Origin of the sequence: Enterobacter cloacae complex sp. P29RS (assembly GCF_014893445.1) — a bacterium.
GTDB lineage: Bacteria > Pseudomonadota > Gammaproteobacteria > Enterobacterales > Enterobacteriaceae > Enterobacter > Enterobacter intestinihominis.
Genome location: NZ_JADBPZ010000029.1, coordinates 1 through 57,671, shown reverse-complemented (window position 1 = coordinate 57,671; position 57,671 = coordinate 1). Strand labels below are relative to the sequence as shown.

General features: G+C 55.9%; 46 protein-coding genes (1 of these 46 running past the window's edge). 21 read left to right on the top strand and 25 right to left on the bottom strand.

Annotated elements, in window-relative coordinates; translation table 11 throughout:
• On the bottom strand, positions 1–1,320 hold the 5' portion of the coding sequence (lldP, locus tag IM282_RS19555; RefSeq protein WP_022649769.1) for an L-lactate permease. Its footprint begins 336 nt before the window's first position; only the first 1,320 of its 1,656 coding nucleotides appear in the window; it begins with the start codon at positions 1,318–1,320; its stop codon lies beyond the left edge, outside the window.
• Positions 1,321–2,419: 1,099 nt separating this feature from the next.
• On the opposite strand from lldP, the gene IM282_RS19550 reads away from it, so the two are divergent.
• The 4 genes from IM282_RS19550 to IM282_RS19535 are packed head-to-tail and all read left to right on the top strand — an operon-like array spanning position 2,420 to position 7,295.
• On the top strand, positions 2,420–3,001 hold the full coding sequence (locus IM282_RS19550; RefSeq protein WP_032621994.1) for a fimbrial protein: 582 nt from the start codon (positions 2,420–2,422) through the stop codon (positions 2,999–3,001).
• Positions 3,002–3,031: 30 nt separating this feature from the next.
• On the top strand, positions 3,032–3,706 hold the full coding sequence (locus IM282_RS19545) for a molecular chaperone (protein WP_022649767.1): 675 nt from the start codon (positions 3,032–3,034) through the stop codon (positions 3,704–3,706).
• A gap of 4 nt (positions 3,707–3,710) precedes the next feature.
• Positions 3,711–6,191: a fimbria/pilus outer membrane usher protein gene (locus IM282_RS19540; RefSeq protein ID WP_022649766.1), complete on the top strand. Its 2,481-nt coding sequence runs from the start codon at positions 3,711–3,713 to the stop codon at positions 6,189–6,191.
• Between the two features lie 9 nt (positions 6,192–6,200).
• Entirely contained in the window at positions 6,201–7,295 is a 1,095-nt protein-coding gene (locus IM282_RS19535) for a fimbrial protein (protein WP_022649765.1), read from the top strand.
• 31 nt (positions 7,296–7,326) lie between these two features.
• Here IM282_RS19535 and IM282_RS19530 read toward each other — a convergent pair whose 3' ends face one another.
• From IM282_RS19530 to IM282_RS19515, 4 genes are all read right to left on the bottom strand, one after another.
• Positions 7,327–7,689 (bottom strand): YibL family ribosome-associated protein, encoded by a 363-nt coding sequence (locus IM282_RS19530; protein WP_022649764.1) that lies wholly within the window; start codon positions 7,687–7,689, stop codon positions 7,327–7,329.
• 58 nt (positions 7,690–7,747) lie between these two features.
• Positions 7,748–8,338: a mannitol operon repressor MtlR gene (gene mtlR / locus IM282_RS19525; protein ID WP_022649763.1), complete on the bottom strand. Its 591-nt coding sequence runs from the start codon at positions 8,336–8,338 to the stop codon at positions 7,748–7,750.
• The gene (gene mtlD, locus IM282_RS19520) at positions 8,335–9,498 is read right to left on the bottom strand and encodes a mannitol-1-phosphate 5-dehydrogenase (RefSeq protein WP_192970745.1); all 1,164 of its coding nucleotides are present in this window, start codon (positions 9,496–9,498) and stop codon (positions 8,335–8,337) included. The genes mtlR and mtlD overlap by 4 nt, the downstream gene beginning before the upstream one ends.
• Positions 9,499–9,585: 87 nt before the next feature.
• Positions 9,586–11,493 carry a PTS mannitol transporter subunit IICBA gene (locus IM282_RS19515; protein WP_022649761.1) on the bottom strand — a complete coding sequence of 636 codons (1,908 nt, stop codon included), beginning with the start codon at positions 11,491–11,493 and terminating at the stop codon, positions 9,586–9,588.
• 436 nt (positions 11,494–11,929) lie between these two features.
• Between IM282_RS19515 and IM282_RS19510 the strand changes: the two genes are divergently transcribed.
• The 3 genes from IM282_RS19510 to selB all read left to right on the top strand — a co-directional run bounded on the left by IM282_RS19510 (position 11,930) and on the right by selB (position 15,862).
• Positions 11,930–12,538, top strand: coding sequence for a glutathione S-transferase (locus IM282_RS19510; RefSeq protein WP_063148427.1), 609 nt, complete (start codon positions 11,930–11,932; stop codon positions 12,536–12,538).
• Between the two features lie 103 nt (positions 12,539–12,641).
• The gene (selA, locus tag IM282_RS19505) at positions 12,642–14,027 is read left to right on the top strand and encodes an L-seryl-tRNA(Sec) selenium transferase (RefSeq protein WP_063152806.1); all 1,386 of its coding nucleotides are present in this window, start codon (positions 12,642–12,644) and stop codon (positions 14,025–14,027) included.
• On the top strand, positions 14,024–15,862 hold the full coding sequence (selB, locus tag IM282_RS19500; protein WP_063149495.1) for a selenocysteine-specific translation elongation factor: 1,839 nt from the start codon (positions 14,024–14,026) through the stop codon (positions 15,860–15,862). Before selA ends, selB begins: the two co-directional genes overlap by 4 nt.
• A 3-nt stretch (positions 15,863–15,865) precedes the next feature.
• Here the strand turns inward: selB and IM282_RS19495 are convergent, their stop codons facing one another.
• Positions 15,866–16,750, bottom strand: coding sequence for an ROK family protein (locus IM282_RS19495; RefSeq protein WP_023298868.1), 885 nt, complete (start codon positions 16,748–16,750; stop codon positions 15,866–15,868).
• A 166-nt stretch (positions 16,751–16,916) separates the two neighbouring features.
• On the opposite strand from IM282_RS19495, the gene aldB reads away from it, so the two are divergent.
• Complete coding sequence (aldB, locus tag IM282_RS19490; RefSeq protein WP_023307168.1) at positions 16,917–18,455, top strand: aldehyde dehydrogenase AldB; 1,539 nt, start codon at positions 16,917–16,919, stop codon at positions 18,453–18,455.
• A gap of 132 nt (positions 18,456–18,587) precedes the next feature.
• Here the strand turns inward: aldB and IM282_RS19485 are convergent, their stop codons facing one another.
• On the bottom strand, positions 18,588–20,537 hold the full coding sequence (locus IM282_RS19485) for a glycoside hydrolase family 127 protein (RefSeq protein ID WP_032626985.1): 1,950 nt from the start codon (positions 20,535–20,537) through the stop codon (positions 18,588–18,590).
• A gap of 10 nt (positions 20,538–20,547) precedes the next feature.
• Entirely contained in the window at positions 20,548–21,948 is a 1,401-nt protein-coding gene (locus tag IM282_RS19480; protein ID WP_022649754.1) for an MFS transporter, read from the bottom strand.
• 225 nt (positions 21,949–22,173) lie between these two features.
• On the opposite strand from IM282_RS19480, the gene IM282_RS19475 reads away from it, so the two are divergent.
• Positions 22,174–22,992, top strand: a complete 819-nt coding sequence (locus IM282_RS19475) for a helix-turn-helix domain-containing protein (protein ID WP_192970744.1) — start codon at positions 22,174–22,176, stop codon at positions 22,990–22,992.
• Here IM282_RS19475 and araD read toward each other — a convergent pair whose 3' ends face one another.
• The 8 genes from araD to yiaK form a co-directional block, all read right to left on the bottom strand.
• Positions 22,993–23,688: an L-ribulose-5-phosphate 4-epimerase gene (gene araD / locus IM282_RS19470; RefSeq protein ID WP_038416909.1), complete on the bottom strand. Its 696-nt coding sequence runs from the start codon at positions 23,686–23,688 to the stop codon at positions 22,993–22,995.
• Positions 23,682–24,542 carry an L-ribulose-5-phosphate 3-epimerase gene (locus tag IM282_RS19465; protein ID WP_023298863.1) on the bottom strand — a complete coding sequence of 287 codons (861 nt, stop codon included), beginning with the start codon at positions 24,540–24,542 and terminating at the stop codon, positions 23,682–23,684. The genes araD and IM282_RS19465 overlap by 7 nt, the downstream gene beginning before the upstream one ends.
• A 2-nt stretch (positions 24,543–24,544) precedes the next feature.
• Positions 24,545–25,198, bottom strand: a complete 654-nt coding sequence (ulaD, locus tag IM282_RS19460) for a 3-keto-L-gulonate-6-phosphate decarboxylase UlaD (protein ID WP_023298862.1) — start codon at positions 25,196–25,198, stop codon at positions 24,545–24,547.
• A complete protein-coding gene (locus IM282_RS19455) occupies positions 25,195–26,700 on the bottom strand; it encodes an FGGY-family carbohydrate kinase (RefSeq protein ID WP_069597046.1) in 1,506 nt (501 codons plus the stop codon). The genes ulaD and IM282_RS19455 overlap by 4 nt, the downstream gene beginning before the upstream one ends.
• A 73-nt stretch (positions 26,701–26,773) precedes the next feature.
• Positions 26,774–28,093, bottom strand: coding sequence for an MFS transporter (locus IM282_RS19450; RefSeq protein WP_063201713.1), 1,320 nt, complete (start codon positions 28,091–28,093; stop codon positions 26,774–26,776).
• Between the two features lie 45 nt (positions 28,094–28,138).
• A complete protein-coding gene (locus IM282_RS19445) occupies positions 28,139–29,065 on the bottom strand; it encodes a DUF4862 family protein (protein WP_023298859.1) in 927 nt (308 codons plus the stop codon).
• Positions 29,066–29,091: 26 nt separating this feature from the next.
• Positions 29,092–29,559, bottom strand: a complete 468-nt coding sequence (locus IM282_RS19440) for a YhcH/YjgK/YiaL family protein (protein ID WP_163347348.1) — start codon at positions 29,557–29,559, stop codon at positions 29,092–29,094.
• A 10-nt stretch (positions 29,560–29,569) separates the two neighbouring features.
• Positions 29,570–30,568, bottom strand: coding sequence for a 3-dehydro-L-gulonate 2-dehydrogenase (yiaK, locus tag IM282_RS19435; protein WP_192970743.1), 999 nt, complete (start codon positions 30,566–30,568; stop codon positions 29,570–29,572).
• Between the two features lie 224 nt (positions 30,569–30,792).
• On the opposite strand from yiaK, the gene yiaJ reads away from it, so the two are divergent.
• Complete coding sequence (gene yiaJ / locus IM282_RS19430) at positions 30,793–31,611, top strand: IclR family transcriptional regulator YiaJ (RefSeq protein ID WP_015572751.1); 819 nt, start codon at positions 30,793–30,795, stop codon at positions 31,609–31,611.
• Between the two features lie 3 nt (positions 31,612–31,614).
• Positions 31,615–32,070: a 4Fe-4S dicluster domain-containing protein gene (locus IM282_RS19425; RefSeq protein WP_192970742.1), complete on the top strand. Its 456-nt coding sequence runs from the start codon at positions 31,615–31,617 to the stop codon at positions 32,068–32,070.
• A gap of 7 nt (positions 32,071–32,077) precedes the next feature.
• Here IM282_RS19425 and avtA read toward each other — a convergent pair whose 3' ends face one another.
• Complete coding sequence (gene avtA, locus IM282_RS19420; protein WP_192970741.1) at positions 32,078–33,331, bottom strand: valine--pyruvate transaminase; 1,254 nt, start codon at positions 33,329–33,331, stop codon at positions 32,078–32,080.
• Between the two features lie 240 nt (positions 33,332–33,571).
• Positions 33,572–35,602: an alpha-amylase gene (locus IM282_RS19415; RefSeq protein ID WP_063152811.1), complete on the bottom strand. Its 2,031-nt coding sequence runs from the start codon at positions 35,600–35,602 to the stop codon at positions 33,572–33,574.
• 313 nt (positions 35,603–35,915) lie between these two features.
• On the opposite strand from IM282_RS19415, the gene IM282_RS19410 reads away from it, so the two are divergent.
• The gene (locus IM282_RS19410) at positions 35,916–36,740 is read left to right on the top strand and encodes a protein bax (RefSeq protein WP_022649749.1); all 825 of its coding nucleotides are present in this window, start codon (positions 35,916–35,918) and stop codon (positions 36,738–36,740) included.
• A gap of 35 nt (positions 36,741–36,775) precedes the next feature.
• Here IM282_RS19410 and xylR read toward each other — a convergent pair whose 3' ends face one another.
• From xylR to xylF, 4 genes are all read right to left on the bottom strand, one after another.
• Positions 36,776–37,954 carry a D-xylose utilization transcriptional activator XylR gene (xylR, locus tag IM282_RS19405; RefSeq protein ID WP_038416899.1) on the bottom strand — a complete coding sequence of 393 codons (1,179 nt, stop codon included), beginning with the start codon at positions 37,952–37,954 and terminating at the stop codon, positions 36,776–36,778.
• A 34-nt stretch (positions 37,955–37,988) separates the two neighbouring features.
• On the bottom strand, positions 37,989–39,170 hold the full coding sequence (gene xylH / locus IM282_RS19400) for a xylose ABC transporter permease XylH (protein ID WP_003860151.1): 1,182 nt from the start codon (positions 39,168–39,170) through the stop codon (positions 37,989–37,991).
• Positions 39,148–40,689: a xylose ABC transporter ATP-binding protein gene (locus tag IM282_RS19395; protein WP_063152813.1), complete on the bottom strand. Its 1,542-nt coding sequence runs from the start codon at positions 40,687–40,689 to the stop codon at positions 39,148–39,150. Before IM282_RS19395 ends, xylH begins: the two co-directional genes overlap by 23 nt.
• A gap of 72 nt (positions 40,690–40,761) precedes the next feature.
• Positions 40,762–41,754 carry a D-xylose ABC transporter substrate-binding protein gene (xylF, locus tag IM282_RS19390; protein WP_022649746.1) on the bottom strand — a complete coding sequence of 331 codons (993 nt, stop codon included), beginning with the start codon at positions 41,752–41,754 and terminating at the stop codon, positions 40,762–40,764.
• Between the two features lie 371 nt (positions 41,755–42,125).
• Between xylF and xylA the strand changes: the two genes are divergently transcribed.
• Together xylA and xylB are read left to right on the top strand one after the other, a co-directional pair.
• On the top strand, positions 42,126–43,448 hold the full coding sequence (gene xylA / locus IM282_RS19385) for a xylose isomerase (RefSeq protein ID WP_026080557.1): 1,323 nt from the start codon (positions 42,126–42,128) through the stop codon (positions 43,446–43,448).
• Positions 43,449–43,507: 59 nt separating this feature from the next.
• The gene (xylB, locus tag IM282_RS19380) at positions 43,508–44,962 is read left to right on the top strand and encodes a xylulokinase (RefSeq protein WP_063152815.1); all 1,455 of its coding nucleotides are present in this window, start codon (positions 43,508–43,510) and stop codon (positions 44,960–44,962) included.
• A 52-nt stretch (positions 44,963–45,014) separates the two neighbouring features.
• Here the strand turns inward: xylB and IM282_RS19375 are convergent, their stop codons facing one another.
• Positions 45,015–46,010, bottom strand: coding sequence for an acyltransferase (locus tag IM282_RS19375; RefSeq protein ID WP_058677323.1), 996 nt, complete (start codon positions 46,008–46,010; stop codon positions 45,015–45,017).
• Between the two features lie 184 nt (positions 46,011–46,194).
• On the opposite strand from IM282_RS19375, the gene IM282_RS19370 reads away from it, so the two are divergent.
• The 3 genes from IM282_RS19370 (at position 46,195) to glyS (ending at position 49,651) form a co-directional block, all read left to right on the top strand.
• Positions 46,195–46,500, top strand: coding sequence for a YsaB family lipoprotein (locus tag IM282_RS19370; RefSeq protein ID WP_022649742.1), 306 nt, complete (start codon positions 46,195–46,197; stop codon positions 46,498–46,500).
• 160 nt (positions 46,501–46,660) lie between these two features.
• Positions 46,661–47,572, top strand: a complete 912-nt coding sequence (glyQ, locus tag IM282_RS19365) for a glycine--tRNA ligase subunit alpha (RefSeq protein ID WP_003860141.1) — start codon at positions 46,661–46,663, stop codon at positions 47,570–47,572.
• A 9-nt stretch (positions 47,573–47,581) separates the two neighbouring features.
• Complete coding sequence (gene glyS / locus IM282_RS19360) at positions 47,582–49,651, top strand: glycine--tRNA ligase subunit beta (RefSeq protein ID WP_022649741.1); 2,070 nt, start codon at positions 47,582–47,584, stop codon at positions 49,649–49,651.
• 189 nt (positions 49,652–49,840) lie between these two features.
• Here the strand turns inward: glyS and fadA are convergent, their stop codons facing one another.
• Positions 49,841–51,004 carry an acetyl-CoA C-acyltransferase FadA gene (fadA, locus tag IM282_RS19355; RefSeq protein WP_000416981.1) on the bottom strand — a complete coding sequence of 388 codons (1,164 nt, stop codon included), beginning with the start codon at positions 51,002–51,004 and terminating at the stop codon, positions 49,841–49,843.
• A 9-nt stretch (positions 51,005–51,013) separates the two neighbouring features.
• A complete protein-coding gene (gene fadB, locus IM282_RS19350; protein WP_023307160.1) occupies positions 51,014–53,203 on the bottom strand; it encodes a fatty acid oxidation complex subunit alpha FadB in 2,190 nt (729 codons plus the stop codon).
• 190 nt (positions 53,204–53,393) lie between these two features.
• Between fadB and pepQ the strand changes: the two genes are divergently transcribed.
• The 4 genes from pepQ to hemG are packed head-to-tail and all read left to right on the top strand — an operon-like array spanning position 53,394 to position 57,388.
• Complete coding sequence (gene pepQ, locus IM282_RS19345) at positions 53,394–54,725, top strand: Xaa-Pro dipeptidase (protein ID WP_022649738.1); 1,332 nt, start codon at positions 53,394–53,396, stop codon at positions 54,723–54,725.
• Positions 54,725–55,339 carry an IMPACT family protein gene (locus tag IM282_RS19340; protein ID WP_063152818.1) on the top strand — a complete coding sequence of 205 codons (615 nt, stop codon included), beginning with the start codon at positions 54,725–54,727 and terminating at the stop codon, positions 55,337–55,339. The genes pepQ and IM282_RS19340 overlap by 1 nt, the downstream gene beginning before the upstream one ends.
• 41 nt (positions 55,340–55,380) lie before the next feature.
• A complete protein-coding gene (gene trkH / locus IM282_RS19335) occupies positions 55,381–56,832 on the top strand; it encodes a Trk system potassium transporter TrkH (RefSeq protein ID WP_022649737.1) in 1,452 nt (483 codons plus the stop codon).
• A gap of 10 nt (positions 56,833–56,842) precedes the next feature.
• Positions 56,843–57,388: a menaquinone-dependent protoporphyrinogen IX dehydrogenase gene (gene hemG / locus IM282_RS19330; protein ID WP_022649736.1), complete on the top strand. Its 546-nt coding sequence runs from the start codon at positions 56,843–56,845 to the stop codon at positions 57,386–57,388.
• Positions 57,389–57,671 lie beyond the last annotated feature (283 nt).

Sequence of the window (57,671 nt, the reverse complement as noted above, 5' to 3'; positions counted from 1 at the left end):
GTGGCCGGTATGCGCCAGCGCTAACGCCAGCGTCGACGACAGGCCGGAGTAGTTCGAAATAAACGCGAACGCCAGCACCATGCCGATGGAGTAAATCGGCAGCATCAGCTCTTTAATCGTCGCCGCAAAGGTCTGCACCGCGGCGGCAGGCTTCATGCGCAGCCACACTACGGAAAGGATAGCGGCAAACAGGATCGCCGTGCCGGTGGCTGAGAACCAGTCGAACTTAAACACTGCCGCATACGGCGTGGCGTCGTGTACCACCGGCGGCATACGAGCGACCATCTTGTCGAGGAACGGCACGGAGATATTAATCACCATGTCGTACAGCGCGCCGCCCGGGGCGAACAGGGCCTTAAACGGCGGAATGCTCCACAGCGTCACGGTGGCGGTCAGGAACAGGAATGGTGACCATGCGCGTACAATCTGTCCGGCGGTATAGCCGGTGCGCGCCAGCGTCTGATCCACGTGCGATGCGCCCATGTCAGCAAAGCGGAAGATACGTACCGGCTGCCAGCGTTTCAGGAACAGCGTCAGACAGACCAGCGACACCAGGGAAGAGATGATGTCCGGCAGTTCCGGGCCGAGGAAGTTGGAGCTGAGATACTGGGCAATGGCGAACGAGCCGCCCGCTACCATCACCGCAGGCCAGGTCTCCTTCACGCCGCGCCAGCCGTCCATAATCGCCATGATCCAGAACAGCACGATAATGGTCAGGAACGGCAGCTGGCGGCCCACCATCTGGCCGATCTCGAAGCTGTCCAGCCCGGTCACCTGGCCCGCCACCAGAATAGGAATGCCCATCGCGCCAAACGCCACCGGGGCGGTATTCACAATCAGGCACAGGCCAGCGGCATACAGCGGGTTAAAGCCCAGACCGACCAGCAGGGCGGCGGTGATGGCCACCGGTGCGCCGAATCCTGCCGCCCCTTCCAGAAATGCTCCGAAGGAGAAGCCGACGATCAGCATCTGCAAACGCTGGTCCGGCGTGATGGAGAGAATCGACGAGCGAATAATGTCGAACTGCCCGGTTTTGACCGAGATTTTGTAGACAAAGACGGCGGCGATGATGATCCACGCAATCGGCCACAGGCCGTAGAAGAAGCCATAGACGACGGAGGCCAGCGCGCGATCGACCGGCATTTTGTAAAAGAACAACGCCACCATCAGGGCGATGGCAACGGTATACGTCGCGGCGAGGTAGCCCTTCAGCTTGAGCTTAATCAGCGCAAAGAAGAAAAACAGGATCGGTAGCGATGCGATCAGGCTCGACAGCCAGATATTTCCGGCCGGATCGTAGTTTTGTTGCCAGAGGCTCATGCAGGTCTCCTGAGGACCACACAGGTGTTCGTCGGGTGAGTCTCTGCTCATCTCTGCGTCACACTTAGTGTAAAAGTGGTCCTTCCAATATTGTGATGTAGGGTTAATGACAACAAATGGTTAACCAAGTGTTGCTATTCAGCAATTGTTTTGTGAAGTGGAGCATCGAAATTGTGAACGATGGATAGCTTTGTGCGTGATTGGTAGGACCAAACCCGCAAAATCAAATCACCGTGTGCGTTGGGAGCGGTGGTCAGGTGGAGAGCCTTACATTCGCCTTTTAAGCAGATACGGCGCGTAAAAGAGGTTATATAAAAAGGAGAGGTGATAATATTGCGTGAATTGAATGAGGTTTGTTTGTTTTATTTGTGTTTTTGAGAAGCTGTATATGTGTGAGCAGAGTGATATATTTCCTATAAATAAAAATTTTTTTTGGTTAAAAATGCGAAATCTAAGCTGTAGCAAAAAATTTTAATTAAGGTAAATTTCACATATAGATTTTAACAGTGTATTACAAACGATCAATTGATGATCGATAAGGAAATATCCTGTTCAATTGCGGTTTTTCAGGATAAAGGGTAAGAATTTTGCGCTGAACAGACATTTTTTGGCTAATAATATTCTGAAATAAATTGATCAAACAATGATCAGTTAACTCTCTTGTAATTTAGTTGCGGTATTAAAAGCAGATTAATAATTATTATGGCAATCGAAAGGGGTTAAATTTGTTAGTTGAGTGTTAATTTCTGAGTGTTTACAGACGCGGCATATTGCTTTTCAATGCGTAGACGTTAAAAGGCATTTGATTTACTATTTATTCAGAAGCAACGTAACAGAAGATTTTAAATTTATTACTAACCACAACGTATTCAGTGTTATTTTCGGCCAGAAGTCATTCCTCAGTTGAAGGATATCTGTGTATGGCCTTCTGAAAATATACGGATTATCACCATGGGATGGACCCTGCTTTATTCTATAAGGTCGCGTCACCCATTCTGCTAAAAACCTTTCGGTGGCGTTTTTAAATCCTTATAGCGGTTATTGTACCTGGTACAACAAATCTATATCTGTTTAATTTACAGAGGGGAAAGTGTTCCAAATGAAAATCAAAAATGTGGCGCTGGCGATTGCCGCGGCGGGGCTGCTGTTATCTTCTCAATCAGTACTGGCAAGCAGTGATTCTGGCGTTAATGCTTCTCTGGATACCGGTGCGGGTTCGCAAAGTACGGGCGGGGTGATCAATTTTACCGGGAAGATTACCCTTATTTCCTGTGATATTACTCCGGCCTCTAAAAACAAAACGGTAGACCTTGGGGCGTGGGCAAAAAGCTACTTTGACGATCACAACGAAACGACGCCGCGCGAGTTCAAAATCAACGTGGAAAACTGCCCGGAGACGGTTGAATCGGTTGCGGTACTGTTTGACGGAACCAAAGATACGGTGAATGACACACTGCTTCAGGTTACGCCGGGTGAAGGTATGGCGACGGGTGTCGGCGTGAAGCTTTATAACAGCGATCGCAGCACCGCGATTAAACCGGGTACGGTATCTGAAACAACCGCACCGGATGATCAAGGCAATGCTGAATTAACTTTCTATGCCGCACTTGACAAAGATGGCACGGAAATCAACGCCGGCGATGTTAACGCCGTATCCAACTTCCTGATGGTTTATAACTGATTTCACTGTCAGCCACCTCCAGAGATAATAATGATGAAACGTTTATCGTATATTATGCTCACTGCATTAATGGTTAGTTCTGCGTCAGTTTCCGCTGGCGTTGTAATGGGGGGAACACGGATCGTATACCCGCAAAACAGCAAGGAGGTGGCATTTTCTGTTTCTAATATGGAAAGTGCGGTTCCCTATCTTATTCAGTCGTGGGTTGAAGGCGATGGGCCGGATAAAAATAACGCTGCGCCATTTATTGTCACGCCACCTCTGTTCAGACTTGATCCGGAGCAGACCAACACGCTGCGTATTCAATATACCGGCGCTCCGCTGCCCACAGATCGTGAATCTGTATTCTGGCTCGATATTAAAGCGATAGCGCCAAAGCCAAAAGAGAGCAGCAACGAATTACAGGTAAACGTCAAATCGAAATTTAAAATCTTCTACCGCCCGGACAACCTGAAAGGGGACGCCGCCACGGCCTGGCAGAAAATAACGTTTTCGCGAACGGGAAAAGGGCTTAAGGCCGCTAACCCGACGCCATACTACGTCTCTTTTTATCGTCTGACCGTTGGCGGGCATAAAATTGAGCAGCCGGGCATGATCGGTCCAGGGGAAACCCGGGAATGGCCTGTGTCCGCCTCCGGGGGCGTAAGCTGGTCGGCTATTAATGATTTTGGTGCCATCACCGCCACCCACACCCAGCCTCTTTAAGACCATGCCTTTTCGCCTGTTTTGTTACGCGCCGCTTTCGGTGTTGCTGCTTAGCTTCAGCCGCACGGGGATGGCCGAGGATTACTTTGATCCCGCCGCGCTGGAGCTTTCCTCTACTGAACAGAAAACGGCGGATCTGCACTATTTCTCTGAAAAGGGCGGGCAGATGCCAGGCACCTGGCTCGTGACGCTGGAGATTAACGGACGCGAGGAGCGGCATCAGGAGATCACCTTCGTCAATGAGAAAGGCAGCCTGCAACCCGTTTTTAGCGTATCGCTGCTGGAAGCGCTTGGCGTAAATGTAGGGGCCATTCCTGCATTCTCCCGGTTGCAGGAGGGAGAAACGTTCACGCACCTCGAGGATTTTATTCCGGCAGCGCGAACCTCTTATGATTTCAACCAGCAGCGTCTCTTTCTCAGCCTGCCGCAGGCGGCAATGAAACACCGCAGCCGTGGCTACGTGCCGCAGTCGCAGTGGGACGATGGTATCCCGGCGGCATTTACTGATTACAGTCTGTCGGGCGGTCAGGCCCGTCATCAGAGCGGGGTCACAACATCCAGCTATCTGAGCCTGCGTAACGGCATCAATCTGGGGGCGTGGCGGCTGCGTAACACCTCGGCCTGGAGCCACAGCGACGCGGGCGGCGACCATTTTCAGTCGCAAAGTAGCTGGCTGACCCGGGATATTCGCCGTCTTAACAGCCAGCTACGGATCGGTGATGCCTGGACCGCAGGCGACGTCTTCGATAGCGTGGCGTTTCGCGGGGTACAGCTCTCATCAAGCGAAAGCATGTTGCCCGACAGCCAGCGCGGCTTCGCACCAACCATCCGCGGCGTCGCACACAGCTTCGCTAAAGTCTCCGTTTCGCAAAATGGCTATGTGATCTATGAAACCTGGGTGGCCGCCGGGCCATTTATCATTAACGATCTGTTTCCGGGCGCACAAAGTGGCGATCTACAGGTTACGGTCACGGAAAGTGACGGCTCTACGCGCGTCTTTACCCAGCCCTATTCTGCGGTGCCGTTTATGCGACGCCAGGGCAGCCTGAAATACAGTCTCAATGCAGGACGATTTCACTCCGGCTCCGGTGATGCGCGTTCGCCCGAATTTGTTGAAGGCGCTTTCTTCTACGGTCTGCTCTCCAGGATGACGGTGTATGGCGGCTTTCGTACGGCGAGCAACTATCAGGCCGGTGCAATTGGCGTAGGCAGAGGGTTTGGCGCATTTGGCTCGCTGGGTATTGACGATACGCTGGCAAAAAGCCGTTTACCCGACGGCAAAAGCGCGATGGGACAGGCGTGGCGCATTCAGTACCAGAAAGATTTCAGCGCTACCGGCACCGCCTTCAACCTGGCGAGCTATCGCTATGCCTCGCGCAATTACTACGAATTTAGTGAACTGAATCAGTCTGACAGCCAACAGCTGCAACTCAATAATCGCCGTAGCCGCTCGCAGGTCACTTTTTCACAGACGCTGGGTCAGTTCGGCAGCCTCAGCGTCTCGGCATGGATGCAGGATTACTGGCATACGTCCGGGCAGGATAAAACCATCCACATTGGCTGGTACACCAGCTGGCGGGGTATTTCCTGGGGCGCGGGGTATGACTACACCGACTCAGCGCTTGAGCAGCATCCCGATCGCACCGTATCGTTTAACGTCAATGTTCCGCTTGGCAACTGGCTGCCGGGCAGTTCGGTCAGTTACTACGCCAACCACAACAATCGTGGGATGACCACGCAGCAGGTGTCACTCAACGGCAGCGCGCTGGCGAACCGCAACCTGAATTACAGCGTTCAGCAGAGTAAGACCAGTGAGGGAGAGGCCGACAGCACCAGCCTGGCGCTGCAATACAACGGTGGCTACGGCAACGTCAGCCTCGGTTATGACCACAGCCGAAACGGTAGCAACGCGAGTCTTGGACTCGCCGGAGGCGTTGTCGCCACGCAGTATGGCGTCACGCTTAGCCAGCCGCTGGGCGATACCGTCGCCCTGCTGCGCGTGCCCGGCGCGGCGAACGTTGAGCCGGAGGGCTACAACGGGATCCATACCGACAGCCGCGGCTATGCGGTCATGCCAACGCTCTCGGCGTATCGCAAAAATACCGTCAGCCTTGATACGGCGACGCTGGGTGAGAACGTCGACATTGAGCAAAGCGGTCTGACGCTCATTCCCACCAGCGGCGCCGTGGTGCTGGCCAATTACACAACCCACATTGGTTATCGCGTTCTGTTTTCCCTGCGCTACCACGGCGAACCGTTGCCGTTTGGCGCGCAGGCTGAAGTGGTGGAGCAGAACCGCCATTCTGCAAACCGAAGCATGGTCGCTGACGGCGGTCAGGCCTACCTGAGCGGAGTACCCGAGCGCGGCACCCTGCGCGTCACCTGGTATGAAAACGGGGAGCAGCAGCAATGCCAGACACCTTTCAGACTGGGGAAAGCTCATATGGCCCCCGGCATCGCTACGCTGTCTCTTGAGTGCCACTAGAGGAATATCATGCGTCACTTTATTCACTGGTTTTTCTATCTGAGCCTTCTTTCGCTTTTTGGCATGCTGAGTTTTCATGCGCACGCTCAGGCCTCGCCCTGCCGCACCACGCGCGATCAGTGGGTTGTCCAGGTACCCTACGCCATTGGATATGCTCCCGGCACCGCGGATTGGACGCCGGTTTCCGCGCCGATACAGTCTACCGGGCAAGACTTCTACAACTGTGATGGCGGTAGTGACCCCTGGCGTAGTATCGGATTTGTCGAGCTGGATAACCCCGTCGGCACCGTGGTGGGGGAAGACGGTGCGTCGCGGCACGTCTACAAAACCCAGATTGACGGCATCGGCTACGCGCTCGGGTTCCGCGAGCAGCAGTACTGTGGTGCGGATGCCGTACAGTATATTGACGGCACCAGCCCGGTAGACGGCAACGAGTCCCGGCGTATCTGCGATGCCTCACAGAATCCTGCCTTTGCCAGCGCCCCAACGTATAAATTGCAGTTCTGGGTGGTGTTTTACAAAATCCCGACGACCAGCCCCATGCCTGACGATAACGCCAACTCCCAGGAGCAAAATGTCGGATCGCTGATATTGCAGGCGGGAGAAAATCAAGCCAGCGCCACCAACGTGGCGACACCAGTACAGATTCATCTCGCCAGCTTCACCGTCAGGCGTACCAGCTGCTCAGTGGGCTCTCGCAGCATTCTTGTTCCCATGGGGAGCGTGAGCCAGCGTGAATTTCACGGCATCGGCTCCCGTGCCGGAGGCGGACGCTTCAGCATTCCGGTGACCTGTGAAAATAACACGGCGGTTAAGATGGGTTTCTTTGGCGATACCACGCCGGGCAACGATCGGGCGCTGGCGTTGACGAAGCAGGAGGATAGCGCCAGCGGTGTCGGGATCGAACTGCTTTACGGTGACAATACCGGTTCGGTTCAGGGGCAGGTGGTATCGTGGAACACCCCGCAGGTGTCAGCGCTTGGCCAGGTGGGGGATAACCAGACGCAGACCTTCTGGTTTGATGCGCATTACATTCAGACGGAAGAGAACGTAACGGCGGGAAAAGCGGATGCGATGGCCACGTTTAACCTGATTTACAACTGAGTTTCCCCTGCGCAGCGGCAGGGGAGAGCGATCAGAACGCGGTCTTACTAAAACCCGTCATCTCTTTCAGGCCCATTTCGCGGCCAAGCTCAGTCATCGGGTGCACCACCACCAGGCCACGGACGCTTTTCTTCAGCTTGCCCATGTCGGCCTGCTCTTTTTTGGTGATCGCGCGGCGATGCGGCATGTTCATCAGCTTCTGCGCCTCTTTACTCAGCTTCTGGCCTTTCACATCGCGCAGGCGCTCAATTTCCGCCTCCAGCTTCACGGACTCTTTTTCCAGCTCGGCATATTTCTCGGCGGAATCAACAAGGGAGAGGCCAGCCATCTGATGGCGGATCAGATCCAGACGGTCGCTCAGGCGTTTAATTTCGTTCTTTTCGACTTCTTTCATGACAAATAACTCTGAAAACGGGGAATTTACAGGGAAGGATACACCAATGTGTGCGGGCTTACTTCTGAAACGCTTTTTTTAAGCTGATTTTAGAAATCAGCTCAGTCAGGGAAAGCACCATGGTGGAGCGGACAACTTGTTGATAACGCAGCTTTTGCATCATGTACAGCTCAGGGTCGCTGTCATCAAAATGAGGTGCGGGAGGGAGCGCGGCTACGCAGTGCAGTTCGCCGAAGGGCCCGAGTATCTCATCATCGGTGAAGGTGTACTCATTGCCGTCATGATTGAGCTCTTCGCGCAGCGCCATTAACAGCTCGGCGTCTTCATACTCCTGACGGTTGAGCACGCCAAGACCGTAAATCAGCTTCAGCCGTACCGATAAATCGCCCAGCGGTCCGTCTCCGTCCAGTAACGGTTCTACAGCATACTTTACCGCGTAGTCGTCTTTGCGAAACACCTGAAGCACCAGAATGTTCACCGCCTCGGTTAACAGCTCGACGGCGGCGATCAGGAAACTTCGTACGGTTTTGCCAGCATTCAGACGCTCAAGCACACGATTTTCAAAGGCCTGGGTTTGTTCCATTATTGCCTGCATATCTGACAATCTGTTATTCGGGCGCAGGCTAACCTGCGCCGGACTCTGCATCATTTGGTTGCGTTGTATGCGCTGACCGCCTCCGCAACCACGTCACTGTTGGCATCCAGACCGGAAATCTGCGCCAGCGCAGCCTGTGCGCCTTTGTTATCAATCAGCTGAGCCAGCTCAATCGCCTGCGGGTCCTGCTCGCTGCGGTAGTGCATTGCGGCAGCGATTCCCTTCACCAGGTTAGCGTGCGGCAGACCGTATTCCAGCGTGCCCAGCAGCGGTTTAATCAGGCGGTCACCCGCGCTTAGTTTACGCAGCGGTTGACGACCCACGCGCTCAACGTCATCTTTCAGATACGGGTTTTCAAAACGACCGAGGATTTTCTGGATGTATGCTGCGTGTTTATCAGCATCAAAACCGTAGCGTTTGATCAGCACCGCGCCGCTCTCTTCCATTGCCCCTTTGACCACCGCACGGATGTTCTCATCGAGGATCGCGTCACGAATCGTCTGATGACCGGCCAATTTCCCGAGGTACGCGGTTATAGCATGCCCGGTGTTCAGCGTGAAGAGTTTACGTTCGACAAATGCCATCAGATTATCGGTTAATTCCATTCCCGGAATGGTCGGTAGCGCGCCTTTAAACTGAGTTTTATCAACGATCCATTCGCTGAAGGTTTCCACCGTCACTTCCAGCGGGTCGTTGGTGGCGGATTCTGATGGCGGAACGATGCGGTCAACGGCGGAATCCACAAAACCAACGTGCGCTTCAACCCAGGCTTTATCTTCCTCAGCCACAGCGGCCAGAACGTGGCCTTTCAGCTGCGTGGTGCCGCGCACCATGTTTTCACAGGCGATGATGTTCAGCGGCGTTTCAACGCCTTGTGCTTTACGCTTCGCCAGGCCTTTCGCGATCGCCGGGGCGATACGCTCAAGCACCACCGGACCCACGGCTGTGGTGACCAGATCAACGCTCGCGATGAGGTCAATCACGTCGTCGCCAATGCTGCTTACCGCGTTGACGCCAGAGACCGTTTCAACCTGTTCGTTTTCACCCACTACGTGAACCTGATAGCTATGACGCGCATTCAGGGCATCCAGAACCACCTGATTCACATCGGCGAATGTCAGGGTAATGCCTGCGTCTGCCAGCAGTTTACCGATAAAGCCACGTCCGATATTACCTGCGCCAAAATGTAATGCTTTCATAGTGTTAACCTTCATCAATGTTTTTACCCGAGAGGGCTGGGGTGAGGAACGTTTTCCCCCTCACCCTAGCCCTCTCCCCGGGGGGAGAGGGAAGAGGCGCTGTTACTTGTTAAGCAGAGCCAGAACTTCTTCAACGCTGGTGGTGTTGGCCAGACGCTCAATAACCGTTTCGTCATCCAGCGCGTTGGTCAGGCTGGTAATCACCTGGATATGCTCGTTGTTGCGAGCGGCGATACCAATCACCAGACGGGCGATGTCGTCCTCTTCTTCACCGAAGCGCACGCCATCAGGATACTGACAGAACACCACGCCGGTTTTCAGCACGCGGTCTTTCGCTTCAACCGTACCGTGCGGAACCGCGATGGATTCACCCAGGTAGGTTGGGGTCAGCTTTTCACGCTCCAGCATCGCCTCAACGTATTCCGGCTGAACGTAGCCGCCTTTCACCAGCTGCTCACCGGCGAAGCGAATGGCCTCTTCTTTATTGGTCGCCGTGCGGCCAAGGAAGATGTTTTCTGCGCCCAGTTTGAACAGATGCGCGTTGCTCTCGTCGAAGCTGTCTTGCAGGCTGGTGCGCACCTTCACTTCGTTATCTTCATGGCGCTGGGCCGCAACCAGACGTTCGGTCAGGCTGGTGTACAGGCCGCTGTCGAGGAAGTTGGTCAGGGAAATGTGCTGCGCCTGCGGCACCTGACGCATGGCGCGCTCGGTCAGATCGCGGTGCGTGATCACCAGGTCAACGTCCGGCGGCAGGTTGTTAATCGCGCTGTTGGTCACGGAGATGTTGGTCAGACCCGCATCCTGCACTTTCTTACGCAGCACGCCCGCACCCATTGCGCTGGAACCCATACCGGCATCACAGGCCACGATAATTTTACGTACGTGGCTCAGGTCGTTAGAGACATCACCCGCCGCCAGCGGCGTTGCGCCTTTGGATTCGGCTTTCATGTCATGCATACGACGGGTTGCCGCTTCGATATCGTCGTCTTCTTTCACCTTGCTGGTTTTCAGCAGGATAGCGGAGACCACGAAGGAGACGGCCATGGCCGCACAGATCGCCGCGATGTTCGCGAAGTAGGCGCCTTTCGGGGTCATCGCCAGCACCGCCAGAATAGAGCCTGGAGAAGCAGGAGACACCAGACCACCGCCCAGTACGCTCAGGGTGAACACGCCGGTCATACCGCCAAGGATAACGGCCAGGATCAGACGTGGGTTCATCAGCACATACGGGAAGTAAATTTCGTGAATACCGCCCAGGAAGTGAATGATCGCCGCGCCGCCAGCAGACTGTTTCGCGCTGCCGCGACCAAAGAACATGTATGCCAGCAGAACGCCCATACCCGGACCCGGGTTCGCTTCAATCAGGAAGAAGATGGACTTGCCGAGATCGTGTGACTGCTGGATACCCAGCGGTGAGAAGATACCGTGGTTGATGGCGTTGTTCAGGAACAGGATTTTCGCCGGTTCAACGAAGATAGACGCCAGCGGCAGCATGTCGTGCGCCACCATGAAGTTAACGCCCGCCGCCAGCAGCTTGGAGAGCACTTCAACCGCAGGGCCAATGCCGAGGAACGCCAGAATCGCGAGGATCATCCCGATGATGCCCGCGGAGAAGTTGTTCACCAGCATTTCGAAGCCGGATTTGATCTTGCCATCAACCCAGACGTCAAATTTCTTGATCGCCCAGCCGCCCAGAGGACCGGCAATCATCGCACCGAGGAACATCGGCATATCCGCACCGACAATCACCCCCATGGTTGTGATGGCACCCACGACACCACCACGGTCACCGCCCACCAGACGACCACCGGTATAACCGATGAGCAGCGGCAGCAGGTACGTAATCATTGGGCCAACAAGTTTCGCCAGCGTTTCGTTAGGCAACCACCCTGTCGGAATAAATAATGCGGTGATAATACCCCACGCGATAAACGCGCCGATATTTGGCATCACCATGTTGCTGAGGAAACGACCAAAGCTTTGCACTTTGATCTTGAAATCGGATGACATAAAACACCCCTTCTTATGTTTACGCTTAGGCTTGTGGCCCGAGGTTTATCGTTAATGTGCGGCGGCAGAGGTAGCCGGGCCCTGTTCTGATGCTGTGAAATCTGGCACTGAATCGTTCAACTGTCCAGACAGCGGAATTTTGTGTGATCTGAATCACATGAATGTAGGGGGTGAGGATATTAATGAAGTGATCGCGATCACATAATGGGTGTGTAAAAAAAATACATTGCTCAGAATTACGCCAAAATGAGGGCTATTTTGTGATTAATATCACAATGTTAAGTTGGTTGTTTGTTTCCAGATTGTGATTTGATTCACAAAATATTTTTATGCAGATTTCTCCCGTATCCCCTCACGGCAGGAATGCGATACGTACACCTGCCTTTTTTCACGGCTTGATCCATACTGACCTCTTTATGGGCATTAAGGATAAGCAATGAAACTCATCGGCAGTTATACCAGTCCTTTCGTGCGTAAGATTTCGATTCTCCTGCTGGAGAAAGGGATTGAATTTGAATTCGTAAATGAACAACCGTACAACGCAGAGAACGGCGTTGCGCAGTACAACCCGCTGGGGAAAGTCCCGGCGCTGGTAACGGACGAGGGCGACTACTGGTTTGATTCCCCGATCATTGCGGAGTACATCGAGCTGCTTGGCGTTGCGCCAGCCATGCTGCCGGCGGATCCAAAAGCAGCGCTGGCGATGAAGCAAATTGAAGCCCTGGCGGATGGCATTATGGATGCGGCATTAACGTCCGTACGCGAGCAGGCAAGGCCCGCCGCCCAGCAGTCAGAAAATGAGCTGCTGCGCCAGCGCGAAAAAATCAGCCGCAGCCTGGATATGTGCGAACAGCTGATCCGCGAGGGGAAAATTCAGAGCGATAGCCTGAATCTGGCGACGATCGCCATCGCCTGCGCCATTGGCTACCTCAATTTCCGCCGCGTCTCGCCGGGCTGGTGCGTGGATCGTCCGCTGCTGGTCAAACTGGCGGAGACGCTCTTCCAGCGCGAAAGTTTCGCCCGGACTGAACCACCAAAGGCTTGATGCGGGTTATAACACTTCCTGGCGGGAGGCGGTACAATCCCCCCACATGTTAACTCCCTCTCCCGTCGGGAGGGGGGAAGATATTTACTCGCCAGGCGCATTCATGACTACTCATCATTCCCTCTACAGCCAGATCCCCGCTACCGATCGTCTGCTTCGTGATCCGCGCATCACTGCGGTGCTGGAGCAGTTTGGCCATACTGCAACGGTCGACATGCTACGCCAGCTTCAGGACGATGCGCGTCGCCATATCCAGGCTGAAAACGCGCTACCCGGCTGGTGCGAGGCATGGGCGCAGGAAGTTGAATGGAGGCTGAGCAAGCACGCGCAAAGCGCGTTGCGCCCGGTTATTAACCTGACGGGCACGGTTCTGCACACCAATCTGGGCCGGGCACAGCAGGCAGAAGAAGCGATAGAGGCCGTCACCCGGGCCATGCGCTCGCCGGTGACGCTGGAGTACGATCTGGACGGCGCCGGGCGCGGGCATCGCGATCGCGCGCTGGCGGATCTTCTCTGCCAGATCACCGGCGCGGAAGATGCCTGCATTGTGAATAACAACGCGGCGGCGGTGCTGTTAATGCTGGCGGCCACCGCGAGCGGAAAAGAGGTTGTCGTCTCTCGCGGCGAGCTGGTGGAGATCGGCGGGGCGTTTCGTATTCCGGATGTCATGCGCCAGGCGGGCTGCACGCTGCATGAAGTGGGCACAACCAACCGTACCCATGCAAAAGATTATCGCGCGGCGGTGAATGAAAACACTGCCCTGCTGATGAAAGTGCATACCAGTAATTACCACATTGAGGGGTTCACCAAAACGGTGGAAGAGGCCGAACTGACCGCCATAGGGCGCGAGCTAAACGTGCCGGTGATTGCCGATCTCGGCAGCGGGTCGCTGGTGGATATGCGCCAGTACGGTCTGCCGAAAGAGCCAATGGTGCAGGAAATGGTTGCTGCGGGCGTAAGCCTGGTCAGTTTCTCCGGCGATAAACTGCTGGGCGGGCCGCAGGCGGGGATTATCGTCGGCAAGCGCGAGCTGATTGCGCAGCTACAGCAGCACCCACTGAAGCGTGCCCTGCGTGCCGATAAAATGACGCTGGCCGCGCTGGAAGCCACGCTGCGGCTCTATCTCCACCCGGAGAAACTGGCTGACCGCCTGCCCACGTTGCGTTTGCTGAGCCGTGATGAAGCCTCTGTTCGCGCGCGGGCGGAAGCGCTACTGCCGCAGGTTGCTCCTCATTACCCTGAGTTTGAAGTTCGTATCGAGCCTTGCCTGTCGCAAATTGGCAGCGGCTCGCTGCCCGTGGACAGGTTACCGAGCGAAGCGCTGACGTTCACCCCGCGCGACGGACGCGGAAGCCAGCTTGAGGCGCTGTCGGCGCGCTGGCGTGCATTACCGACGCCAGTGATTGGCCGGATCGGTGATGGTCGTATGTGGCTGGATTTACGCTGCCTGGAAGATGAAGGGCGGTTTCTGGAGATGATGTTGAAATGATTATTGCCACCGCCGGTCACGTTGACCACGGCAAAACCACGTTATTGCAGGCCATTACGGGCGTGAATGCCGATCGCCTGCCGGAAGAGAAAAAGCGCGGCATGACCATTGACCTGGGTTACGCCTACTGGCCACAGCCCGACGGTCGCGTGCTGGGCTTTATCGATGTGCCCGGCCACGAGAAGTTTCTTTCCAATATGCTCGCGGGCGTGGGCGGGATCGATCACGCTCTGCTGGTTGTCGCGTGCGATGACGGGGTGATGGCGCAAACGCGCGAGCATCTGGCGATCCTGCAACTGACGGGAAACCCGCAGTTGACCGTCGCCCTTACCAAAGCGGACCGTGTGGATGAGCCGCGTATCAACGAGGTGCGTGAAGAGGTACTGGCGGCGCTGAGTGAATACGGTTTTAAGGATGCCGCTCTGTTTGTCACCGTGGCGACAGAAGGCCGCGGTATCGACGCTCTTCGCGACCATTTGCAGCAGATCCCGTCTCGTGAGCATGCCAGCCATCACCGCTTCCGTCTGGCGATCGACAGGGCGTTTACCGTGAAAGGGGCTGGGCTGGTGGTGACGGGTACCGCGCTGAGTGGCGAAGTTAACGTGGGCGATACCCTGTGGCTGACGGGCGTGAACAAACCCATGCGCGTGCGCGGGCTTCACGCGCAAAACCAGCCGGTGGAACAGGCCCACGCCGGGCAGCGTATCGCGCTGAATATTGCTGGTGATGCCGAAAAAGACCAGCTTAACCGCGGCGACTGGCTGCTGGCCGACGCGCCGCCGGAGCCTTCTGAACGGATTATCGTTTCTCTACAGACCCACACGCCGCTGACCCAGTGGCAGCCGCTGCATATCCATCACGCGGCCAGCCACATCACCGGACGCGTGTCGCTGCTGGAAAACGATCTCGCCGAACTGGTGTTCGACTCCCCGCTCTGGCTGGCGGATAACGACCGCCTGGTTCTGCGCGACATCTCCGCGCGCGAAACCCTGGCGGGCGCCCGCGTGGTGATGCTGAATCCGCCCCGTCGCGGCAAGCGTAAGCCCGAGTATTTAGCGTGGCTGGCCTCGCTGGCCCAGGCCCGTGACGACAAGTCTGCGTTAGATATCCACCTTGAGCGTGGTGCGGTGGATCTGGCTGCGTTCGCCTGGGCGCGCCAGCTCAGCGGTGAAGGATTGCGTCTTCTGACGCAGGAGCCGGGTTTTATTCAGGCTGGCAACAGCCTGCTGAACGCGCCGGTGGCGGCGCGCTGGCAGCGTAAAGTGTTGAGCACGCTGGCGACCTATCATGAACAGCATCAGGATGAGCCCGGTCCGGGCCGTGAACGTCTGCGGCGTATGGCGTTGCCCATGGAAGACGACGCGCTGGTGCTGTTGCTGATTGAAAACATGCGTGAAAGCGGCGTGATTGCAAGTCATCACGGCTGGCTGCACCTGCCGGAACACAAGGCCGGTTTTACCGCTGAGCAGGACGCGGTCTGGCAAAAAGTGGCGGCGCTGTTTGGCGATGAACCCTGGTGGGTGCGCGATCTGGCGCGTGAAACCAATACCGATGAGCAGCTGATGCGTCAGGTACTGCGGCATGCGGCGCAGCAGGGCATGATTGTGGCGATCGTGAAAGATCGTTATTACCGCAACGATCGGATCGTTGCGTTTGCGAACCTGATCCGGGAGCTGGATCAGGCGCGCGGATCAACCTGCGCCGCAGACTTCCGCGATCGGCTGAACGTAGGACGCAAACTGGCGATTCAGATCCTGGAGTATTTCAACCGCATCGGGTTTACGCGTCGTCGTGGCAATGACCATGTGCTACGCGACGCGCAGTTATTTCCGTAAGCGTTAAGCGCTGCGCGCCTGCTTCTGCTTAGCCAGCCAGACCGCGCCCAGCCTTCCCGCCTGGTTACCCAGCTCGCAGGGAAGGATGGGCACCCGGAGCGCTTCCCACTCCTCGAATCGCTGTAAATATTTATCCAGCAGGAGATAGATTTTCTCCTGCTCACTAATGCCGCCGCCAATCAGCACCGCCTGCGGATCAAACATAGAGATCACGCTGTAAATACCGCGCGACAGACAATGCGCCCACGCTTCAATGGCTTCGCGCAGATGCACGTCGCTGTCCATGCGTTTAAACAGCTCCTCACCATCAGGCATCTCATCTTCCGACACGGCCAGCGCGCGGCGGCAGGCTTTCATCAGGCCACTGGCGGACGCCACTTCATGCATCGGCTCGCCCTCATTGCCTACGGGCAGCACGCCAAACTCACCCGCCCGGTAGTGCGACCCGCGGTAGAGATCGCCCTCCATGACGATACCGCCGCCGATGCCGGTGCCGATGGTGATGCAGACGAAATGCTCATAGTCCTTGCCCGCGCCCTGCCAGCGCTCGCCCAGCGCCGCGCAATTGGCATCGTTTTCGATTGTCACGGGGAGATCGGTCAGCTGTGCGAACAGTTCGCACAGGTTTTCGCCGTCAAGATAGTCCAGCGCTCCGGCTTTGGCCGCTTCGCCGGTATGGTGATTGATATGTCCTGGAAAACTCACGCCAATACTGGCGATCTCGTGCTCCTGGCAGTACTTATCCACTACCGCTTTCCACTTCTCTTTGAAGGTGCTTTCATCGTCCGGCGTATCATATTCATCGGATGTCAGTTCTTCGCCGTTTTCATTAATTACGCCGTGTTTGATGTGGGTTCCACCCACGTCAAAGCCGATAAATAGCTGCATTGCATCATTCCTCATGAGCCCTTGAGCTATTAAGTATGGCTGCGGCGGCAGAAACGAAACGTAAAGTACGGTAATCCGTGATGCGGCTCGTAAACCCGCTACCCGCTGGCGAGAAAATCACCAGCCGGAACTACCCTTGTTGTACAACAACAGCAAGGAGACGGTCATGACAAACAATCCTCCCTCATCGCGTATCCAGCCTGGCGAGTATGGTTTTCCCCTTAAGCTGAAGCCCCGCTATGACAACTTTATCGGCGGCGACTGGGTGGCGCCCGTCGACGGTGAATACTATTCCAACCTGACGCCCGTTACCGGCCAGCCGCTGTGTGAAATTGCCAGTTCGGGCAAGCGGGATATCGATTTAGCGCTGGATGCGGCGCATAAGGCGAAAGATAAGTGGGGGCAAATGTCCGTTCAGGACAGAGCGGCCATTTTGTTCAAAATCGCCGATCGGATGGAGCAGAATCTGGAGCTGCTGGCGACCGCAGAAACGTGGGACAACGGCAAGCCGATCCGCGAAACCATGGCGGCGGACGTGCCGCTGGCGATCGACCATTTCCGCTATTTTGCGTCCTGCATCCGTGCCCAGGAGGGGGGAATAAGTGAAGTTGACAAAGATACCGTGGCGTATCACTTCCACGAGCCGCTCGGCGTGGTGGGGCAAATTATTCCGTGGAACTTCCCGCTGCTGATGGCGAGCTGGAAAATGGCGCCCGCGCTGGCGGCGGGTAACTGCGTTGTGCTGAAACCTGCACGCTTAACGCCGCTTTCGGTACTGCTGCTGATGGAGGTAATTGGCGACCTGTTGCCGCCGGGGGTCATTAACGTGGTCAACGGGGCCGGGGGAGAGATCGGCGAATATCTGGCTACTTCAAAGCGTATCGCCAAAGTGGCGTTTACCGGCTCAACGGAAGTGGGTCAGCAGATTATGCAGTACGCGACCCAGAACATCATTCCGGTCACCCTGGAGCTGGGCGGGAAATCGCCGAACATCTTCTTTGCCGACGTGATGGATGAAGAGGACGCCTTCTTCGACAAAGCGCTGGAAGGGTTTGCGCTGTTCGCGTTTAACCAGGGCGAAGTCTGCACCTGTCCGAGCCGCGCGCTGGTGCAGGAATCCATTTATGAGCGCTTTATGGAGCGGGCGATCCGGCGCGTGGAGTCGATTCGCAGCGGTAATCCGCTGGATAACGTTACCCAGATGGGGGCGCAGGTATCGCATGGCCAGCTGGAAACCATCCTCAACTATATTGATATCGGTAAAAAAGAGGGGGCCGATGTGTTGACCGGCGGTCGTCGTAAGGTGCTGGGAGGCGATTTGCAGGAGGGCTACTACCTTGAGCCGACTATCCTGTTCGGTAAGAACAACATGCGCGTTTTTCAGGAGGAAATTTTTGGACCGGTGCTGGCCGTCACCACGTTTAAAACCATGGACGAGGCGCTGGAGCTCGCGAACGACACGCAGTATGGCCTGGGGGCGGGCGTCTGGAGCCGTAACGGTAATCTGGCCTATAAAATGGGCCGCGGCATTCAGGCCGGACGCGTATGGACAAACTGCTATCACGCCTATCCGGCTCATGCGGCGTTTGGCGGCTACAAACAGTCGGGCATCGGGCGCGAAACCCATAAAATGATGCTGGAGCACTACCAGCAAACGAAATGTCTGTTAGTCAGCTACTCCGATAAACCGCTGGGGCTGTTTTAATCTCCCGGCTCAGGCCGTCCTGGGCGGCCTGAGCCGGGTTAAAGCCGGGTGGCGGCTTCGCCTTACCCGGCCTACTTTTTACTCCCTCTCCCGTGGGAGAGGGCTGGGGTGAGGGCAACAGGCCGCAGTTATTCAGCCTTCATCCACCCATATCCGCATTTCCCCTTCTCCCCGGTTTGCCCAGCTGAACCACGGAATAAAGGTCAGCGTCTGGGGCTGACGTTCTACCGGCGAGTGGTCGTACTGCCACAGGGCATCAGTGTCCTTCGCCTGACACCCAATCCCTTCCGCCTGTATCAGCATCTTGTGCGCGAAAATGCCTTTGCCTTCAAATACCCGAAACGCGCTGTCTTGCGGCAAAGAAAGGTTATGCAGATTTGCGCCGTTATCGGCTTCTTCCAGGCAGTAAACCAGCGGCCCACGCTGCAATGCGACTTTCCCCGCCTGCTGGCGCACCTGCGGGTTGCCGTACACGCGGCGGACCGGCATCGGTAACGTCAGCGTCAGCGTGTCGCCTTCCTGCCAGCTGCGGTTGAGGTATAAGTATCCACGGGAGACCTCGCCTGTAATGGCTTGACCATTGAGCGAAACAGCCGGTTCCGCACACCAGTCCGGCAGCCTCAGGGCCAGCGTGTGAGTCACCGGAACTGGTGAGGTTATCTCGATTTTCACCTGCTCATGCCACGGATAGTTTCCGCTAATACGCAGCTGGAGGGTGTTTTCCCCCACCGGAATGGCGACATCGTTTCCCACGTACAGGTTGATCAACAGCGCGTCCGGGCGAACGGTATAAATATAGTGCCCCAGCGAGGTCAGCACGCGCGCAATATTCGGCGGGCAACAGGCGCAGCCGAACCAGCGCTGGCGCACCGGTTTCACGTGGTCATAGATATGGTTAAAGGCCAGTGTTTTCGGGTGCACTTCCAGCGGATTCACATAAAAGAAATGCTTACCGTCCAGCGCCATGCCACCCAGCACCGTGTTGTATAGTGCGCGCTCCATCACGTCGGCGTAGTGGCCGTCCGCCTCCATCTCCAGCATCCGGCGGGCAAACATCATCAGGCCGATGGAGGCGCAGCTTTCGGCATAGACCGTATCGTTGGGCAGATCGTAATCGCTGCTGAATGCCTCGCCGCTGCTTTGTGAGCCAATCCCGCCGGTGATGTACAGCTGGCGCTGTGCCATGTTGTTCCACAGCCGCAGGCAATCCTGACGTTTCCCTTCGTCGTTGCTCAGGCGCGCCAGATGCGCCATGCCCGCCATCAGGTAGACGAAACGCACGGCATGGCCGATGGCCGTTTGTTGTTCGGCAAGGGGCTGATGCGCCTGACTGTAGGCTTTGTCCTTGACCATCCACGCCGGGCCATAGGTGTTCCAGTATGACGTTCTGCCGCGCTTCTCATATTCGATATCGTAGAAGTGAGGCTGTGTGCCGCGTTCCTCAATAAAGTATTTCACCAGATTGAGATAGCGTGGCTCCTGCGTGACGTCGTACAGCCGCATCAGCGCCAGCTCGATTTCCGGGTGGCCCGGATAGCCGTGCAGCTGGTTTTCGCCCGGGCCAAACACGCTGTCGATATGATCCGCCAGCCTGCACACCACGTCCAGCAGGCGGCGCTTTCCGGTTCCCTGGAAATACGCCACACCCGCTTCAATCATATGCCCGGCGCAGTACAGTTCGTGGCACTCGGCCAGATTGGTCCAGCGCTCGGCCGGTGCTTTCACCGTGAAATAGGTATTGAGATAGCCATCTTCACACTGCGCCGCTGCGACCAGCTCGATCACCTCGTCGGCGGTTTTTTCCAGTTCGGCATCCGGCTTCTGGCACAGCGACCACGCCACGGCTTCGAGCCATTTCGCCACGTCGCTGTCCTGAAAGACCATCCCGTAAAACGCCCCCTGTTCCAGACCGGCCGCGATGCGGAAGTTGGCGATGGCGTGGCTGGGTTCAGCCTCCGCCACGCGATCGTTAAGCGCATCCCACTGGTAGGGGATTACCACATCGCGGACCAGCCGTTGGTACTGACCAAGAAACGGGTCGTTGATTTTCAGCTGATGCAGGTCGGCTTCCATTATGGTCATATCGTTCTCCTCAGGACTGTACATGACGCTGGCGCAAATCGGTGGCAATGCGCGACATCACGGGATTGTTAAGCCTGCACCAGCGGATAGCGACCGCCAGCAGCAGGTGGAAAAGGGCAGGGAGCAGCGTCTCCATGGCGGTGATGCCCTGCAATGAGGCGGGTGTCTGGTTGCCCGCGCCTGGCTGATAGGCCACGGCAATAAACACCAGGCTGATGATCCCGGCGCTGGATGCCCACGCGAGCTTGATGAAAAATAGATTGAAGGCGAAATTCATCCCCGAGGAGCGCACGCCGGTTTTCCATTCGCCGTAGTCATCGGCAAAGGCCATTAGCGAGAAGTGAAGCGGCAGGGTGAAGCCCAGGATCACGCCGTTACTTAAAATCACGATAAGCCAGAGCGTCTGGTGCGCCGGGCCACCTGGCAGGAACCACATTCCCATAGCAAGCGCAGCGAGTACCAGGTTGGTGTAGTAGTAGAGTTTGACGGTATCAATCCGCCGCGACAGCGGGTTGACGATCACCGCGCCCAGAATGGCGGCAAAGGTCACCATGGTGAAAAACAACGAGGTGTACGCCGTGCTGCCCTGAAGCACGTAGGTGATGAAGTACATGTACCCGCCGCCGCGAATGTTGAAGACGTTGATCAGCAGAAACGACATCACCAGCATCAGCAGCAGCTGATCGTTTTTACGCAGGCCCGCCAGGTGCTCGCGCAGGGTGAATTTCCCCATCAGCGCAAGCGGGACGCGCTCGCGCACCCAGAAGAAGCAGCACAAGAACATCACCACAGCGATGGCGCACAGTACGCCGACGCCCAGCTGATAACCCCGGGCGGTATTGCCCTGTCCCAGCTCTGACACCAGCCACGGCAGGCCAACGGAGACCAGAAAGCCCGCCACGCCGCACAGTACGAAGCGCCAGGACTGGCAGGATATTACCTCGTTGTGGCGGGTGGTCATGGTGTTGATCAGCGCGCAATACGGCACGTTGATGGCGGTATAGCCTACGGACAACAGCAAATAGGTGCCGAACGCCCAGGCGATTTTCACGCCCATGCTGGCGTCCGGGACGGTGAAGGTCAGCACGCCGACGATCCCGATAGGAAGCGCGACCCACAGCTGCCACGGACGAAAACGCCCCCAGCGGCTCTGCGTGCGGTCGGCAATCACGCCCATCACCGGATCGGAAATCGCGTCAAATACCCGAAGAGCAATAAACAGCGTGCCCACCAGCGCGGGCGTCAGGCCAAATACATCGGTATAAAAAAAGGTCAGGAAGTTCATGATCAGGCAGGTAATTACCGTGCCGCCCGCGTCGCCCAGGCCGTAGCCAATTTTCTCGCGGACTGACAGTCGGTCATCGGCTGCCTGTTTTGCAACTTCTGCGTCTGTAATCGGTGTGGAAGTCATGAGGTAACTCCTCGATAAACGATTTATTATCGTATTTGTGCAAGGTACCCCATTTATTCTGCATTCAACGGGCAGACCAACAAGGGAAGGGAAAAGTATAAAAAGGTGACGATTCCGACCTGATGGTAAAACTGTGAGTTTGATCGAGCTGTTCTGCTGATATTTATTAATAATCAAACAATAAACGCAATATTAGCCACCATAAAAGCGGGAAATTGAATATCCATGCTTGAATTATCCATAGCACTTCCGATTAAGGTTCAAAATGGCGGGTTATTTATCTCCCGGGGCGTGGGTCGTCATCCCGCACGAAAATTATCTTCGTGGGAGATAATCTTTGTCGAAAAAGGGACATTAACGATCCAGGAGGAAAATAAGCTGTTTGAGGTAAACGCCGGCGAGAGTTTATTACTTTGGCCGAAGCGGCGGCATGTCGGCGTGGAAGATTTTCCGGGCGATCTCAAATTTTACTGGCTGCATTTTGAGGTGGATGAAGGCTTGCCTGCGTTGCCAGGTGCGACGCCACTGTCGATTGAGCAACACTGTAGCGTGCGGGATCCGCAATATGTTATTGCGTTATTCCGTCAGTTTTTAAGCGAGCAGGAAAAATTACAGCGTAGCCAGGCGCTGGAGATAATTTTGCTGTTAATTTTGCAGCAGATATCGCTCTCGCCGGGATATGAAGATAAAGCGGATGATGCGGGCGCAGCAATGGCGTGGAAGGCCAAACAGCTTATCCGCACTCACTTTCATTTGCCCATATCCACTTCACAGCTGGCGAAAGAGCTGCATTGCAATGCAGATTACCTGGGGCGAGTATTTCGCCGGACGTTTCATTTAACCCTGACGGAGGCAATACACCGCCAGCGCGTCAGGGCCGCTGAAAAATTGTTGCTGAACGATGCGGCCTCATTAACTGAAGTGGCCACCCGGTGCGGTTTTAATGACGTGGGTTATTTCCGGCAAATATTCTCGAAACATACCGGGTTAACGCCCGCCGTCTGGAAACGGCGGTACTGTAAAGAGCATATTAATTCCGGATGATTACTGGCCGTAATAGGCATTTGCGCCATGCTTGCGCAGGTAATGCTTATCCAGCAATTCCTGCTGCATAACCGGAAGCTGAGGTGCAAGCTGGCGCGAGAAAAGCCCCATATAGGCGCACTCTTCCAGCACCACGGCATTGTGTACCGCATCGGCAGCGTCTTTGCCCCAGGCAAACGGGCCGTGAGAATGAACCAGCACCGCCGGGACCTGCATCGGGCTTATGTCGCGCTCCTCGAAGGTTTTGATAATGACTTCCCCCGTCTGGTATTCATATTCACCCGCGATTTCAGCCGTCGTCATCAGCCGCGTGCAGGGGATCGCACCGTAGAAATAGTCCGCGTGCGTCGTTCCCCACGCGGGTAAATCCTGCCCCGCCTGCGACCAGATGGTGGCGTGGCGGGAATGGGTATGCACAATGCCGCCAATTTCCGGGTAACGACGATACAGCGCGAGATGGGTCGGGGTGTCGGAGGAGGGTTTTTTACTCCCCTCGACCACTTTACCCGTGGCGATATTTACCACCACCATATCTTCTGCGGTCATCACGTCGTACTCCACGCCGGATGGTTTGATCACCATCATGCCGCTGTCACGGTCAACCGCGCTGACGTTGCCCCAGGTGAACGTCACCAGCTGGTGGGCGGGCAGGGCGAGATTTGCCGCCAGCACCTCGGCTTTGAGTTGTTCTAACATGTCATGCCTCCTTCCTGCATTCGGGCTTCAATCCAGCGGCGCGCCTGGATGATCTCCAGTACCGGCTCTTTGGCTTTTTCGGTCCACATTTCAATCAGAAATGCGCCGCGATAGTTAAGTTGATTCAGCGTGTTAAACACGCCAACGAAATCGACGCAGCCCTCGCCAAACGGCACATCGCGGAACTGGCCGGGGCTTTTTTCGGTTACGGGCCGGGTGTCTTTCAGATGGATAGCGGCGATGCGGTCAATGCCCAACGTCAGCTCGGCGGTGACGTCGTTGCCCCACGCGCTCAGGTTGCCGACGTCCGGGTAAACGCTGAACCACGGCGAGGCGAGCATGTCGTCCCACTTTTTCCACTTGCTGATGGAGTTCATAAACGCGGTGTCCATGATCTCTACCGCCAGCATTACCTGCGCGGCAGCGGCCTGCTCTACGGCCCACGCCAGCCCTTCGGCAAAGCGCTGTTGCGTGCCCTCGTCATGCTCCTCGTAGTACACGTCATAACCCGCAAGCTGGATGGTGCGAATACCCAAATCACGGGCCAGCCGGATGGCTTTGGTCATGATCTCGCGGGCGCGTTCGCGCACGGTGTCATCGCGGCTGCCAAACGGGAAGCGACGATGGGCAGACAAGCACATCGACGGGATGGCCACGCCGGTCTCCAGCATCGCTTCCACCAGAGAGGCGCGCTGCGTGGTACTCCATTCAAGGCGCGATAAACGCTCGTCGGTCTCATCCACCGACATCTCCACAAAATCGAAGCCGCAGCTTTTTGCCAGAACCAGGCGCTCCGGCCAGGAGAGATCTTTTGGCAGCGCTTTTTCGTAAATCCCTAACGGATGCTGACGCATGGTTACTCTCCCCAGATGTCGCGAATTTGCGAATGGAATGCTTGTGCCACCTGCGGCGGATTGGCGGCGCCTGCCAGCGCGCGCCCGGCAATGAAGGCTTTGACGTTGATCTGCTTAAACAGCGGCAGGTCAGCGGGGGTGATACCGCCAGTGATGGAAAGCTGTAGCCCGATATCGGACAACGCCTTCATTTTGCTGAGATCCGCCTCGCCCCACTGCTGGCCGCTGGCCTGTGCGTCGCGTCCACGGTGGTATATCGCCTGCTTCACCCCGATGCGGTGCCACGCGCGCGCGTCGTCCAGCGTCCAGTTGCCAAACAGCTCCATCTGGATCTCGCCGCCGCCGCGCAGTGCGACCTCGTGGCCACGTTCAACGGTGGCCAGCGGGGCGGCACAGATGATGGTCATCCAGTTTGCGCCTGCGCCAAACGCCTGCTCAGCCAGCGTTTCTCCGGCATCGGCGACTTTCCAGTCCGCCACGATAATTTTATCCGGACACTGCGCGCGCAGGGCGCGAACGGCGTTTAGCCCTTCGGTCAGGCACAGGATGGTGCCGGCTTCGACGATGTCGACGTGATCGGAAAGCGTCGCGACATCCCGCTGCGCGGCCTGAAGTGAGGTGTGGTCGAGCGCCAGCTGCAATAATGGTCGGCTCATAGGTCGTACTCCTTAACACGGGCGTGATAGCCCTGTAATGCTGAAATCAGTAGCTGGTAACGGTGATATTTGCGCTGGTAGGCGGCATGGGCACGCATGTCAGGTTCAATCATCCGGATGTCATGCCTGAGGGCGCGCTGAGCGGCGTAAAAATCGGGATAGAGACCTGTACCGACGAGCGCGGCCAGCGCCGCACCGGAACAGCCGGTCTCTTCCACCTGCGGGAGTTCAATCGCCAGGCCGCTGACGTCCGCGAGCATCTGCATCCACACGTCCGAATGGGTGGGGCCGCCCGTCACGCGCAGGGTCTGCACGTGGGGAAAGCGTTCGAGCATACGGTTGAGGTGGGTCATGTGGCTGAATACCACCCCTTCATAAACCGCCTGGAGGAGGTGCGCGCGGGTATGCAGCGCCTGCAAACCATAGAAGCCGCTGGTCATCTCCAGTCCGGCGTTGCTGCCGTAGAGGAAAGGCAGGAAGAACACATCGCTTTCAGCTTTTGGCAGGCTGGCCACGGCGTGGTTAATCTCATCGAATGACATTTCGCCCCATTGGGCCGTCAGCCATTCCAGGTTGCCGGACGAGGTGGGGCTGGCTTCGTGAACGATGAACTGCTGCGGATGGACATAGCGGCCATAGACGTAGGGGAACGGCTCGTTGTCGCGGATGCCGTGGGCAATCCCACTGGTCACGGCCCAGGTCCCCATTACGGCATTCAGCGTATTTTCGTCATGCAGCCCGGCGCAGATCGCGGTGGAAACCACATCAAACAGTCCACCAACGACGGGAGTACCCGCCGTGAGACCGGTCAGTGCGGCTGCCTGAGCGGTGATTTCCCCGCAAATTTCTGCTGAACCGATAATAGGCGGCAGGGCACCGTCAATGTCGCTGATGCCGAGCCAGCGCGTGAGCTGCGGATCGTACTGCCCGATATTCATGTTGTAGAGATTGGATTCCGAGATGTTGCTCTCTTCGCAGCCTTTGACCCCGGTCAGACACCAGCGCAGGTAATCGTGCGCCATCATCACGCTGCCGATTTGCTGATACCGCTGCGGCTCGTTCTCTTTAACCCAGCGCAGGAGTGAGGCCGGATGCCCCGTCCACAGCGTCTGGCGAGTATGCGGATAGAGCTTTTCGGGTATACCGTCCTGCTGCCAGCGTTGCACGATCTCCAGCGCACGGCGATCGGAGGAGAGTATGGCGTTACCCAGGGGGCGATCCTGTTTATCGAGCAAAAACAGCCCCTTGCCCTGGGCTGAAATGCCAACGCCTTTAATCTGACCGCCGTCAGCGCCTGAATTTTTAAGCAGCAGGGCGACGGTTTTGTGGCAGTGCTGCCAGAGCTGGTGCATATCCCGCTCGGCGTAGCCAGCGCGTGGGCTGAGCGTGGCCACTGAGCGGCGTTCAATACAGACTTCTTTGCCCTGGCTGTTGTATAAACCGGCTTTCAGATAAGTACCGCCACAATCGATACCCAGCCAGAAGGGCTCTTTTTCACTCATCTTCTTCTCGCTTAATTGCCGGGTGCTTCGCTTACCCGGCCTACGGTTTGGTTTAATGAATCAGGTGAGGGCCTCAGGCCGCACGCTTATGCGAGTTCACCGTGGGGTTGGGCTCTGCTCCGGCATCGCATTTCCCCGGTAACAGCAGGGCCAGCAGCGATGCCAGCGCCAGCGAAACCGCCAGGCAGTAAACGCCTGCGTCTTTGCTGTACAGGGTGATCAGTACGCCTACCGCATAAGGACCGCAGAACCCGCCGAGGTTGCCCAGGGCATTAATCACGCCGCGAGCGCCACCCGCCATCTCAGCGCTGAACAGACGCGCCGGGATGGTCCAGAACACGCCCGCTGCGGATTGCAGGAAGAAGCCACAGCCCACCAGCGCGGCATAGGCCAGCCAGGTGTGCTCTTTCAGCGCCACGGAGAGGAACATGCAGAGCGCAAAGCCAATCAATGGCAGGGAAACAAACAGCTTGCGCTTGCCGGTGCGGTCAGAGAGCGTAGAGAACAGGAACATGCCGGCAATGGCGCCGATGTAAGGCAGAATGGCGAGCATTCCCACCTGGCCGATGCTGGTGTGCGTCAGTTCTTTCAGAATGGTGGGCAGCCAGAGGGTGTAACCGTAAATGCCGGTCTGGTAGAAGAAGTTGAGGGCGATCAGCTGCCACATGGTTTTGTCAGACAGCACTGCGCTGAGCGAGGCGTTTTTCACCTCTTTACCCGCAATGGCCTGCTGCTCTGCCGCCAGGGTTTGTACCAGGTAGTTTTTCTCGGCCTCAGAGATCCAGCGTGCTTCCTGCGGCCGGTCGTAGACGGTGAACGCCCACAGCACCAGCACAACAACGGACATCAGACCTTCAATAATGAACAGCCAGCGCCAGTCGAGAGCGGTAATAATCCAGCCCGACAGCGGGGCGGTGATGATCCCGGCGATGGGCACGAACATGATCACAATCGCGTTGGCGCGGCCGCGCTCGGCATCCGGGAACCAGTTACTGATCATCGTGAGCACAACGGGCAGCATCCCACCTTCCGCCACGCCGAGTAAGAAGCGCAGTACCAGCAGCTGATACTGGTTGGTCACAAGCCCGGTCAGAACCGAGATCACCGCCCAGGCAACCAGCGACCAGCCGATAAACTTCTTACCGCTGCCGTGCACGGCAATTTTGCCGCCGGGAACTTGCAGGAACAAATAGCCGATAAAAAAGATCCCCCCCGCCAGGCCCGCCATCGTGGCGGAAATGCCCAGCTCTTCATCCATACCGCCGGGCATCGCAAAAGCTATATTTACGCGGTCCATATAGGAAATAATGCAGGCGATAAGAATAGGGGGAATGATCCTTAGCCAGCGCTGGCGCGGAATGTCCGCGTGTAGAGCATTAGAAGAAATATTCATAGTTAATATCTCAGTGAAGGTAACCGGAAAATGTATTCTTTATTTTTATTGTGATGCTTTATTCATAGCGCTAATGCCGTCGCGCAAAATAGCGATGCGATGGCTGACGTCAGCATTAGCATTTATTTCCAGTAATTTAATACCGGAGAATTTCAATGTTGCGGCGCTCGCCGCAGTAAACAGCGTTTTTACATGTTCAGTGGACATGAGACTGTCGGCACAGAACGAAGAAAACGGCGCGTGCAGATCCTGCCATTCTCCGTACTCACCGCGAGGGGTCGTGCCCGAGAACATCAGCGCCCCCAGTTTCCCGGCAGCGAGTGCCGCCTGAACATGTTCCAGCGGAAGGGCGGTGTTGCGACCTTCGATGGCCGAACGTGCCCAGTTGATACAGACGCTGATATCGGTCTCTCTCACTACCTCCAGCACCTGCTCTAAGGGCAAGAACCCTTTACGCGGCGCCGGGCTATTCATCGCATCACAGTGTTCCAGCACCAGATCGCAGCCCCAGTCCCAGCTCGCGATTTCCCTTACCGAGCGGGAGAATGCTTCTGTCGCTTGCTCGACAGAATCATTACCCGCCTGTGGTGCGGCCTGCATTTCCAGAGCGACCACTTTCCCGGGAAAGCGGGTGTTAACGGCATCAATCTTTTGATGCAGATGGCGGTAATATTCAATGCACGCTTTACGTTGTTCTTCGTCCGCGGACGCCAGGCCAAACGCGCCGTTGCTGCCGCGGCGGCGCATGGTTTCCATAACGGCTGTGACAACGATCTGCCAGTTGCCCGGCGTATGACGAAACAGCCATTCATCACCAAACGGATGGAGATTTTCAAGGCAAGGTTGTTCCAGCCCGCGAATATTTGGCGTGTCGGAAAGTTCCCGCCAGAAGGCGTGTTCTTCCTGCTCCCCTTTCTGGTGAAACGAGGGTGCGCAGGGGTACGCACCAATAATAAAACCGGTGTTGGTCATTTCGCATTCCTGTATTTATCAGAAAATTAATCTAATTCACTGATGGCCACTTTCACCACAATTTTACGAATTGCGGATCCCTTGTTTTTAATACAGGCAGGACGGTGAACATCCTGCGGGAAAAATATGGCGTAACTGCCAGGTATCATTTCGATAAACGACTCGTGTTCGCTGTCGTGATAAAAAATAATATCCCGTTGCTCCAGCAATGATTCGCTGATTTTGTTATTCCCGGTATCAATAGCAATACCGATTTTTTCTTCGCCCCAGGCCAAAAACTGGATATCCAGATAGCGGCGATGGACTTCAGGGCGGTTCTCGTGCTGTTCCTTTGTGGTGAGGTCGAGAACCTGGGCAAAAATGTTGCGGCCTTCAATTTCGATCACGCCCGGCGCCAGGGTGGTGAAATCCGTGGTACGCAGAAAATTAAGCGCCTTTTCAATCGCCAGCGGCAGGCGACATGGATCTGGCTGTGTAATATGTCCGAATATCATGACCCACTCCTTACAGAGACTGGATTTTCGCCCACACGCTGTCGTCAATCGTGATGCCGTCCCGGCGGTTTTCTTCCAGCAGGCGAGTGAACTCATGGCCTGGCAGACGGACGGCGACGTTTTCATCAGCGCGCGCTGCGGTGGTGATGAAGTCCATGATGCGCTGTAGTTTGGCATCGCGGGTTGGGCCGTCGATCAGGCGATTCACTTCGATGGCGATAAAGATCTGCGATACGCCGTATTCGTCGCTGTTGTCCTGGGTCACTTCCGCAACGGATGCGCCGTCAGAGAGCAAGGTGGCGATCATGTCGAGCACAATCGATAAGCCAGAACCTTTCCAGTAGCCCATGGGCAGTATGCGGCGGTTTTTCTCAATCACGCCCGGCTCTCTGGTTAGATTGCCCTCATCGTCAAAGCCGCCGTCGACCGGTAATTCGCGTCCGGCCATGCGATTCACCTCCAGCATGCCGTAGGAGAACATCGACATCGACATATCGACCATGGTGATTGGATTCGACGGAATGGCAACGATCAGGGGGTTTGTGCCGATGCAGCATTCTTTTGATCCCCACGCGGGCATCACGGCAATAGAGTTGGTCCAGCAGATGCCGATATAGCCTTTCTCCGCCGCCTGCCAGCCGTAGCTACCGCCGCGCATCCAGTGGTTAGCATTACGCAGCGCCACCACGCCGATCCCGTGATCGGACGCCAGCTCGGTAGCACGGTCCATCATCTTCTTCGCCGTCAGGTTGCCGATGGAACGCTGCGCATCCCACTGTTCGATGGCGCCTAATGTCGTTACGCGTTTCGGCTGGGCGTCAGGGAGGATGTCGCCTGCGTCAAGCTGCTGAATAAATCGCGGGAAGCGGTTGACGCCGTGTGAATAAACGCCGGACTCCGTGGTGCGGGCGAACATCTCGGCGCAGGCGTCTGCGGTATCCGCTTTTACACCGCGATCGAGCAGAACCCGATTGAACGCCGCTTTCAACTCTTCGAAGGTCACTTTCATCCCTGTTCTCCTGTTTTTTTAGGGGCAAGTGCGAGTGCTTTTTTATCGTTAAATTTCACTATGCGAAATCTGATTTCAGATATAGCGATCAAATTTTGTCAGATCAACGACATTCACGTTTTTCAAAACCGATTAAAATCAAATGGTTGTGTTTTTTCTGTTGAGATCGTGAACTAAACCACACTTTGCGCTACCATCAGGGCGCGATAAACAGGAGCCATTTGATGAGCATAAAAGAGAGCGAAATGACGCAAGAAAAAGAGAGGCCAGCAGGTAGCCAGAGCTTGTTTCGCGGCCTGATGCTGATTGAAATCCTCAGTAACTATCCAAACGGGTGTCCGCTTGCGCATTTATCAGAACTGGCGGGGCTGAATAAAAGCACCGTGCACCGGTTATTGCAGGGGTTGCAGTCGTGCGGGTACGTGACGCCGGCGCCGGCGGCAGGGAGCTATCGTCTGACCACCAAATTTATCGCCGTCGGGCAAAAGGCGCTTTCATCGCTCAATATTATTCACGTGGCGGCGCCGCACCTCGAGGCGCTGAACATTGCCACCGGCGAAACGGTCAACTTCTCCAGCCGTGAAGATGATCACGCGATCCTGATTTATAAGCTTGAGCCAACAACCGGTATGCTGCGCACGCGCGCATATATCGGCCAGCACATGCCGCTCTATTGTTCTGCGATGGGCAAAATCTATATGGCGTTTGGTCATCAGGATTACGTGGCGAGCTACTGGGAAAGCCACCAGGAACAGATCCAACCTTTGACCCGCAACACCATCACCGAACTGAGCGCGATGTATGATGAGCTGGCGGAAATTCGCGATCACAGTATGGCGATGGATAAAGAAGAGAACGAGCTGGGTGTGTCATGTATCGCCGTGCCGGTCTTTGATATTCACGGGCGCGTGCCCTATGCCATCTCCATTTCGCTGTCGACGTCGCGCATGAAGCAGGTGGGCGAGAAAAACTTGTTAAAACCGCTGCGTGACACGGCGGAAGCTATCTCGAAAGAACTGGGGTTTAACGTGCGCGAGGCGTAACTGATGAACCGATTTATTCTGACGGATCCTGAAAAATGTATCGGGTGCCGCACCTGTGAGGTGGCGTGCATGATGTCGCATCAAAGCAGCGCCACGCCAGAAGCGTTTACGTCACGTATCCGCGTGGTTAAGGGGGGAACCTTCACCACGGCCGTGGGCTGCCACCAGTGTGAAGATGCGCCCTGCGCGAATGTCTGCCCGACGGGGGCCATTTACCGTGCTGCGGGAGCCTGGCTCGTTGAGCAGGCTCGCTGTATCGGCTGCAAAAGCTGTATGGTGGCGTGCCCGTTCGGGGCAATGCAGGTTCGGGTTGTGGGAGATCGCGTTCAGGCGCTGAAATGTGATTTGTGCATGCATCGCGAGGGCGGTCTCGCCTGCGTCGAAGCCTGTCCCACCCACGCGCTGCGCTGCTTAGACCCCGCCAGACTACGCGTGGAACGGCTGCGTAATCTGGCCTGAGGTTTTATTAACCGGCCTCGCGCCAGGCGTTCTCAATCTCTTCGGCGAGAATTTTCACACCCGCTTCGATTTTTTCCGGGTCCGGGACGTAGTTCATGCGCATGCACTGGTGCGTATGCGGCCACGGCTTATCCAGACCCGGGAAGAAGTAATCCCCCGGGACCATCAGCACGCCACGCTTTTTCAGACGCTGATAAAGCAGCTCTGTCGTAATGGGCAGATCCTTAAACCACAGCCACAGGAAAATTGCCCCTTCCGGTTTATGGATCAGGCAGCGTTCCTCCGGTAAGTAGCGGCGAAGGATGGCGATAGTTTCCTGAACGCGCTGAGAGTAAAACGGCTTGATCACCTCATTTGACAGGCGCAGCAGGTCGTTACGCCTGATCATCTCGCACATCATCGCCGGGCCGATGCCGCCAGGGGAAAGGCTGATAATGCCGTTCATGTTGGTAATGGCGGTGATGATTTTCTCGTTAGCAATGATAATGCCGCAGCGGCTGCCCGGCAGGCCCAGCTTGGAGAGGCTCATGCAGAGGATGATGTTCGGGTTCCACAGCGGACGCGCTTCGCTGAAGATGATCCCCGGGAACGGTACGCCATAGGCGTTATCGATCACCAGCGGGATGCCGTGCTGATTCGCCAGCACATCCAGCTTCATCAGCTCGTCGTCGGTGATCACGTTCCCCGTCGGGTTGGTGGGACGAGATACGCAGATCATGCCCGTCTCTTCACCGATATGCAGATGTTCAAAATCGACGTGATATTTGAACTGGCCCTCTGGCAACAACTCGATATTCGGACGTGCGGAAACAAACAGGTCTTCTTCGAGGCCGGCATCGGCATAGCCGATATACTCCGGTGCCAGCGGGAACAGCACTTTTTTCGTGGTGCCGTCGGCGCGGCGTCCGGCGAACAGATTGAATAAGTAGAAAAACGCGCTCTGACTGCCGTTTGTCAGTGCAATGTTCTGTGGTTCGATATCCCAACCCAGCGCTTCCCGCAGCATTGTCGCCAGAAGCGTCAGTAGTTCTGTTTTACCCTGAGGGCCGTCGTAATTACATAGCGCATCGGTTGCTTTACCGTTTTCCAGCATGTCTGCCAGCAGCGTCTGGAAGTAGGTGTTCATCTCCGGAATTTGAGCCGGGTTTCCGCCGCCAAGCATGATAGCGCCTGGGGTGCGCAGCCCGTCGTTGAGGTCCTCCATCAGGCGGGTAATGCCTGAATGGCGGGTAAATTTGTCGCCGAATTGTGAAAACGTCATAGCAGGTGATCTGTCGGGCTTAATATGAAAGGCAGTAACCATAACGCCAGCACCGTGTTGGTGCAAATCGGCGGATGTGGTCGGATTTGTTGTTTTGTATGGTGGAGAGGGATTATTGCAGTGAATCGTTCTGATGAATGTCTCCTCACCCCGGCCCTCTCCCCAAAGGGGCGAGGGTGAAAGACCGCACCGTGCAATCCCCTTGCCCCTTGGGGAGAGGGTTAGGGTGAGGGGGCTGTTCTACTGATTACCCGCCCACACCACCATCACCTTATCGCCCTTGTGCTCGCGCACAAAGCCGTAGCCTTCTTTCATTGACAGCGTTGTTTGCTTGCCTTCACCCACAGCCGGATGACGGGCGCGGAACTGCCCCAGAAGCTGCCAGTGGGCGACAGTTAACGCCTGTTTACCCGTGACGTCCTGCCAGTTCATATCCGAACGGGTTCCCTGTAGCGGATCGGAGCCCGTCGGACCAAATGGACGCTCTGATTCATCGCCGTAATAGATCTGCACGCTTCCCGGCGCCAGCAGCAGTAACTCAGCGGCGCGCTGGCCCCCTTCACGGAACAGACGCGTATCGTGGGAGGAGAGATAGCTCAGCACATTAAAACTTTGCAGCTTTTCTGCCATTTGCTGCCAGGTCAAATCCATATCTGCCAGACAGTCCACTGCTTTCGCCGCCTGCTCCTGATAGTCAAAGTTGATCATCGCATCGAAGCCGTGACGGTAATAATCGCTCTGCATCACGCCGTGGCCCCAGGACTCACCGGTCATCCAGAACGGCGCATCGTCGAGTTTTTTGTCCGGGTTGGCGGCCTTCCACGCGGCCAGCGCCTGGCTGGCCTGGTCTTTCAGTTGCTGCCAGGCTTCATGCTCAACGTGTTTGGCGGTATCGACCCGGAAACCGTCGATGCCGTAGTCACGTACCCACTGGCTAAGCCAGTGGGTCAGGTAATCTCGCGGCGTGAAATTCGTCATCACTTTCGCGTTGGTGTCGGGCTTGTGTTGATAAAAGTTCGGCAAACCTGACGGGGTTTTTGATTCCGTTTTCAGATCCGGCAGGAAGGCCAGGGACATGGTCAAGTCGTCAAAGCCCGGGTTGTCGTAATCACCGATATCGGTACGGATCCATTTTTTACCCCACCATTTTTCCCATGCGGCTTTGTCACTGAAGTTGATGTAATCGTTGAAGCTGTGCCAGCTTTGACCCGCGCCTGGCTTCCAGTCAGTCCAGCGTTCGCCGAGCGTTTTTTTCAGCTCATCTCCCTGTAAATAGAGTGCGCCAAACTGATATTCCTGCATATCTGCAAGCGTCGCATAGCCCGCGTGGTTCATGACAACGTCAAACAGGACGCGGATACCGCGCCTGTGCGCGTCGTCGACAAGCTGGCGTAAATCATCTTCGTTGCCCATGTTGGCGTCGAGTTTCGTCCAGTCCTGGGTGTAATAACCGTGATACGCGTAGTGGGGAAAATCCCCTTTGGTGCCGCCGCCAACCCAGCCGTGGATCTGCTCCAGCGGGGAGCTTATCCAGAGCGCATTCACGCCCAGTTGCTGAAGGTAATCCAGTTTGCTGGTAAGCCCTTTCAGATCGCCGCCGTGGAAAGTACCTATCTCCTGCATACCATCTTTATGGCGGCCATAGCTGTTGTCGTTGGTGGGGTCGCCATTCACGAAGCGATCGGTCAGCACGAAATAGACGGTGGCGTTTTGCCAGCTGAACGGCGCGGGTTTGTCCGTTTCGGCGCGCTCAAGCAGCAGCAGGCCATTGCTGTTGGCGGCTGGCTGAAGAGTCACTTTGCCATTTTGAACGGTCGCGGTCTGTTTGCTGTAAAAATCACGCACCACCGTGCCTTCCGGGAACGTGTTAACGACGTCGATCGTGAGCGGTTTGCCGTCCCACTTCGGGCACTGGCGGGTAACGTTTGCGACAGGCTGTGGCGCCGCACTTTGTACCGTCAGCATCAGCGTCGGCGTTCCAGAGCGCGTATCAATACGCATCTGATAAACGCCGTCACGGAATAATCGCCACTGCGGTGGCGTGCCTTCGCACGGTTTGAGCGACAGCATCTCGTTGAGCTTAATGGCCTTTGTCGGCTGCCAGCACGCGTTGTCAAGACTCAACGTCAGTGGACGGGTACCCTTCGCAAGCGTTGCCTGGCTGGTAAAGACGCCGGTACCTTCAGCGTTGAATGCGTCAAATCCCGGCGATGACCAGTCGGCATGCGCGAATGCGGGTAACATCAGAACAGCTAATGCAGTGCGTTTCATTCCATTTTCCTGTCGCGGCATTTTTGACCAGTGTGCCATTCGGCTCAGGGGAAAAACTCCTCCTCTGAGGCTTTCTGCCAGGAGGACGCGTAGGGATGAGTGATCCCGCGCAAAATTAGGCAGTTATCTGCGATATCGCGCACATTTTTCCAGTGTTGGTGCTTTAATGAGCATGTTCCGGATGACATAGTTTCGGAATTGGACTATTTATAGACGTGCTCTTGAAGACTATTTTTGGTACGATTTGAGATTCCGCTCTCAAATTTTGAAGAAAATAAGGTGTTGGAATGCTTATATCCGACCAGGAGACCTAATGATATCGACTCCCATTCGACGATATGGGGCCGCGATACTCATGTTACTCACCATGGCATTTTCAGGTGAGGTGCTTGCAAAGACGCACACGGATACAACGAGTAAGAAAGCCCACGTAATAAAGACGACAAGCAGTAAGGTTAGCAGTAAACAAGAGTATTCTCGCAATAGTGCAAAGAGTAGTTCACTTCCTGATTTGCGAAAATACCCTTCCGGGACACCAAGGAAAAAAGCGTTTCTCCGGACGGTAATGCCTTACATTAAAAGTCAAAATGCCGCGATTACTGCGGATCGTAACTGGCTGATCGCCAAACAGTACGATAGCCGCTGGTCGCCGTCTGAGCGCACTCGCCTGAAAGACATCGCCAAACGCTATAAAGTGAAGTGGAGCGGGAACACGCGTCGTGTGCCGTGGAACACTCTGTTAGAGCGTGTGGACATTATTCCAGGCAGTATGGTCGCGACAATGGCCGCCGCCGAAAGCGGTTGGGGCACCTCGAAGCTGGCGCGCAACAACAACAATCTGTTTGGCATGAAATGCGCAAAAGGTCGTTGTACTAATGCACCCGGCAAGGTGAAGGGCTATTCACAGTTTGAATCGGTGAAAGATTCCGTGAATGCCTATGTGGTGAATCTGAACACCCACCCGGCCTACTCTTCGTTCCGTAAGTCACGCGCGCAGCTGCGTAAGGCGGATCAGGAAGTGACGGCCACGGCGATGATCCACAAGCTGAAAGGTTATTCCACCCAGGGACAGCGCTACAACAACTACCTGTTTTCCATGTACCAGGATAACCAGCGTCTGATTGCCGCACATATGTAATAAAAAACGCCTTCCACTGGAAGGCGTTCTTTTTTCTAGAGCAGGACTTCACTGTACCGTTCCCGGTACTCCTTCGGCGTGGTGTCATACTCTTTCCTGAACACCGAATAGAAATACTGAAGCGACGGATAGCCGCACATCTGTGAAATCTCGTTGATCGACAGCGAGGTGGAGATCAGCAGACTGCGCGCTTTCTCCAGCTTTTCCGCATGGATCACGGCGTGGATCGTCTCACCGACTTCCTCTTTAAACCGCTTCTCCAGATTCGAACGTGAAATGCCGACCGAATCCAGCACCTGATCGACCTTAATCCCTTTGCAGGCATGATTGCGAATGTAGTGCATCGCCTGAATCACGGCCGGATCGTTTAAGGAACGGTAGTCAGTTGAGCGACGCTCGACCACGCGAACGGGCGGAACCAGCAGACGCTGGAGCGGCAGGGATTCGTTGTCTAACAGTCGGTGCAGCAGCTTCGCGGCCTGATAGCCCATCTGACGGGTACCCTGCGCCACGGATGAGAGCGCCACGCGCGACAGATAGCGCGTAAGCTCTTCGTTATCAATACCAATCACGCACAGCTTTTCAGGCACAGGAATATGCAAATGTTCGCACACCTGTAATACGTGGCGGGCGCGGGCGTCCGTCACGGCGATAATCCCTGTCTGGGGCGGCAGCGTTTGCAGCCAGTCAGCCAGGCGATTCTGTGCGTGCTGCCAGTTTTCTGGCGCGGTTTCCAGCCCCTGATAAACGACGCCGCGATACTTCTCCTGGGCAACCAGCTGGCAGAAGGCATACTCACGCTCCATCGCCCAGCGCTTTCCGCTGGTGGCGGGCAATCCGTAAAACGCAAAACGATGGACGCCTTTCTCCTTTAAATGGAGGAAGGCGGTCTCAACCAGGGCATGGTTATCCGTGGCGATGTAGTGAACGGGGGGGTAATGTTCCGCTGAATGGTAAGAGCCGCCAACGCCCACGATAGGTACGTCGACGCCACTCAGCAACTGTTCAATCACGGGGTCGTCAAAGTCAGCGATAACCCCGTCTCCCAGCCAGTCTTTGATGTTCTCCAGACGGGTACGGAAATCTTCTTCGATGAAAATATCCCATTCGGATTGCGACGCCTGCAAATATTCACCAACCCCCTCAACCACCTGACGGTCATAGGCTTTGTTGGCATTGAATAACAACGTAATGCGGTGACGCTTTTCAAACATGGCTCACTTTCCCAAATTAGTCACGATACGGTTCTCAGGCGCGCCGCTTGGTGGCAGAGTCCATCCAGACTGCCAGCAAAAGAATGGCCCCTTTGACGATATACTGCCAAAACGTCGGCACGTCCATCATACTCATCCCGTTATCCAGCGAAGCCATAATAAATGCGCCCATCACCGCACCCGCCACGCTGCCAATGCCTCCGGCGAGGCTGGTCCCGCCAATCACGCAGGCGGCGATGGCGTCCAGCTCGGCAATATTACCGGCAGACGGGGAACCCGCACCCAGTCGCGAGCTGAGGATCAGCCCCGCGATGGCTACCATCAGGCCGTTGATGGCAAAGACGGCGAGTTTGGTGCGCTCGACGTTGATACCAGATAAACGCGCGGCTTCAAGATTGCCGCCGATAGCATAAATACGGCGACCGAATGCGGTACGTGTGGCCATAAACATCCCACCTAACAGCAACAGCGCCAGCAGCAGAACGGGCGTTGGGACACCGCGATAATCGTTTAGCAGCCAGATGGCCCCCAGCACAATCACCGCAGTAAGCGCCTGACGGCCGACAACCGAGGTTGAGGCAGGCGAGGCCAGCCCCAGCGCCTGGCGACGCATGCGTCCTCGCCATTGCCACGCGACAAACGCCATCAGCCCAACCACGCCGATCGTAAAACCGACGCCATCAGAGAGGTAGCTTTGGCCAATCTGGGACATCGAGGCGCTGGTCGGGGAGACGGTAGTGCCGTTGGTGATCCCAATCAGAATACCGCGGAAGGCCAGCATCCCTGCTAAGGTGACAATAAACGACGGGACTTTACGGTAGGCCACCCACCAGCCGTTCCACGCACCCAGCAGCAGACCCAGTACCAGCGTGACCGCAATCGTCAGCGGCAGCGGCCAGCCGAGCCAGACGTCAAAAATTGCCGCCACGCCGCCGAGCAGACCCATCATCGACCCTACCGACAGGTCAATTTCCGCTGAGATAATCACAAAGACCATCCCCACCGCCAGGATCCCGGTGATGGCGGTCTGACGCAGCAGGTTAGAGACGTTACGTGCGCTCAAATAGGAGCCATCGGTCATCCAGGTAAAGAACAACATGATGACGATAATGGCGGCAATCATTACAAAAACTTGCAGATTCAGCGATTTAAGTCCTGCGAACGCACCGGGCGTCGGAACAGCGACTTTGATATCAGACGGGTTGCTTTTCGACATGGCGTTCGCTCCTTAAGGCAGCTTCCATCACCTGCTCTTGCGTCAGGTTCTGGTTGTTCAGGTTGGCTTTGAGTTTCCCTTCATGCATGACCAGCACGCGGTCGCTCAGCCCCAGCACTTCAGGCAATTCGGACGAGATAACAATGACGGCAATCCCTTGCTGCACAAGCTGGTTGATCAGCTTGTAGATTTCATACTTCGCGCCGATATCGATCCCGCGCGTGGGTTCGTCCAGAATTAAAATGCGCGGATTAAGCAACAGGCAGCGTGCCAGAATCGCTTTCTGCTGGTTGCCGCCGCTCAGGCGACCTATCGCCAGTTCCGGCGAGGAGGTTTTCACCTTGAGCCTGGCAAGTGACTGAAGAATACACTGCTGTTCTGCGGCATCATCCAGGCTGCTCAGCGCGCCGGAAAACTGGCTGAGCGCCGCCAGCGTGATATTTTTTCCCACCGCCATGACCGGCACGATGCCGTCTTTTTTGCGGTCTTCGGGCACCATGGCAATGCCTTTGGCAATGGCCTGCTGGCAGTTGTCGATTTTTACCGGCTGACCGTCGATATAAATTTTGCCTTCCCAGCGCCCCGGCCAGACGCCAAACAGACACTGCACGGCCTCGGTTCTTCCGGCACCCACTAAACCCGCAATACCGAGAATTTCGCCGCGGTGCAGCGAGAAGGAGAGGTTATCCACGCGCTTGATGTGGCGGTTAACGGGATGCCACGCCGTCAGGTTTTCCACGCGCAGGAGTTCTTCGCCTATGGTGTGTGGTTCGTTGGGATACAGTGCGGTGAGTTCGCGACCCACCATCATGGTGATGATGTCATCTTCGCTCATGCCTTCTGCTTCACGCGTGCCAATGTGCTGCCCGTCGCGGATGACGCAGATGGTGTCGGAAATAGCTTTCACCTCATTGAGCTTGTGCGAAATATAGATGCAGGCGATACCGTGGTTTTGCAGGTCGCGGATGATATTGAGCAGAACGGCGGTTTCCTGTTCGGTGAGCGAGGCGGTTGGCTCGTCGAGGATCAGCAGGCGTACCTGTTTATTTAGCGCCTTGGCGATCTCCACCAGCTGCTGCTGGCCCAAACCTAAGTCGCCCACGCGCGTATGCGGTGAGATAGCGAGACTCACCTGGGCCAGCAGTTTTTCGCAGCGCAGCGTCATGGTGTCGTAATCCAGTACGCCGTGGCGCGAGAGTTCGACCCCAAGAAAGATATTTTCCAGCACGGTAAGGTGCTTCACCAGCGCCAGCTCCTGGTGAATGATAGCGATGCCTTTACGTTCGGTATCACGAATGTGCGTGGCCTGAAGCACCTCACCGGCAAAGACGATTTCGCCCTCGTAGCTGCCGTGCGGATAGATCCCGCACAGCACCTTCATCAGCGTGGATTTCCCCGAGCCGTTTTCGCCGCACAGCGACATCACTTCGCCGGGGTTCAGCCGCAGGCTTACGTTGTCGACCGCTTTCACCGCTCCGAAGGCTTTGGTGATGCTTTTCATTTCAAGTAAATAAGACATAACTGCTCCGCATAGCCCGACAGATGAACAGGGCAGGTCGATGCGCCCCCGCCGGGCAGGGGCTGCGCTGGATTACAGTTCACTCTTCTTATGGAAACCGTCTTTCACCACCGTGGCGTCAATATTCTCTTTGTTGACTTCGATAGGGGTAAGCAGGCGAGCTGGCACGTCTTTCAGGCCGTTATTTAACGTCGCGTCTGCTTTAGGTTGCTGGCCATTTCCCAGCTCAACGGCAATTTCGGCGGCGGTATTGGCAAGCTCGGTAATGGGCTTATAGACCGTCATAGTCTGGGTACCCGCGATAATGCGTTTTACACCCGCAAGGTCGGCGTCCTGTCCGGAAATAGCGACTTTCCCGGCCAGACCCTGCGCGCTCAGCGCCTGAATGGCGCCCCCCGCAGTGGCGTCGTTAGAGGCCACCACTGCATCGATTTTGTTGTTATTTGCGGTCAACGCGTTTTCCATAATTTTCAGCGCGTTTTCCGGTAACCAGCCGTCAGCCCACTGATCGCCGACGACTTTAATTTTGCCCTCGTCGATATACGGCTTCAGCACTTTCATTTGTCCCTGACGGAACAGTTTGGCGTTGTTATCCACAGGCGAGCCGCCCATCAGGAAATAATTCCCTTGAGGCACTTTTGCGATCAAGCTTTTAGCCTGTAATTCACCCACCTTTTCATTGTCGAACGAAATATAATAATCAATATCCGCATTATTAATCATGCGGTCATAAGCCAGGACTTTTATGCCTTCCTGTTTTGCTTCTTTCACCACGTTGCTTAATACCTGGCCGTTATACGGGATAATGACCAGCACATCGACGCCACGGTTGATCATATTCTCAATTTGCGACATTTGCGTCTCTTCGTTGCCGTTAGCGGACTGAACGAACACCTCCGCACCGAGAGATTCCGCTTTTTTAACAAAGATATCGCGATCTTTTTGCCAGCGCTCCAGGCGTAAGTCATCAATCGCCATGCCGATTTTGACCTCTTTGGCGTGGCCGGCAAAGCTTGCAAGCAGGAGAGTAGTGCAGAGCGTTAGGGTCAGGTTCTTTATCTTCATAATTATTAGGCCTTTTTGTAGGGGTATGTGTAGCTGAGATAAAAGAAACATTCACTGCTGAGACGCAGCAAATTTTTAACGTGGAAAGGCCTGCTGGCAATTACAGATTTTTATCTTCTCATTACGATATTTGGTTTATTTCTGAATTTATGACCGCGATCGGATTTTAAAAAGCGTAACCTATTAATTACATTTGATTCTGGAATGCGCGCCGAAAAATAGTTTGTCTGCACATTATTTTGCGAGCCAGCGCACAATTGCGCATTCTCTCAATAGCAGTGTGAAATAACGTAATTGAGCAACCTCCAATGTCTATTCACTATTACTCCAGAAGCAAGACCACGCCGCATACCCTGATTATGGAGCTCAATATGCAAGCTTATTTCGACCAACTCGATCGCGTTCGTTTCGAAGGCACGAAAACGACCAATCCTTTAGCATTTCGTCACTACAACCCGGATGAGCTGGTGCTGGGTAAGCGCATGGAAGATCACTTGCGCTTTGCCGCCTGCTACTGGCACACCTTCTGCTGGAACGGTGCCGATATGTTCGGCGTGGGCTCTTTTGACCGCCCATGGCAACAGCCGGGCGAGGCCATTGAGCTGGCGAAGCGTAAAGCCGACGTCGCGTTCGAGTTCTTCCATAAGCTGAACGTACCGTACTACTGTTTCCACGATGTGGACGTGTCGCCGGAAGGGGCATCCCTGAAAGAGTATCTGAACAATTTTGCGCAGATGGTCGACGTGCTGGCTGAAAAACAGCAGCAAAGCGGCGTGAAGCTGCTCTGGGGTACGGCTAACTGCTTTACCAACCCTCGCTATGGCGCGGGCGCGGCAACCAACCCGGACCCGGAAGTCTTCAGCTGGGCGGCAACCCAGGTGGTGACTGCGATGAACGCCACGCATCAACTGGGCGGTGAGAACTACGTTCTCTGGGGCGGTCGTGAAGGCTATGAAACGCTGCTGAATACTGACCTGCGCCAGGAGCGTGAGCAGATTGGCCGCTTTATGCAGATGGTTGTGGACCACAAGCACAAAATCGGCTTCCGCGGTACGCTGCTGATTGAGCCAAAACCACAGGAGCCAACCAAGCATCAGTACGACTACGATGTCGCCACCGTGTATGGCTTCCTGAAGCAGTTTGGTCTGGAAAAAGAGATCAAAGTGAACATTGAGGCTAACCACGCCACGCTGGCGGGCCACTCGTTCCATCACGAAATCGCCTCTGCGATTGCGCTGGGCATCTTCGGATCGGTGGATGCGAACCGCGGCGATCCGCAGCTGGGCTGGGATACCGACCAGTTCCCGAACAGCGTCGAAGAGAATGCGCTGGTGATGTACGAAATCATCAAAGCGGGCGGTTTCACCACCGGCGGCCTGAACTTCGACGCCAAAGTGCGTCGCCAGAGCACCGACAAATACGATCTGTTCTACGGGCATATTGGCGCGATGGACACCATGGCGCTGGCGCTGAAGGTGGCGGCCCGTATGATTGAAGACGGTGAGCTGGATAAGCGCGTGGCGAAGCGCTACAGCGGCTGGAACAGTGAGCTGGGCCAGCAAATTTTGAAAGGTCAGTTATCGCTTGCGGAGATCGCGAAGTACGCTGAACAGCATCAGTTGGCACCGCAGCATCAGAGCGGCCATCAGGAACTGCTGGAAAACCTGGTCAATCACTACCTGTTCGATAAATAACAGCATTCATGCCCGGTAAGCGCAGCGCCACCGGGCATTTCTGTCAAAGGAGTCACCACATGTATATCGGGATCGATCTTGGCACGTCGGGGGTGAAAGCCATCCTGTTAAGCGAGCAGGGCGATGTGTTAGCCACGCAGACTGAAAAGTTGCAGGTTTCACGCCCGCAGCCACTTTGGTCGGAACAAGATCCGGAGCAGTGGTGGCAGGCGACGGACCGCGCGATGAAAGCCTTAGGTGAGCAGCACAGCCTGCGCGACGTGAAAGCGCTGGGCATTGCCGGGCAAATGCATGGCGCCACGCTGCTGGATAGCCAGCATCGCGTTCTGCGCCCGGCTATTCTCTGGAACGATGGCCGCTGTGCGGAAGAGTGCGCGATCCTTGAGGAGCGTGTGCCTGCGTCCCGCGAGATTACGGGCAATCTGATGATGCCCGGTTTTACCGCGCCAAAACTCCTGTGGGTGCAGCGCCATGAGCCTGAGATTTTTCGCCAGGTGGCGAAAGTTCTGTTGCCGAAAGACTACCTTCGTTTTCGCATGACGGGGGATTTTGCCAGCGACATGTCTGACGCCGCGGGCACGATGTGGCTCGACGTGGCGAAACGGGACTGGAGCGAAGCGATGCTGGATGCCTGCCAGCTGACGCGCGATCATATGCCTGCGCTGTTTGAAGGCAGTGATATCACGGGCGCTTTGCAGCCTTCTGTTGCTGAACGCTGGAATATGCCAGCCGTACCTGTCGTTGCCGGCGGTGGCGATAATGCGGCGGGTGCGGTCGGCGTGGGGATGGTGGAGACAGGACAGGCCATGCTCTCGCTCGGCACTTCCGGCGTCTATTTTGCCGTCAGTGACGGCTATCGTAGTAACCCTGAAAGCGCCGTACACAGCTTCTGCCACGCGTTGCCGGGTAAATGGCATTTGATGTCGGTGATGCTGAGCGCGGCATCCTGCCTCGACTGGGCGGCAAAGCTGACCGGAATGGCGGACGTCCCGGCGCTTATCGCAGCGGCACAGCAGGCGGATGATACTGTCGGTGCGGTCTGGTTTTTACCGTACCTTTCAGGCGAGCGGACGCCGCATAACAACCCGGAAGCGAAAGGGGTCTTCTTCGGCCTTACCCATCAGCACGGCCCGGCAGAGCTGGCACGCGCGGTGCTTGAAGGGGTCGGCTATGCGCTGGCGGACGGCATGGATGTCGTGCATGACTGTGGCTTGACGCCATCCAGCATTACGTTAATTGGCGGCGGGGCACGAAGCAGCTACTGGCGGCAAATGCTTTCTGATATCAGCGGGTTGCAGCTGGACTATCGTACTGGGGGAGATGTTGGTCCGGCGCTCGGTGCGGCACGGCTGGCGCAAATTGCGCTGAACCGGGATAAACCACTGCCCCAGCTTTTGCCCCAGCTGCCGCTTGAACAGCAGCATCGTCCTGATGCGAAAAATCATGCTCGCTACGCTGAAAGACGAGACGTTTTCCGCAAAATCTATCAGCAGCTTTTACCGCTAATGTCATAAACAGGAGCCGGGTGGCGCTAACGTTTACCCGGCCTGCCAGCCTTCAACCGGGTTAGCTCACAAACCTGCGTGTATCGATGCGTTGCAGCAGCATTGAGAGCAGCAGGCTGACAACCAGCGTAACGGTAAATATCCAGACAATATCCAGCACCGGCCAGCTTTTAAGCTCAACGCCGCGGGTGCGCAGGGCGTGGATCACCAGCGCGTGAAAACCGTAAATGCCCAGCGAGTGGCGAGAGATAAACCCCAGCACCGGAAGCGGGCGGGTATTCAGGGTGTTTTTAACCAGAGTCAGCAGCGAAACCGCGCAGATAAAGACCATCGGCCCGCAGTAGAGATACCAGGTATCGGCAAAGTTTCCGCGCCATTGCAGCTCGTGCAGCGTCCCTCGAGAGATAATAAACACACCGGCGATAAATGCTGCCGCGCAAAGCCAGTTTATTCCTCTCTTTTGCGTCTCCATCATGCCGATGGCGCGCCCCAGCATGCCGTACAGCACGTAATAAAACGTATCGCCGTTGATATAGAGGTTAACGGGCAGCCATTCAAAGCCATCAATTTTCTGTGAGACGGTATTCGGGTTTGCCACGATCCCGATTATTACCATCAAGGCCAGCAGCATTTTACCGCTAACGTTTTTTACCTGAATTAACGGCGAAACCAGATAGATAACCATTATCGCGAAGAAAAACCACAGATGATAGAACACCGGTTTTTGCAACAAATTGAGCAGGGAACGTTCAGCATTAATTGAAGTGAACAGGATGATATAGAGCAGCGAAATGGCGCTGTAAAACAGCAAACAGGAGACAATACGGATGAAATGTCTCGGCTGCGCGCTACGCTCGCCAAAAAAGAGAAAACCGGAAATCATAAAGAACAGCGGGACGCTCACGCGTGAGGCTGAGTTCAGAATATTGGCGACATCCCAGTTAACAGGGCTGATACTGTGCGCGTTCGTGACATACCAGGTCGTAGTGTGGATCATCACCACCATCAGACAGGCTATTCCCCGCAGGTTATCAATCCAGTTAATTTTTGACTGCATCAGTTCCTCTGTATTCCTGATAAAGAAAGTGTGACTGCGATTGCGTAAAACTTTTCCCTTGGAAAATTCTGAGTTTAGCCAGGCTGTCTTGTCGGGAGCTGGCGAGATTCGCAGAATGTTGAACATTAATCTATAAACGTGTTGCTACTAAAAATAACAGCCACTGACCAGGGCGGTAATAAAAATGATGATGAAGCGTGGGGCGTCACTCTTTCTGCTGCTTTTATTAGCAGGGTGCAGTGCTTCTCAGGAGGCTCCAGTCCAAAAAGCGCAGCAGGGGAAAATGAGCCCGGAGCGTTCCCTGAATATGGAACAGCTGTGCAGGGATCAGGCGGCTCACCGCTATAATTCCGAAGCACAGAAAATTCATATTAACGGCTTCGAGCGCTTTCAGGGCAGCTATGAACTGAAAGGCTATACGGCGCGTAAAGAGGGCTTTGTCTGCTCTTTTGATGCAGACGGCCAGTTTTTACATCTCTCAATGCGCTAAATTGCTCGTATAAGCAGCAACCAGAGCCTTCGCAGGTTCTGGCTGTAGGGCTTATTCCCCAATTTTCCCTAAACAACCCCGTTTCGTACTGTATATCTTGCAGCCAGCGGGTATACTGATCCCTTCCATTTAAAACCACACGTATCCAGCACGAAATACTATGCAAAAGTTTGATACCAAGACCTTCCAGGGCCTGATCCTGACCTTACAGGATTACTGGGCTCGTCAGGGCTGCACCATTGTTCAACCTTTGGACATGGAAGTTGGCGCAGGCACCTCACACCCGATGACCAGCCTGCGCGCGTTAGGGCCAGAGCCGATGGCGACCGCCTATGTTCAGCCATCCCGTCGTCCGACCGATGGCCGTTACGGCGAAAACCCGAACCGTTTGCAGCACTACTATCAGTTCCAGGTGGTGATTAAGCCATCACCTGACAATATTCAGGAACTGTACCTCGGGTCACTGAAAGAGCTGGGTATGGATCCGACCATTCACGACATTCGTTTCGTGGAAGATAACTGGGAAAACCCAACGCTGGGTGCCTGGGGTCTGGGTTGGGAAGTGTGGCTGAACGGCATGGAAGTGACCCAGTTCACCTACTTCCAGCAGGTTGGCGGTCTGGAATGTAAACCGATCACCGGCGAAATCACCTATGGTCTGGAACGTCTGGCCATGTACATTCAGGGCGTAGACAGCGTTTACGACCTGGTCTGGAGCGACGGCCCGCTGGGTAAAACCACCTACGGCGACGTGTTCCATCAGAACGAAGTGGAGCAATCCACCTATAACTTCGAATACGCGGACGTGGACTTCCTGTTCACCTGCTTCGAGCAGTACGAGAAAGAAGCCCAGCAGCTGCTGGCGCTGGAGACTCCGCTGCCTCTGCCTGCCTACGAGCGTATTCTGAAGGCTGCCCACAGCTTCAACCTGCTGGATGCCCGCAAAGCGATCTCCGTGACTGAACGTCAGCGCTACATTCTGCGTATTCGTACCCTGACCAAAGCCGTTGCTGAAGCTTACTACGCGTCCCGTGAAGCCCTTGGCTTCCCGATGTGCAACCGAAACAAATAAGAGGCGGCCATGTCTGAGAAAACTTTCCTGGTGGAAATCGGCACTGAAGAGCTGCCACCAAAAGCCCTGCGCAGCCTGGCTGAATCTTTCGCTGCGAACGTCACTGCTGAGCTGGATAACGCTGGCCTGGCGCACGGTAAAATTGAGTGGTTTGCTGCACCGCGTCGTCTGGCGCTGAAAGTGGCAAATCTGGCGGCGTCTCAGCCGGATCGCGAAGTTGAAAAACGTGGCCCGGCCATTGCCCAGGCGTTCGACGCGGAAGGCAAGCCGAGCAAAGCGGCTGAAGGCTGGGCGCGCGGCTGCGGTATCACCGTCGATCAGGCCGAACGTCTGACCACCGACAAAGGTGAATGGCTGCTGTATCGTGCCCATGTGAAAGGCGAAAGCGCGGAAGCGCTGCTGCCAGATATGATTGCGACCTCGCTGGCTAAGCTGCCGATTCCTAAGCTGATGCGCTGGGGCGCGTCTGACGTTCACTTTGTGCGTCCGGTTCACACCGTGACCCTGCTGCTGGGCGATACCGTTATTCCGGCGACCATTCTGGGCGTGGCGTCCGATCGCGTGATCCGCGGCCACCGCTTTATGGGCGAGCCGGAGTTCACCATCGACAATGCTGATCAGTACCCGCAGATCCTGCTGGAGCGCGGTAAGGTCATTGCTGACTACGAACAGCGTAAAGCCAAAATCAAAGCTGACGCCGAAGAAGCGGCGCGCAAAATTGGCGGTAATGCCGATCTGAGCGATAGCCTGCTGGAAGAAGTGACCTCTCTGGTCGAATGGCCGGTTGTGCTGACCGCGAAATTCGAAGAGAAATTCCTGGCCGTTCCGGCTGAAGCGCTGGTGTACACCATGAAGGGTGACCAAAAGTACTTCCCGGTTTACGCCAACGACGGCCAGCTGCTGCCAAACTTCATCTTCGTCGCGAACATCGAATCGAAAGATCCGAGCCAGATTATCTCCGGTAACGAGAAAGTGGTGCGTCCACGTCTGGCGGACGCCGAGTTCTTCTTCAACACCGACCGTAAAAAACGTCTGGAAGATAACCTGCCGCGTCTGCAAACCGTACTCTTCCAGCAGCAGCTGGGTACGCTGCGCGACAAGACTGACCGTATCGCGGAGCTGTCCGGCTGGATTGCCCGTGAAATTGGCGCCGACGTTAACCACGCTACCCGCGCGGGCCTGCTCTCCAAGTGCGACCTGATGACCAATATGGTGTTCGAATTTACCGACACCCAGGGCGTGATGGGCATGCACTACGCGCGTCATGACGGCGAAGCGGAAGACGTGGCTGTGGCCCTGAACGAGCAGTATCAGCCGCGCTTTGCCGGTGACGATCTGCCGTCTAACCCGGTTGCCTGCGCCGTGGCGATTGCCGATAAGATGGACACCCTGGCGGGTATCTTCGGTATCGGTCAGCATCCGAAAGGCGACAAAGACCCGTTTGCGCTGCGTCGTGCTGCGCTGGGCGTGCTGCGCATCATCGTAGAGAAGAACCTCAATCTCGATCTGCAAACGCTGACCGAAGAAGCGGTCCGTCTGTACGGCGATAAGCTGACCAACGCGAAGGTTGTGGATGATGTTATCGACTTTATGCTCGGTCGTTTCCGCGCGTGGTATCAGGACGAAGGTTACTCCGTTGATACCATTCAGGCGGTGCTGGCGCGTCGTCCGACCCGTCCGGCAGATTTCGATGCGCGTATGAAGGCGGTATCCCACTTCCGTACGCTGGAAGCGGCGTCTGCGCTGGCCGCGGCCAACAAGCGTGTATCCAACATCCTCGCGAAATCCGACGAGACGCTGAACGAACGCGTAAACGCTGCAACCCTGAAAGAGCCGGAAGAGATTTCTCTGGCGATGCAGGTTGTGGTGCTGCGCGACAAGCTGGAGCCGTATTTCGCGGAAGGTCGCTACCAGGAAGCGCTGGTGGAGCTGGCGGAGCTACGTGACGTCATCGATGCCTTCTTCGAGAAGGTGATGGTGAACGTGGAAGATAAAGAGCTGCGTATTAACCGTCTCTCGATGCTTGAGAAACTGCGTGAGCTGTTCCTGCGCGTGGCGGATATTTCGCTGCTGCAATAATGTAAAAAACCCGCCCCTGACAGGCGGGAAGAACGGCAACTAAACTGTCTCTCTTCGCCAATGGCGCCATAACTGCGTTGGCTGCGCTCGTTCACCCGAATCACTTACTAATGTAAGCTCATCGGGATTCGCTCGCTTGCCGCCTTGTTCTGACGTCATTGGCTTTAAGATACTTTTCCTTATTTACATTTACACTCTCTCAAACACCGTCGCGATCCCCTGACCCAACCCGATACACATCGTCGCCAGTCCGAACTGGGCATCTTTGCGTTCCATCAGGTTGATCAGCGTGGTGCTGATACGCGCCCCGGAGCAGCCCAGCGGGTGACCGAGGGCGATCGCGCCGCCATTGAGGTTAATCTTCTCGTCGATCTGATCCATCAGCCCCAGATCTTTAATGCACGGCAGGATCTGCGCGGCGAACGCTTCGTTCATCTCAAAGAGGTCGATATCACTTGCGCTCAGCCCCGCTTTTTTCAGCGCCAGTTTTGACGCCGGGACCGGACCGTAACCCATGATGGAAGGATCGCAGCCCACGACTGCCATCGAACGCACGCGGGCGCGTGGCGTCAGGCCTAATTCGCGGGCGCGGCTTTCGCTCATCACTAACATGGCGGCGGCACCGTCGGACAGGGCAGACGAGGTGCCCGCCGTTACCGTGCCGGTGACCGGATCAAACGCCGGACGCAGGGTAGAAAGCGCTTCAACAGTGGTTTCAGGACGGATAACTTCGTCGTAGCTGAACTGCTTCAGTACGCCGTCTGCGTCGTGACCGCCGGTTGGGATGATCTCATTCTTAAAGGCACCAGACTGCGTGGCGGCCCAGGCGCGGGCATGCGAGCGCGCGGCAAAGGCATCCTGCATTTCACGGCTGATGCCGTGCAGACGGGAGAGCATCTCGGCGGTCAGGCCCATCATACCGGCGGCTTTCGCCACGTTGCGGCTCATGCCCGGATGGAAATCGACCCCGTGGCTCATCGGCACGTGGCCCATGTGCTCCACGCCGCCCACCAGACAGGCCTGCGCATCGCCGGTCATGATCATCCGTGCCGCGTCGTGCAGCGCCTGCATCGACGAACCGCAAAGACGGTTGACGGTGACCGCCGGAACCGAATGCGGGATCTCCGCCAGCAGAGACGCGTTACGGGCGATGTTGAAACCCTGCTCCAGCGTCTGCTGGACGCAGCCCCAGTAAATATCGTCCAGCGCAGCAGGGTCCAGCGCCGGGTTACGCGCCAGCAGGCTACGCATCAGGTGCGCCGAGAGATCTTCCGCACGCACGTTACGGAATGCACCGCCTTTTGAACGGCCCATCGGGGTGCGAATTGCATCAACAATGACAACCTTTTCCATTGTGACTCCTTAAGCCGTTTTCAGCGTGCCAACCGGACGGGCTGGCTCAACTGCTGGATAGTAGGGTTCGTTATGGCGCGCTTTGTTACGCAGACCTTCCGGCACCTCATAAAGCGGACCGAGGTGCTGATATTGCTGAGCCATATCGAGATAGCGAGCGCTGCCGAGCGTATCCAGCCAACGGAACGCGCCGCCGTGGAACGGAGGGAAGCCGAGGCCGTACACCAGCGCCATATCGGCTTCTGCCGGGCTGGCGATAATGCCTTCTTCGAGGCAACGCACTACTTCGTTGATCATCGGGATCATCATCCGGGCGATGATCTCATCGTCAGTGAAGTCGCGTTTTGGCTGACTGACGTCGGCCAGCAGGCCATCCACCGCCGGATCTTCTTCTTTCTTCGGTTTGCCTTTGCTGTCTTCTTTATAGCGCCAGAAGCCCAGACCGTTTTTCTGCCCAAAGCGGTTGGCGTCGAACAGGGCGTCAATGGCGTCGCGATAATCTTTCTGCATGCGCTGCGGGAAGCCCGCCGCCATCACCGCCTGCGCGTGATGGGCAGTGTCGATGCCGACAACGTCCAGCAGGTACGCCGGGCCCATCGGCCAGCCGAACTGTTTTTCCATCACTTTGTCGATTTTGCGGAAGTCTGCGCCGTCGCGCAGCAGCTGGCTGAAACCGGCGAAGTACGGGAACAGCACGCGGTTAACGAAGAAGCCCGGGCAGTCGTTAACGACGATTGGCGTTTTGCCCATCTTGCTCGCCCACGCCACCACTTTGGCGATGGTTTCGTCGGAGGTTTTTTCCCCACGGATCACTTCGACCAGCGGCATGCGATGCACCGGGTTAAAGAAGTGCATCCCGCAGAAGTTTTCCGGACGCTTCAGCACGCTCGCCAGTTCGCTGATAGGAATGGTGGAGGTGTTAGAGGCCAGCACGGTTTCCGGACGTACCTTGTCTTCGGTTTCGGCCAGCACCGCTTTTTTCACTTTCGGGTTCTCGACGACAGCTTCAACCACCACGTCCACACGGTCGAAACCGCTGTATTCCAGTACTGGCTGGATGGTGGAGATCACGCCTGCAAGCTTCAGACCGTCAATTTTGCCGCGCTCAAGCTGTTTATTCAGCAGCTTGGCCGCTTCGGTCATGCCCAGCGTCAGGGATTTCTCGTTGATGTCTTTCATCACTACCGGCACGCCTTTCCAGGCAGACTGGTAGGCGATGCCGCCACCCATAATGCCCGCGCCGAGTACCGCCGCGTGTTTTGGCGTTTCAACGTTTTTGGTGAGTTGTTTGGCTTTGCCCTTCACGAACTGATCGTTAAGGAAGATACCAACCAGCGCGCGGGCTTCGTTGGTGTGCGCCAGCGGGACAAAGCTCTGGTTTTCCAGCTTCAGGGCTTCATCACGGCCCAGACGGGCTGCCGCTTCAATGGTTTTCACCGCCGTGATCGGCGCCGGGTAGTGTTTACCCGCCGTCTGCATCACCATGCCCTTGGCGATGGTGAAGCTCATGGTGGCTTCAATTTTGCTGAGCTTCAACGGCTCCAGCTTTGGCTGACGTTTGGCTTTCCAGTCGAGATCGCCGTTAATCGCCTGACGCAGAATGGCTACAGCGCCTTCAATCAGTTTTTCAGGCTTAACCACGCCGTCCACCAGACCGATTTTCTGCGCCTGTTCCGCGCCGACATCTTTACCTGCGGCAATGATTTCCAGCGCGCTGTCGGCACCCAACATGCGCGGCATACGCACCGAGCCACCAAAGCCCGGCATAATGCCCAGTTTGGTTTCCGGCAGGCCGATGCGCAGGTCTGGGGTCGCCAGACGGTAATCAGTGGCTAACACGCATTCGCAGCCGCCGCCCAGCGCGTAACCGTTAACGGCAGAAAGGGTCGGGACAGGCAGATCTTCCAGACGATTAAAGACGCTGTTCGCAAAGTGCAGCCACTGGCTCAGCTGTTCTTCGGGCACCAGGAACAGCGACAGGAATTCGGTGATATCCGCGCCAACGATAAAGGCCGCTTTGTTGGAGCGCAGCAGCAGCCCTTTTAAATCTGATTGCTTTTCAAGTACATCCAGCGCCTGGCCAAGACTGGCCACCGTCGCGGTATCAAGCTTGTTCACTGAGCCGGGGGCATCGAACACCAGTTCGGCAATGCCATCTTCCAGCCAGTCTACGTACAGGGTGTCGCCTTTGTAGAGCATGTCGGTCTCCTGAATCCAGCAATTGGATCTGGTCATACCAGATGAAACGGAGTGTGGAATTTATGTTAATAAAATGCAAATTAGTCATTAAGAAATTGCTGCGCTGATCACGGTCGGTGGAAATCACGCAGCCGGAGTGAGGTGTGCTAAGATGCGATGACTTGAGGTCAAAAAAACGAAAGGAAGAATGATGGACTCACTGGCTTCGCTTTATAAAAATCATATCGTTACCCTACAGGAACGTACCCGCGATGTACTGGCCCGCTTCAAGCTGGATGCCCTGCTGATCCACTCCGGCGAGCTGATGAATACTTTTCTTGATGACCACGCTTATCCCTTCAAGGTTAACCCGCAGTTTAAAGCCTGGGTGCCTGTCACGCAGGTTCCAAATTGTTGGCTGCTGGTGGATGGCGTGAACAAGCCGAAACTGTGGTTCTACCTGCCGGTCGATTACTGGCACAACGTGGAGCCGCTGCCGACCTCATTCTGGACCGAAGAAATTGACGTGATTGCGCTGCCAAAAGCAGACGGCATTGGCAGCCAGTTGCCAGCGGCGCGTGGGAACATCGGCTACATTGGTCCGGTTCCTGAGCGTGCGCTGGGTCTGGATATTCCGGCAGATAAACTCAACCCGAAAGGCGTGCTGGATTATCTGCACTACTATCGCGCCTACAAGACCGACTACGAACTTTACTGCATGCGTGAAGCGCAAAAAACGGCGGTGAATGGCCACCGTGCGGCGCACGAAGCGTTCCAGTCCGGTATGAGCGAGTTCGATATCAATCAGGCCTACCTGACGGCGACCGGCCACCGCGATACCGACGTGCCGTACAGCAACATCGTGGCGCTGAATGAACATGCCTCGGTTCTGCACTACACCAAACTGGATCATCAGGTTCCGGCTGAGATGCGCAGCTTCCTGCTGGACGCGGGGGCTGAGTACAATGGCTATGCGGCAGACCTGACCCGTACCTGGGCGGCGAATGCGGATACTGATTTTGCGCAATTGATCAAAGACGTGAACGACGAACAGCTGGCGCTGATTGGCACCATGAAGGCCGGAACCAGCTACGTGGATTATCACATCCAGTTCCATCAGCGCATCGCTAAACTGCTGCGTAAGCATCAGATTGTCAAAGACATGAGCGAAGAGGCGATGGTTGAGAACGATCTGACCGGGCCATTTATGCCGCACGGTATCGGCCACCCGCTGGGTTTACAGGTTCATGACGTCGCTGGCTTTATGCAGGATGATACCGGTACGCACCTGGCGGCACCGTCTAAATATCCTTATCTGCGCTGCACCCGCGTTCTGGCGCCGCGTATGGTATTGACCATTGAGCCGGGCATCTACTTTATTGAATCCCTGCTGGCGCCGTGGCGGGAAGGGCAGTTCAGCAAGCACTTCAACTGGGAGAAAATTGAAGCGCTGAAGCCGTTTGGCGGCATTCGTATCGAGGATAACGTGGTTATTCACGAGAACAGCATTGAGAACATGACGCGAGATCTGAAGCTGGCCTGATGGAAAGCTGGCTGATACCGGCCGAGCCGGTCACCTTTGTTGAGGAAATCAAGAAAAGCCGCTTTATCACGCTGTTGGCGCATACTGACGGCGTGGAGGCGGCGAAGGCGTTCGTCGAGTCCGTCCGCGCGCAGCACCCCGATGCCCGCCATCACTGTGTGGCGTGGGTCGCAGGGCCGCCAGACGACTCACAGCAGCTCGGGTTTTCTGACGACGGTGAACCGGCGGGTACGGCCGGAAAACCGATGCTATCCCAGTTGATGGGCAGCGGCGTGGGTGAAATCACCGCCGTCGTGGTCCGCTACTACGGGGGCATTTTGTTAGGCACCGGAGGGCTGGTTAAAGCCTACGGAGGGGGTGTCCAGCAGGCGCTTAATCTGCTGATAACAACCCGCAAAACGCCACTTACGGAATATACTTTGTTATGCGATTACGCCCAGCTATCGGGTATCGAAGCACTGCTTAAACAGTTTAACGGCGTCATCGCACACAGTGATTATCAGGCAATGGTGCAATTACGCGTGGCGCTTCCTCAGGCGGAACTGGCTGCTTTTTCAGCAAAACTCGCTGATTTTAGTCGCGGTTCATTGCATTTACTGCCGATTGAAGAATAATCCCCACCTCACAATTTTGAATACCTAAGGAAGCGGCAGAGATGCATTTTCGTGCCATTACCCGAATCGTTGGATTGCTGGTCATACTTTTCTCCGGGACAATGATCATTCCCGGACTGGTGGCGCTCATCTACCGGGACGGCGCGGGGCGTGCATTTACGCAAACCTTTTTTGTCGCGCTGACGATTGGCTCCCTGCTGTGGTGGCCAAACCGCCGTGAGAAAGGTGAACTGAAATCCCGGGAGGGTTTTCTGATCGTGGTCCTGTTCTGGACGGTACTGGGAAGCGTGGGTGCACTGCCGTTTATCTTCTCTGAACAACCGAATCTCACCGTCACGGATGCGTTTTTTGAATCGTTCTCCGGATTAACGACCACCGGGGCCACCACGCTTGTGGGGCTGGATTCACTCCCGCATGCAATTCTCTTTTACCGGCAGATGCTCCAGTGGTTCGGCGGTATGGGGATCATCGTGCTGGCGGTGGCTATCCTGCCGATTCTGGGCGTCGGGGGGATGCAGCTTTACCGGGCTGAAATGCCTGGCCCGTTGAAAGATAACAAGATGCGCCCGCGTATTGCGGAGACGGCGAAAACCCTTTGGCTTATTTATGTCCTGCTGACGGTGGCCTGCGCGCTGGCGCTGTGGTTTGCCGGGATGCCTGCGTTTGATGCCATCGGGCACAGCTTTGCCACTATCGCTATCGGCGGGTTCTCCACCCACGATGCCAGCGTTGGGTACTTCGACAGCCCGACGATCAATACCATCATTGCCATCTTTTTGCTGATCTCAGGCTGTAACTACGGTCTACACTTCTCGTTGCTTAGCGGACGGAGCCTGAAGGTGTACTGGCGCGACCCGGAATTCCGGATGTTTATTGGCGTCCAGTTGACCCTGGTGATCATCTGTACCCTGGTACTGTGGTTCCACGATGTCTATAACTCGGCGGTCACGACCCTGAACCAGGCCTTCTTCCAGGTGGTATCGATGGCGACAACCGCCGGTTTCACCACGGACAGTATTGCGCGTTGGCCGCTGTTCCTGCCGGTGCTGCTGTTGTGCTCTGCGTTTATCGGCGGCTGTGCCGGGTCGACGGGCGGCGGCCTGAAGGTGATCCGTATTCTGCTGCTGTTCAAGCAGGGGAACCGTGAACTTAAACGTCTCGTCCACCCGAATGCGGTTTACAGCATCAAGCTGGGCAATCGTGCACTGCCGGAGCGTATCCTCGAAGCGGTGTGGGGATTCTTCTCCGCTTATGCGCTGGTCTTTATTGTCAGTATGCTGGCGATTATCGCCACGGGCGTGGATGATTTCTCTGCCTTCGCCTCTGTGGTGGCAACGTTAAACAACCTGGGGCCGGGGCTGGGTGTCGTGGCGGATAATTTCGCCAGTATGAACCCGGTGGCAAAGTGGATCTTAATCGCCAATATGCTGTTTGGTCGTCTTGAGGTCTTTACGCTGCTGGTGCTGTTTACCCCAACATTCTGGCGTGAGTAAGGAGACATTGGTGAAAACGTTAATTCTATTCTCAACGCGTGATGGGCAAACGCGTGAGATTGCTTCATATCTGGCTTCTGAACTCAAAGAGCTGGGCATTTATTCTGATGTGGTGAACCTGAATCGCACTGAACAGATTGCCTGGCAGGATTACGACCGTGTGGTCATTGGCGCTTCAATTCGTTACGGTCATTTCCATCCGGCGCTGGATCGCTTTGTGAAAAAGCATACGGCGGAGCTCGCTAAGCTGCCCGGCGCGTTTTACTCGGTCAACCTGGTTGCCCGTAAAGCAGAGAAGCGTACACCGCAGACTAACAGCTATACGCGTAAGTTTTTGCTGAGCTCGCCATGGCAGCCCGATATCTGTTCTGTCTTTGCGGGCGCGCTGCGTTACCCGCGTTACCGCTGGTATGACCGCTTTATGATCCGCCTGATCATGAAGATGACGGGCGGGGAAACGGATACGCGTAAAGAAGTGGTTTATACCGACTGGGATCAAGTGGCCAGTTTTGCCCGTGAAATTGCACGTTTAACGGACGATTCGCGGGTTAAATAAGCGTTGAGTTTGAAAAGTGAGCGAACGAAAAGTTTTTTGTATTTAGTGCTTGTCACTTCAGAAGAACTCCCTATAATGCGCCTCCACTGACACGGAACAACGGCACACACGCCGCCGGGTCAGCAGAGAAAAGCAAAATAAACGCTTGACTCTGAAGCGGGGAAGCGTAATATGCACACCCCGCGCCGCAGCGAAAACGTAGCGGCACTGCTCTTTAACAATTTATCAGACAATCTGTGTGGGCACTCAAAGTGACATGGATTCTTAACGTCCTCGGACGAAA

What these genes read in the sequence shown, in the direction of transcription:
- IM282_RS19550 (WP_032621994.1), top strand. Translation starts at nt 2,420, where the DNA reads ATGAAAATCAAAAATGTGGCGCTGGCGATTGCCGCGGCGGGGCTGCTG.
- IM282_RS19545 (WP_022649767.1), top strand. Translation starts at nt 3,032, where the DNA reads ATGATGAAACGTTTATCGTATATTATGCTCACTGCATTAATGGTTAGT.
- IM282_RS19540 (WP_022649766.1), top strand. Translation starts at nt 3,711, where the DNA reads ATGCCTTTTCGCCTGTTTTGTTACGCGCCGCTTTCGGTGTTGCTGCTT.
- IM282_RS19535 (WP_022649765.1), top strand. Translation starts at nt 6,201, where the DNA reads ATGCGTCACTTTATTCACTGGTTTTTCTATCTGAGCCTTCTTTCGCTT.
- IM282_RS19530 (WP_022649764.1), bottom strand. Translation starts at nt 7,689, where the DNA reads ATGAAAGAAGTCGAAAAGAACGAAATTAAACGCCTGAGCGACCGTCTG.
- mtlR (WP_022649763.1), bottom strand. Translation starts at nt 8,338, where the DNA reads ATGATGCAGAGTCCGGCGCAGGTTAGCCTGCGCCCGAATAACAGATTG.
- mtlD (WP_192970745.1), bottom strand. Translation starts at nt 9,498, where the DNA reads ATGAAGGTTAACACTATGAAAGCATTACATTTTGGCGCAGGTAATATC.
- IM282_RS19515 (WP_022649761.1), bottom strand. Translation starts at nt 11,493, where the DNA reads ATGTCATCCGATTTCAAGATCAAAGTGCAAAGCTTTGGTCGTTTCCTC.
- IM282_RS19510 (WP_063148427.1), top strand. Translation starts at nt 11,930, where the DNA reads ATGAAACTCATCGGCAGTTATACCAGTCCTTTCGTGCGTAAGATTTCG.
- selA (WP_063152806.1), top strand. Translation starts at nt 12,642, where the DNA reads ATGACTACTCATCATTCCCTCTACAGCCAGATCCCCGCTACCGATCGT.
- selB (WP_063149495.1), top strand. Translation starts at nt 14,024, where the DNA reads ATGATTATTGCCACCGCCGGTCACGTTGACCACGGCAAAACCACGTTA.
- IM282_RS19495 (WP_023298868.1), bottom strand. Translation starts at nt 16,750, where the DNA reads ATGCAGCTATTTATCGGCTTTGACGTGGGTGGAACCCACATCAAACAC.
- aldB (WP_023307168.1), top strand. Translation starts at nt 16,917, where the DNA reads ATGACAAACAATCCTCCCTCATCGCGTATCCAGCCTGGCGAGTATGGT.
- IM282_RS19485 (WP_032626985.1), bottom strand. Translation starts at nt 20,537, where the DNA reads ATGACCATAATGGAAGCCGACCTGCATCAGCTGAAAATCAACGACCCG.
- IM282_RS19480 (WP_022649754.1), bottom strand. Translation starts at nt 21,948, where the DNA reads ATGACTTCCACACCGATTACAGACGCAGAAGTTGCAAAACAGGCAGCC.
- IM282_RS19475 (WP_192970744.1), top strand. Translation starts at nt 22,174, where the DNA reads ATGCTTGAATTATCCATAGCACTTCCGATTAAGGTTCAAAATGGCGGG.
- araD (WP_038416909.1), bottom strand. Translation starts at nt 23,688, where the DNA reads ATGTTAGAACAACTCAAAGCCGAGGTGCTGGCGGCAAATCTCGCCCTG.
- IM282_RS19465 (WP_023298863.1), bottom strand. Translation starts at nt 24,542, where the DNA reads ATGCGTCAGCATCCGTTAGGGATTTACGAAAAAGCGCTGCCAAAAGAT.
- ulaD (WP_023298862.1), bottom strand. Translation starts at nt 25,198, where the DNA reads ATGAGCCGACCATTATTGCAGCTGGCGCTCGACCACACCTCACTTCAG.
- IM282_RS19455 (WP_069597046.1), bottom strand. Translation starts at nt 26,700, where the DNA reads ATGAGTGAAAAAGAGCCCTTCTGGCTGGGTATCGATTGTGGCGGTACT.
- IM282_RS19450 (WP_063201713.1), bottom strand. Translation starts at nt 28,093, where the DNA reads ATGAATATTTCTTCTAATGCTCTACACGCGGACATTCCGCGCCAGCGC.
- IM282_RS19445 (WP_023298859.1), bottom strand. Translation starts at nt 29,065, where the DNA reads ATGACCAACACCGGTTTTATTATTGGTGCGTACCCCTGCGCACCCTCG.
- IM282_RS19440 (WP_163347348.1), bottom strand. Translation starts at nt 29,559, where the DNA reads ATGATATTCGGACATATTACACAGCCAGATCCATGTCGCCTGCCGCTG.
- yiaK (WP_192970743.1), bottom strand. Translation starts at nt 30,568, where the DNA reads ATGAAAGTGACCTTCGAAGAGTTGAAAGCGGCGTTCAATCGGGTTCTG.
- yiaJ (WP_015572751.1), top strand. Translation starts at nt 30,793, where the DNA reads ATGAGCATAAAAGAGAGCGAAATGACGCAAGAAAAAGAGAGGCCAGCA.
- IM282_RS19425 (WP_192970742.1), top strand. Translation starts at nt 31,615, where the DNA reads ATGAACCGATTTATTCTGACGGATCCTGAAAAATGTATCGGGTGCCGC.
- avtA (WP_192970741.1), bottom strand. Translation starts at nt 33,331, where the DNA reads ATGACGTTTTCACAATTCGGCGACAAATTTACCCGCCATTCAGGCATT.
- IM282_RS19415 (WP_063152811.1), bottom strand. Translation starts at nt 35,602, where the DNA reads ATGAAACGCACTGCATTAGCTGTTCTGATGTTACCCGCATTCGCGCAT.
- IM282_RS19410 (WP_022649749.1), top strand. Translation starts at nt 35,916, where the DNA reads ATGATATCGACTCCCATTCGACGATATGGGGCCGCGATACTCATGTTA.
- xylR (WP_038416899.1), bottom strand. Translation starts at nt 37,954, where the DNA reads ATGTTTGAAAAGCGTCACCGCATTACGTTGTTATTCAATGCCAACAAA.
- xylH (WP_003860151.1), bottom strand. Translation starts at nt 39,170, where the DNA reads ATGTCGAAAAGCAACCCGTCTGATATCAAAGTCGCTGTTCCGACGCCC.
- IM282_RS19395 (WP_063152813.1), bottom strand. Translation starts at nt 40,689, where the DNA reads ATGTCTTATTTACTTGAAATGAAAAGCATCACCAAAGCCTTCGGAGCG.
- xylF (WP_022649746.1), bottom strand. Translation starts at nt 41,754, where the DNA reads ATGAAGATAAAGAACCTGACCCTAACGCTCTGCACTACTCTCCTGCTT.
- xylA (WP_026080557.1), top strand. Translation starts at nt 42,126, where the DNA reads ATGCAAGCTTATTTCGACCAACTCGATCGCGTTCGTTTCGAAGGCACG.
- xylB (WP_063152815.1), top strand. Translation starts at nt 43,508, where the DNA reads ATGTATATCGGGATCGATCTTGGCACGTCGGGGGTGAAAGCCATCCTG.
- IM282_RS19375 (WP_058677323.1), bottom strand. Translation starts at nt 46,010, where the DNA reads ATGCAGTCAAAAATTAACTGGATTGATAACCTGCGGGGAATAGCCTGT.
- IM282_RS19370 (WP_022649742.1), top strand. Translation starts at nt 46,195, where the DNA reads ATGATGATGAAGCGTGGGGCGTCACTCTTTCTGCTGCTTTTATTAGCA.
- glyQ (WP_003860141.1), top strand. Translation starts at nt 46,661, where the DNA reads ATGCAAAAGTTTGATACCAAGACCTTCCAGGGCCTGATCCTGACCTTA.
- glyS (WP_022649741.1), top strand. Translation starts at nt 47,582, where the DNA reads ATGTCTGAGAAAACTTTCCTGGTGGAAATCGGCACTGAAGAGCTGCCA.
- fadA (WP_000416981.1), bottom strand. Translation starts at nt 51,004, where the DNA reads ATGGAAAAGGTTGTCATTGTTGATGCAATTCGCACCCCGATGGGCCGT.
- fadB (WP_023307160.1), bottom strand. Translation starts at nt 53,203, where the DNA reads ATGCTCTACAAAGGCGACACCCTGTACGTAGACTGGCTGGAAGATGGC.
- pepQ (WP_022649738.1), top strand. Translation starts at nt 53,394, where the DNA reads ATGGACTCACTGGCTTCGCTTTATAAAAATCATATCGTTACCCTACAG.
- IM282_RS19340 (WP_063152818.1), top strand. Translation starts at nt 54,725, where the DNA reads ATGGAAAGCTGGCTGATACCGGCCGAGCCGGTCACCTTTGTTGAGGAA.
- trkH (WP_022649737.1), top strand. Translation starts at nt 55,381, where the DNA reads ATGCATTTTCGTGCCATTACCCGAATCGTTGGATTGCTGGTCATACTT.